This is a genomic window from Comamonas resistens (assembly GCF_030064165.1).
In the GTDB taxonomy this organism is placed as follows: Bacteria; Pseudomonadota; Gammaproteobacteria; order Burkholderiales; family Burkholderiaceae_C; genus Comamonas; species Comamonas resistens.
In genome coordinates, this window is the sequence record NZ_CP125947.1 from 339,250 (window position 1) to 396,563 (window position 57,314).

The 57,314-nt window shown below is 61.0% G+C and carries 47 protein-coding genes and 7 tRNA genes (1 of these 54 running past the window's edge); 42 read left to right on the plus strand and 12 right to left on the minus strand.

Annotation, left to right across the window (positions count from 1 at the left end; genetic code table 11):
- The first annotated feature begins 404 nt into the window (after positions 1–404).
- The 9 genes from QMY55_RS01535 (at position 405) to QMY55_RS01575 (ending at position 7,605) form a co-directional block, all read left to right on the plus strand.
- Entirely contained in the window at positions 405–872 is a 468-nt protein-coding gene (locus QMY55_RS01535) for an ATP synthase subunit I (RefSeq protein ID WP_283486968.1), read from the plus strand.
- A 13-nt stretch (positions 873–885) separates the two neighbouring features.
- Positions 886–1,749 carry a F0F1 ATP synthase subunit A gene (gene atpB, locus QMY55_RS01540; RefSeq protein ID WP_003059377.1) on the plus strand — a complete coding sequence of 288 codons (864 nt, stop codon included), beginning with the start codon at positions 886–888 and terminating at the stop codon, positions 1,747–1,749.
- A gap of 45 nt (positions 1,750–1,794) precedes the next feature.
- Positions 1,795–2,046 carry a F0F1 ATP synthase subunit C gene (gene atpE / locus QMY55_RS01545; RefSeq protein WP_003059376.1) on the plus strand — a complete coding sequence of 84 codons (252 nt, stop codon included), beginning with the start codon at positions 1,795–1,797 and terminating at the stop codon, positions 2,044–2,046.
- Between the two features lie 35 nt (positions 2,047–2,081).
- Entirely contained in the window at positions 2,082–2,552 is a 471-nt protein-coding gene (locus QMY55_RS01550; protein WP_283486970.1) for a F0F1 ATP synthase subunit B, read from the plus strand.
- A 12-nt stretch (positions 2,553–2,564) separates the two neighbouring features.
- Positions 2,565–3,104, plus strand: a complete 540-nt coding sequence (locus tag QMY55_RS01555) for a F0F1 ATP synthase subunit delta (RefSeq protein ID WP_283486972.1) — start codon at positions 2,565–2,567, stop codon at positions 3,102–3,104.
- 45 nt (positions 3,105–3,149) lie between these two features.
- The gene (atpA, locus tag QMY55_RS01560; protein ID WP_283486973.1) at positions 3,150–4,709 is read left to right on the plus strand and encodes a F0F1 ATP synthase subunit alpha; all 1,560 of its coding nucleotides are present in this window, start codon (positions 3,150–3,152) and stop codon (positions 4,707–4,709) included.
- 18 nt (positions 4,710–4,727) lie between these two features.
- On the plus strand, positions 4,728–5,594 hold the full coding sequence (atpG, locus tag QMY55_RS01565; RefSeq protein WP_283486974.1) for a F0F1 ATP synthase subunit gamma: 867 nt from the start codon (positions 4,728–4,730) through the stop codon (positions 5,592–5,594).
- Positions 5,595–5,628: 34 nt separating this feature from the next.
- On the plus strand, positions 5,629–7,038 hold the full coding sequence (atpD, locus tag QMY55_RS01570) for a F0F1 ATP synthase subunit beta (protein ID WP_003065399.1): 1,410 nt from the start codon (positions 5,629–5,631) through the stop codon (positions 7,036–7,038).
- A gap of 150 nt (positions 7,039–7,188) precedes the next feature.
- On the plus strand, positions 7,189–7,605 hold the full coding sequence (locus QMY55_RS01575; RefSeq protein ID WP_283486975.1) for a F0F1 ATP synthase subunit epsilon: 417 nt from the start codon (positions 7,189–7,191) through the stop codon (positions 7,603–7,605).
- A gap of 167 nt (positions 7,606–7,772) precedes the next feature.
- Here QMY55_RS01575 and QMY55_RS01580 read toward each other — a convergent pair whose 3' ends face one another.
- Complete coding sequence (locus tag QMY55_RS01580; RefSeq protein WP_283486976.1) at positions 7,773–8,042, minus strand: hypothetical protein; 270 nt, start codon at positions 8,040–8,042, stop codon at positions 7,773–7,775.
- A gap of 161 nt (positions 8,043–8,203) precedes the next feature.
- On the opposite strand from QMY55_RS01580, the gene QMY55_RS01585 reads away from it, so the two are divergent.
- Positions 8,204–8,872, plus strand: coding sequence for a cold shock and DUF1294 domain-containing protein (locus QMY55_RS01585; RefSeq protein ID WP_283486977.1), 669 nt, complete (start codon positions 8,204–8,206; stop codon positions 8,870–8,872).
- A 61-nt stretch (positions 8,873–8,933) separates the two neighbouring features.
- Here the strand turns inward: QMY55_RS01585 and QMY55_RS01590 are convergent, their stop codons facing one another.
- The 3 genes from QMY55_RS01590 to QMY55_RS01600 form a co-directional block, all read right to left on the minus strand.
- Entirely contained in the window at positions 8,934–9,476 is a 543-nt protein-coding gene (locus tag QMY55_RS01590; RefSeq protein WP_283486978.1) for a TPM domain-containing protein, read from the minus strand.
- A gap of 1 nt (position 9,477) precedes the next feature.
- Positions 9,478–10,350, minus strand: a complete 873-nt coding sequence (locus QMY55_RS01595; RefSeq protein ID WP_407650591.1) for a TPM domain-containing protein — start codon at positions 10,348–10,350, stop codon at positions 9,478–9,480.
- A 90-nt stretch (positions 10,351–10,440) separates the two neighbouring features.
- On the minus strand, positions 10,441–11,070 hold the full coding sequence (locus QMY55_RS01600) for a LemA family protein (RefSeq protein WP_283486980.1): 630 nt from the start codon (positions 11,068–11,070) through the stop codon (positions 10,441–10,443).
- A gap of 99 nt (positions 11,071–11,169) precedes the next feature.
- Between QMY55_RS01600 and QMY55_RS01605 the strand changes: the two genes are divergently transcribed.
- From QMY55_RS01605 to QMY55_RS01615, 3 genes are read left to right on the plus strand one after another with little or no spacing between them, the layout of a single operon-like run.
- A complete protein-coding gene (locus tag QMY55_RS01605) occupies positions 11,170–11,934 on the plus strand; it encodes a Rossmann-fold NAD(P)-binding domain-containing protein (protein WP_283486981.1) in 765 nt (254 codons plus the stop codon).
- Positions 11,924–12,946, plus strand: coding sequence for a YheT family hydrolase (locus QMY55_RS01610; RefSeq protein WP_283486982.1), 1,023 nt, complete (start codon positions 11,924–11,926; stop codon positions 12,944–12,946). The genes QMY55_RS01605 and QMY55_RS01610 overlap by 11 nt, the downstream gene beginning before the upstream one ends.
- Positions 12,939–13,499, plus strand: a complete 561-nt coding sequence (locus tag QMY55_RS01615; RefSeq protein ID WP_283486983.1) for a DUF2946 family protein — start codon at positions 12,939–12,941, stop codon at positions 13,497–13,499. Before QMY55_RS01610 ends, QMY55_RS01615 begins: the two co-directional genes overlap by 8 nt.
- Positions 13,500–13,583: 84 nt before the next feature.
- On the opposite strand, the gene QMY55_RS01620 is transcribed toward QMY55_RS01615, so the two are convergent.
- The 4 genes from QMY55_RS01620 to QMY55_RS01635 all read right to left on the minus strand — a co-directional run bounded on the left by QMY55_RS01620 (position 13,584) and on the right by QMY55_RS01635 (position 20,689).
- Complete coding sequence (locus QMY55_RS01620) at positions 13,584–14,441, minus strand: c-type cytochrome (protein ID WP_283486984.1); 858 nt, start codon at positions 14,439–14,441, stop codon at positions 13,584–13,586.
- A gap of 307 nt (positions 14,442–14,748) precedes the next feature.
- Positions 14,749–16,194, minus strand: a complete 1,446-nt coding sequence (locus QMY55_RS01625) for an efflux transporter outer membrane subunit (RefSeq protein ID WP_283486985.1) — start codon at positions 16,192–16,194, stop codon at positions 14,749–14,751.
- Complete coding sequence (locus QMY55_RS01630) at positions 16,187–19,366, minus strand: efflux RND transporter permease subunit (RefSeq protein WP_283486986.1); 3,180 nt, start codon at positions 19,364–19,366, stop codon at positions 16,187–16,189. The genes QMY55_RS01625 and QMY55_RS01630 overlap by 8 nt, the downstream gene beginning before the upstream one ends.
- A gap of 15 nt (positions 19,367–19,381) precedes the next feature.
- Positions 19,382–20,689, minus strand: coding sequence for an efflux RND transporter periplasmic adaptor subunit (locus tag QMY55_RS01635; protein WP_283486987.1), 1,308 nt, complete (start codon positions 20,687–20,689; stop codon positions 19,382–19,384).
- A 231-nt stretch (positions 20,690–20,920) separates the two neighbouring features.
- Between QMY55_RS01635 and QMY55_RS01640 the strand changes: the two genes are divergently transcribed.
- The 25 genes from QMY55_RS01640 to recD all read left to right on the plus strand — a co-directional run bounded on the left by QMY55_RS01640 (position 20,921) and on the right by recD (position 51,514).
- Positions 20,921–21,541, plus strand: a complete 621-nt coding sequence (locus QMY55_RS01640; RefSeq protein ID WP_283486988.1) for a TetR family transcriptional regulator — start codon at positions 20,921–20,923, stop codon at positions 21,539–21,541.
- A 74-nt stretch (positions 21,542–21,615) separates the two neighbouring features.
- Positions 21,616–21,691: transfer RNA gene (locus QMY55_RS01645), tRNA-Arg, on the plus strand.
- Positions 21,692–21,770: 79 nt separating this feature from the next.
- Positions 21,771–21,856 (plus strand) — tRNA-Tyr (locus tag QMY55_RS01650).
- Positions 21,857–21,910: 54 nt separating this feature from the next.
- A tRNA-Gly gene (locus QMY55_RS01655) sits at positions 21,911–21,984 on the plus strand.
- A 44-nt stretch (positions 21,985–22,028) separates the two neighbouring features.
- A tRNA-Thr gene (locus QMY55_RS01660) sits at positions 22,029–22,103 on the plus strand.
- Between the two features lie 76 nt (positions 22,104–22,179).
- Complete coding sequence (gene tuf, locus QMY55_RS01665; RefSeq protein ID WP_283486951.1) at positions 22,180–23,370, plus strand: elongation factor Tu; 1,191 nt, start codon at positions 22,180–22,182, stop codon at positions 23,368–23,370.
- Between the two features lie 12 nt (positions 23,371–23,382).
- Positions 23,383–23,458, plus strand: a tRNA-Trp gene (locus QMY55_RS01670).
- 89 nt (positions 23,459–23,547) lie between these two features.
- On the plus strand, positions 23,548–23,931 hold the full coding sequence (gene secE / locus QMY55_RS01675; protein ID WP_283486989.1) for a preprotein translocase subunit SecE: 384 nt from the start codon (positions 23,548–23,550) through the stop codon (positions 23,929–23,931).
- Positions 23,931–24,515, plus strand: a complete 585-nt coding sequence (gene nusG / locus QMY55_RS01680) for a transcription termination/antitermination protein NusG (RefSeq protein ID WP_283486990.1) — start codon at positions 23,931–23,933, stop codon at positions 24,513–24,515. Before secE ends, nusG begins: the two co-directional genes overlap by 1 nt.
- Positions 24,516–24,640: 125 nt before the next feature.
- Positions 24,641–25,072, plus strand: coding sequence for a 50S ribosomal protein L11 (gene rplK, locus QMY55_RS01685; RefSeq protein ID WP_283486991.1), 432 nt, complete (start codon positions 24,641–24,643; stop codon positions 25,070–25,072).
- Positions 25,073–25,768, plus strand: coding sequence for a 50S ribosomal protein L1 (rplA, locus tag QMY55_RS01690; protein ID WP_283486992.1), 696 nt, complete (start codon positions 25,073–25,075; stop codon positions 25,766–25,768).
- Between the two features lie 228 nt (positions 25,769–25,996).
- A complete protein-coding gene (rplJ, locus tag QMY55_RS01695; protein ID WP_218242066.1) occupies positions 25,997–26,509 on the plus strand; it encodes a 50S ribosomal protein L10 in 513 nt (170 codons plus the stop codon).
- Between the two features lie 39 nt (positions 26,510–26,548).
- Positions 26,549–26,926 carry a 50S ribosomal protein L7/L12 gene (rplL, locus tag QMY55_RS01700; RefSeq protein WP_043006658.1) on the plus strand — a complete coding sequence of 126 codons (378 nt, stop codon included), beginning with the start codon at positions 26,549–26,551 and terminating at the stop codon, positions 26,924–26,926.
- Between the two features lie 277 nt (positions 26,927–27,203).
- Complete coding sequence (rpoB, locus tag QMY55_RS01705; protein WP_283486993.1) at positions 27,204–31,316, plus strand: DNA-directed RNA polymerase subunit beta; 4,113 nt, start codon at positions 27,204–27,206, stop codon at positions 31,314–31,316.
- Positions 31,317–31,437: 121 nt separating this feature from the next.
- Positions 31,438–35,664 carry a DNA-directed RNA polymerase subunit beta' gene (gene rpoC / locus QMY55_RS01710; protein WP_283486994.1) on the plus strand — a complete coding sequence of 1,409 codons (4,227 nt, stop codon included), beginning with the start codon at positions 31,438–31,440 and terminating at the stop codon, positions 35,662–35,664.
- Positions 35,665–35,877: 213 nt separating this feature from the next.
- Entirely contained in the window at positions 35,878–37,263 is a 1,386-nt protein-coding gene (rsmB, locus tag QMY55_RS01715) for a 16S rRNA (cytosine(967)-C(5))-methyltransferase RsmB (RefSeq protein WP_283486995.1), read from the plus strand.
- Positions 37,264–37,306: 43 nt separating this feature from the next.
- The gene (locus QMY55_RS01720; RefSeq protein WP_283486996.1) at positions 37,307–37,873 is read left to right on the plus strand and encodes a DUF4390 domain-containing protein; all 567 of its coding nucleotides are present in this window, start codon (positions 37,307–37,309) and stop codon (positions 37,871–37,873) included.
- Positions 37,873–40,185, plus strand: coding sequence for a sensor histidine kinase (locus QMY55_RS01725; protein WP_283486997.1), 2,313 nt, complete (start codon positions 37,873–37,875; stop codon positions 40,183–40,185). The genes QMY55_RS01720 and QMY55_RS01725 overlap by 1 nt, the downstream gene beginning before the upstream one ends.
- A gap of 41 nt (positions 40,186–40,226) precedes the next feature.
- The gene (locus QMY55_RS01730; protein WP_283486998.1) at positions 40,227–40,892 is read left to right on the plus strand and encodes a response regulator; all 666 of its coding nucleotides are present in this window, start codon (positions 40,227–40,229) and stop codon (positions 40,890–40,892) included.
- Positions 40,893–40,976: 84 nt separating this feature from the next.
- Positions 40,977–41,052, plus strand: a tRNA-Phe gene (locus tag QMY55_RS01735).
- A gap of 156 nt (positions 41,053–41,208) precedes the next feature.
- Positions 41,209–41,284, plus strand: a tRNA-Phe gene (locus tag QMY55_RS01740).
- 201 nt (positions 41,285–41,485) lie between these two features.
- Positions 41,486–41,857, plus strand: coding sequence for a hypothetical protein (locus QMY55_RS01745; RefSeq protein WP_283486999.1), 372 nt, complete (start codon positions 41,486–41,488; stop codon positions 41,855–41,857).
- A 176-nt stretch (positions 41,858–42,033) separates the two neighbouring features.
- Complete coding sequence (recC, locus tag QMY55_RS01750) at positions 42,034–45,603, plus strand: exodeoxyribonuclease V subunit gamma (protein ID WP_283487000.1); 3,570 nt, start codon at positions 42,034–42,036, stop codon at positions 45,601–45,603.
- The gene (recB, locus tag QMY55_RS01755) at positions 45,600–49,400 is read left to right on the plus strand and encodes an exodeoxyribonuclease V subunit beta (protein WP_283487001.1); all 3,801 of its coding nucleotides are present in this window, start codon (positions 45,600–45,602) and stop codon (positions 49,398–49,400) included. Before recC ends, recB begins: the two co-directional genes overlap by 4 nt.
- Positions 49,397–51,514 (plus strand): exodeoxyribonuclease V subunit alpha, encoded by a 2,118-nt coding sequence (gene recD / locus QMY55_RS01760; protein WP_283487002.1) that lies wholly within the window; start codon positions 49,397–49,399, stop codon positions 51,512–51,514. Before recB ends, recD begins: the two co-directional genes overlap by 4 nt.
- A 37-nt stretch (positions 51,515–51,551) precedes the next feature.
- Here recD and QMY55_RS01765 read toward each other — a convergent pair whose 3' ends face one another.
- From QMY55_RS01765 to QMY55_RS01775, 3 genes are read right to left on the minus strand one after another with little or no spacing between them, the layout of a single operon-like run.
- Positions 51,552–51,785: an ATP-binding protein gene (locus QMY55_RS01765; protein WP_283487003.1), complete on the minus strand. Its 234-nt coding sequence runs from the start codon at positions 51,783–51,785 to the stop codon at positions 51,552–51,554.
- 5 nt (positions 51,786–51,790) lie between these two features.
- Positions 51,791–52,204, minus strand: coding sequence for a VOC family protein (locus QMY55_RS01770; protein WP_283487004.1), 414 nt, complete (start codon positions 52,202–52,204; stop codon positions 51,791–51,793).
- A 43-nt stretch (positions 52,205–52,247) separates the two neighbouring features.
- Positions 52,248–52,907: a glutathione S-transferase family protein gene (locus QMY55_RS01775; RefSeq protein ID WP_283487005.1), complete on the minus strand. Its 660-nt coding sequence runs from the start codon at positions 52,905–52,907 to the stop codon at positions 52,248–52,250.
- 110 nt (positions 52,908–53,017) lie between these two features.
- Here QMY55_RS01775 and QMY55_RS01780 point away from each other — a divergent pair, with 110 nt between their 5' ends.
- From QMY55_RS01780 to QMY55_RS01795, 4 genes are all read left to right on the plus strand, one after another.
- Entirely contained in the window at positions 53,018–53,383 is a 366-nt protein-coding gene (locus QMY55_RS01780) for a DUF2946 family protein (protein ID WP_283487006.1), read from the plus strand.
- Positions 53,384–53,486: 103 nt separating this feature from the next.
- The gene (locus QMY55_RS01785) at positions 53,487–53,993 is read left to right on the plus strand and encodes a copper chaperone PCu(A)C (RefSeq protein ID WP_283487007.1); all 507 of its coding nucleotides are present in this window, start codon (positions 53,487–53,489) and stop codon (positions 53,991–53,993) included.
- A 171-nt stretch (positions 53,994–54,164) separates the two neighbouring features.
- Entirely contained in the window at positions 54,165–55,061 is an 897-nt protein-coding gene (locus tag QMY55_RS01790) for a PhaM family polyhydroxyalkanoate granule multifunctional regulatory protein (protein ID WP_283487008.1), read from the plus strand.
- Positions 55,062–55,109: 48 nt separating this feature from the next.
- Positions 55,110–56,381, plus strand: coding sequence for an FIST signal transduction protein (locus QMY55_RS01795; protein ID WP_283487009.1), 1,272 nt, complete (start codon positions 55,110–55,112; stop codon positions 56,379–56,381).
- Positions 56,382–56,632: 251 nt separating this feature from the next.
- On the opposite strand, the gene QMY55_RS01800 is transcribed toward QMY55_RS01795, so the two are convergent.
- Positions 56,633–57,314: the 3' portion of a CMD domain-containing protein gene (locus QMY55_RS01800; RefSeq protein WP_283487010.1), read on the minus strand. It continues 470 nt past the right edge of the window; the window shows 682 of its 1,152 coding nt (coding positions 471–1,152); its start codon lies off the right edge, out of view — the gene reads right to left on this strand; the stop codon is at positions 56,633–56,635.

Here is a 57,314-nt window from a genome sequence, read left to right on the forward strand (position 1 = left end):
TTATTCCCGTTCTGGCTGAAGTTGGGCAGCGCCTGGGGCAGCGCTGCATTGGCAAAGATTGTGCGCTACGGCGGCACGGGGGGCTGGTGCGTAGGCTTAATTCACGGCTTCGCGTGGCTTGGCGGTCACTCAAAGCCCCCGGCGGCTGACGGGCAATTCCGGGTAATCAGGTCTTTCAACTGAGGCACACTTGCGCCGCGCCAGGGGAGCCCGCCATAAGTGTTGGCTCGCGGCGACAGGTAGCAGAAGACATCAAAGACCTTTTACACATAGCAGTATCAACCCCTATCGAACCTCGGGGGTTTTTACTTATAATCAGAGGCTTTGTAAAAAAGTCTTGTCCAGGTTACTAGATAAGTGCTGAGTCTGATTGGGTCAGTGGCGTGAAAGAAAACATGCAGAAAATGCCCGCTGATTTCCAGGATGAGGACGAAGTCGAAGACTTCAAGCCCCTCACGGCTCAGGAAGCCTCGGCATGGCGCTCGCGCTTCCCCCAGGTCTCGGTCTGGCGCATTGTTGCGGTACAGGCGGTGGTGGGAGTTGTGGTTGCGGCGCTGGCCTGGCTGGTGACAGGACGCATGGCGGCAGGTTGGTCGGCAGGCTATGGGGCCTTGTCGGTGGTATTGCCAGCAGCCCTGTTTGCAAGAGGTGTGGTCCGTCAGCGGCAGGGAGGTGCCGGGGCGGCCATGGCAGGAATTTTCGGTTGGGAACTTGTGAAGCTGGTGCTGTGCATCGCCATGTTGGCGGCTGCACCCAAACTGGTACCCGACCTGAGCTGGCTGGCGTTGCTGGTCGGCTTGATTGTTGTGATGAAAACGTATTGGGTGGCACTGCTGGTGCGATCCAATGTCCAAAAACCGATTGATATTTGAGAGAAGTTGACCGATGGCCGCAGAAGCGCACGCACCAACTGCAAGTGAATACATCGTCCACCACTTGCAACACCTCCAGAACATCAAGCAGAAGTCCATCATCGACTTCTCCGTGTTCAATCTGGATTCGATTGCCGTGAGTGTGACTCTGGGCGCTTTGTGCCTGTTCGTCCTCTGGCTGGCTGCCCGCAAGGCGACTTCCGGCGTTCCTGGCCGTTTCCAGGCTGCCGTGGAGATGCTGGTTGAGATGGTGGACAACCAAGCCAAGGCCAACATCCACAACGCCGAATCCCGCAAGTTCATCGCTCCTCTGGCTTTGACCGTGTTCGTCTGGATTTTCGCGATGAACGCCATGGACATGCTGCCTGTGGACCTGCTGCCCGTGCTGTGGCAGACCGCCCAGGGCGACTCTCATGCCTATCTGCGCGTCGTGCCTACTGCCGACCTGTCCACCACTCTGGGTCTGTCGACCGGCGTGCTGGTGCTGTGCCTGATCTACTCCGTGAAGATCAAGGGCATGGGCGGCTGGGCGCATGAGCTGGTGACCGCTCCGTTCGGTACCTCTAAGAATCCCGTGTTTGCTGTGATCCTGGGTGTTGTGAACCTGGCCATGCAAATCATTGAATACATTGCCAAGACGGTTTCGCACGGTATGCGACTGTTCGGCAATATGTACGCTGGTGAGTTGGTGTTCTGTCTGATCGCCTTGATGGGCGGTGCGGCTGCCATGTCGCTTTCCGGTGTGTTGCTCCCTGTGGGGCACATCATTGCAGGTTCGATCTGGGCGATCTTCCACATCCTGATCATTACCCTGCAAGCCTTCATTTTCATGATGCTGACGCTGATTTACCTCGGCCAGGCACATGAAGCTCACTGAAATCCTTTATTTCACTCAACCTTCCTTTAATCCCTAGGAGTCATCATGGAAAACGTTCTCGGTCTCGTCGCTCTGGCTTGTGGTCTGATTGTTGGTCTGGGCGCTATCGGCGCTTCGATCGGTATCGCTCTGATGGGTGGCAAGTTCCTGGAATCCTCGGCACGTCAGCCTGAGCTGATCAACGAACTGCAAACCAAGATGTTCATCTTGGCTGGTCTGATCGACGCCGCCTTCCTGATCGGTGTGGCTATCGCTCTGCTGTTCGCCTTCGCCAACCCCTTCCAACTGGTTGCCTAAGCTCCGTTCAACGCCCTAAATAGAAAGGTGTTGCCGTGAGTATTAACGCGACCCTGTTCGTTCAGCTTGGTGTTTTCCTGGTTCTGGCGCTGTTCACGATGAAGTTCGTGTGGCCCCCGATCGCGAAGGCACTGGATGAGCGAGCCCAGAAAATCGCCGATGGCCTCGCTGCTGCCGACAAGGCCAAGTCTGAGTTGACCGCTGTGAACAAGCGCGTTGAAGCAGAACTGTCCCAGACGCGCAACGAAACAGCTTCGCGGCTTGCGGACGCCGAACGTCGTGCACAGGCCATCATTGAAGAGGCCAAAGCCCGCGCGACAGAAGAAGGCAACAAGATTGTTGCTGCTGCCCGCGCTGAAGCTGAACAGCAAGCCATTGCTGCCCGTGAAGCCCTGCGCGAGCAAGTGGCAACGTTGGCTGTCAAGGGTGCCGAGCAGATCCTGAAGAAGGAAGTCAATGCCGGCGTCCACGCTGATCTGCTGAACCGCCTGAAGACAGAGCTGTAAGGAGCGCAAAAAATGGCAGAACTCGCCACCATTGCCCGCCCTTACGCCGAAGCATTGTTCAAGACCTGCGCCGATCAAGGCGCAGATTTGAACAACAGTGTCGCTTGGGTGGAGGAATTGGCGGCGATTGCCGCCAATCCGCAATTGCGCCAACTGGCCGGCAATCCGAATGTGAGCGGCACGCAGGTGTTCGATCTCATCACGGGTGTGGCCAAGTCGGCATTGCCCGAGTCTGCACGCAATTTTCTGCGTGTGGTCCTCGAAAACGGCCGTCTGGACGCGCTGCCTGAAGTGGCAGCCCAGTTCCGCAGCCTCGTGAACAGCAAGAGCGGCTCTTCGGATGCCGTGGTGTACAGCGCTTTCCCCATTGAGGATGCAGCGCTGGCCGAGCTTGGCGCCACGCTGGAAAAGCGCTTTGGCCGCAAGCTGAATCTCGCCGTGAAGCAGGATGAATCGCTGATCGGTGGCGTTCGCGTCGTGGTGGGCGACGAGGTGCTGGACACCTCCGTCAAGGCCCGTCTGGAACAAATGAAAGCGGCCCTCACCGCGTAATGCGCTTGAGGTCTCGGCTAACACACAAGAAAGAAGGAAAGAGTCATGCAACTCAATCCCGCAGAAATTTCTGAACTGATCAAGAGCCGCATTGAAGGGCTGGCTGCTAGCACTGACGTCCGTAACCAAGGCACCGTGGTGTCGGTGACCGACGGTATCGTGCGCGTGCACGGCCTGTCGGATGTGATGGCTGGCGAAATGCTGGAATTCCCCGCAGGCGCCGACGGTCAACCCACTTACGGTCTGGCCCTGAACCTGGAGCGCGACTCCGTGGGTGCCGTGATTCTGGGTGCTTACGAGCACATCGCAGAAGGCAACACCGTCAAGTGCACTGGCCGTATTCTGGAAGTGCCCGTGGGCCCCGAACTGGTCGGCCGCGTGGTGAACGCCCTGGGTCAGCCTATCGACGGCAAGGGCCCCATCAATGCCAAGATGACGGACGTGATCGAAAAGGTTGCTCCTGGTGTGATCGCACGTCAATCCGTGGATCAGCCTCTGCAGACCGGTATCAAGTCCATCGACTCCATGGTTCCCGTGGGCCGTGGTCAGCGTGAACTGATTATTGGTGACCGTCAGACCGGCAAGACTGCCGTGGCCATCGACGCCATCATCAACCAAAAGGGCCAAGGCGTTACCTGCGTGTACGTGGCGATTGGTCAGAAGGCTTCTTCGATCAAGAACGTGGTGCGCGCTCTGGAACAAGCCGGCGCGATGGAATACACCATCGTCGTGGCGGCTACCGCCTCCGAATCCGCTGCCATGCAGTACGTGTCGGCCTACTCCGGCTGCACGATGGGCGAATACTTCCGCGACCGCGGCGAAGACGCTCTGATCGTTTATGACGATCTGTCCAAGCAAGCTGTGGCCTACCGTCAAGTTTCGCTGCTGCTGCGTCGTCCTCCCGGACGTGAAGCCTTCCCCGGCGACGTGTTCTATCTCCACAGCCGTCTGCTGGAGCGTGCCGCTCGCGTGAACGCCGACTACGTCGAAGCTTTCACCAAGGGTGAAGTCAAGGGCAAGACCGGTTCTCTGACCGCTCTGCCTATCATCGAAACACAGGCTGGCGACGTGTCCGCTTTCGTTCCCACGAACGTGATTTCGATTACCGACGGCCAGATCTTCCTGGAAACCAGCCTGTTCAACGCTGGCGTGCGTCCCGCTATCAACGCCGGTATCTCGGTGTCCCGCGTGGGTGGTGCTGCTCAGACCAAGGTTGTCAAGGGCCTGTCCGGCGGTATCCGTACCGACCTGGCTCAGTATCGTGAACTGGCTGCCTTCGCGCAGTTCGCTTCCGACCTGGACGATGCCACCCGTAAGCAGCTGGACCGCGGTGCCCGCGTGACCGAACTGCTCAAGCAAGCTCAGTACTCTCCTCTGTCGACCGCTCTGATGGCTTCTTCGCTGTTCGCAGTGAACAAGGGCTTCATGGACGACATCGAAGTCAAGCAAGTGCTGCCCTTCGAATCTGGTCTGCACCAGTTCCTGAAGACCAGCCACGCTGCTTTGCTGGACCGTCTGAACGAAAAGCGTGCTTTCGACAAGGAAGGCAAGGACGAAGCTGAACTGACTGCAGCCATTACTGCATTCAAGAAGTCCTTCGCTTAATACAGGCGAGGAGTCATCATGGCAGCAGGTAAGGAAATACGCGGCAAGATCAAATCGGTGGAAAACACCAAGAAGATCACCAAAGCCATGGAAATGGTGGCTGCATCCAAAATGCGCAAGGCGCAGGAACGGATGCTGGCTGCCCGTCCATACAGCGAAAAAATCCGCAACATTGCAGCCCATCTTGGCGAAGCCAACCCTGAATACGTGCATCCGTTCATGCAAGTGAACGATGCCAAGAAGGTTGGCGTCATCGTGGTGACAACCGACAAGGGTTTGTGCGGCGGCATGAATACCAACGTGTTGCGTGTCGTCACCAACAAGTTGCGCGAACTGCAAGATGCGGGTGTTGCGGCAGATGCAGTGGCTATTGGCGGCAAGGGACTGGGTTTCCTGAACCGTGTCGGTGCCAAGGTGGTCTCCCACGCTACAGGCCTGGGCGACACGCCTCATCTCGACAAGCTCATCGGGCCTGTCAAGGTGTTGCTGGACCAATATGCTGAAGGCAAGCTGAGCGCGGTGTACCTCTCGTACACCAAGTTCATCAACACCATGAAGCAGGAGTCGGTGGTGGAGCAGCTGCTCCCCCTGTCGTCCGAAAAAATGCAAGCCGAGAAGACGGGTGCATCCTGGGAATACATCTACGAACCTGATGCCCAGAGCGTCATCGACGAACTGCTGGTTCGTTACGTGGAATCCCTTGTGTACCAGGCTGTGGCGGAAAACATGGCGTCCGAGCAATCGGCGCGCATGGTGGCCATGAAGGCCGCTACCGACAACGCAGGCAACGTCATCAGCGAGTTGAAGCTGGTCTACAACAAGACGCGTCAGGCAGCGATCACGACCGAGTTGTCGGAAATCGTGGCAGGCGCAGCCGCTGTGTAAACGGCTTTAACGAACAAAGAGATTGGAGCAAAAAATGGCTCAAGTACAAGGCAAGATTGTTCAATGTATCGGCGCCGTGGTGGACGTGGAATTTGCCCACGGCCAGGTGCCCAAGGTGTATGACGCCTTGAAGCTGGAAGGCTCGGCCCTGACCCTGGAAGTTCAGCAGCAGCTGGGCGACGGCGTGGTGCGTACCATTGCCCTGGGTTCTTCGGACGGTCTGAAGCGTGGCCTGATGGTCACCAACACCGGCAACCCCATCACCGTTCCCGTGGGTAAGGCTACCCTGGGTCGTATCATGGACGTGCTGGGCAACCCCATCGACGAGCGCGGCCCCGTGGACCAGACTCTGACGGCTGCCATCCACCGCAAGGCTCCTGCGTACGACGAACTGTCGCCTTCGCAGGAACTGCTGGAAACCGGCATCAAGGTGATCGACTTGGTCTGCCCCTTCGCCAAGGGCGGTAAGGTGGGCCTGTTCGGTGGTGCCGGTGTGGGCAAGACCGTGAACATGATGGAACTCATCAACAACATCGCCAAGGCCCACAGCGGTCTGTCGGTGTTCGCTGGTGTGGGTGAGCGTACCCGTGAAGGTAACGACTTCTATCACGAAATGTCCGACGCTGGCGTGGTGAACCAAGAGAATCTGGGCGAGTCCAAGGTTGCCATGGTTTACGGTCAGATGAACGAGCCCCCAGGAAACCGTCTGCGCGTGGCGCTGACCGGCCTGACCATGGCTGAGTCGTTCCGTGACGAAGGCAAGGACGTGCTGTTCTTCGTGGACAACATCTACCGTTACACACTGGCCGGTACCGAAGTGTCCGCTCTGCTGGGTCGTATGCCTTCCGCCGTGGGTTATCAGCCTACTCTGGCTGAAGAAATGGGTAAGCTGCAAGAGCGTATTACCTCCACCAAGGTGGGCTCGATCACCTCCATCCAGGCCGTTTACGTGCCTGCGGATGACTTGACCGACCCCTCGCCCGCCACCACTTTTGCTCACTTGGACTCCACCGTGGTGCTGTCCCGTGACATCGCTTCGCTGGGTATCTACCCCGCTGTGGATCCTCTGGACTCCACCAGCCGTCAGCTGGACCCCCAAGTGGTTGGCGAAGAGCACTACAAGGTGGCTCGCCAGGTGCAGGGTACGCTGCAGCGCTACAAGGAACTGCGCGACATCATCGCGATTCTGGGTATGGACGAACTGGCTCCCGAAGACAAGCTGACCGTGGCTCGTGCTCGTAAGATCCAGCGTTTCCTGTCTCAGCCTTTCCACGTGGCTGAAGTGTTTACCGGCGCTCCTGGCAAGTACGTTCCCCTGTCTGAAACCATCCGTGGCTTCAAGATGATCGTGAACGGCGAAGCCGACCACCTGCCCGAACAGGCTTTCTACATGGTTGGTACCATCGACGAAGCCTTCGAGAAGGCCAAGAAGCTGGCAGCCTAACTGGCTTGCACCCCCTGAGCGGCTTGCGCCGCTTCCCCCTCTCTTTCGGGAGGGGGACGACGCCCTCGCTGCGGGGCGGCCCTTGCTCGGCGTCTCTGGCTTGGGGTGTGCTTGTTTTAGGACCAGTTTTTACCTTTTCTAGGAGCAAAGATGAACACCATCCACGTTGATGTGGTCAGTGCCGAAGAGTCCATCTTCTCCGGTGAAGCGCGCTTTGTCGCCTTGCCCGGTGAAGCCGGCGAGCTGGGCATTTATCCCCGCCACACACCGCTGATCACCCGCATCAAGCCGGGTTCGGTGCGCATCGAAATGCCTGATGGCAGCGAAGAGTTCGTCTTCGTGGCCGGTGGCATTTTGGAAGTGCAACCCAACTGCGTGACCGTGCTGTCCGACACCGCCATCCGCGGCAAGGATCTGGACGAGCAAAAGGCCAACGAGGCCAAGGCTGCTGCCGAGGAAGCGCTGAAAAACGCCAAGGGCGAGCTGGACATCGCTCGTGCACAGTCCGAGCTGGCAGTCATGGCAGCTCAGATCGCTGCTCTGCGCAAGTTCCGCCAGAAGCGCTAATTGTTTCTGCCGCTCCAAGGAGTGGTCTGAAATACCAAAAAGCCACCCGGGCAACCGGGTGGCTTTTTGTTTGATTGCTATCTAAATCGAAGCTGCTTGCACGGATGTACAAAGGGTTTGAGTGCCAAAGCACTCAAACCCTGGTCATTGCGCGCTCGGTTTGGCGATCAGCTGTTGCAGGCGGCCTGATAGGCGTAGATGACCGAGTCGTCCTTGGGGTCCACATGGCGAGACTTGCGGATCACGGCCTTGCTGGGGTCATCGCACATGGCGCGAATCTGGGCCTCGCACTTCTTGGGATCATCGACCTTGAGCTTGCAGCTCAGAGCGTAGTCATACTCTTGAGGGACTTCCGCCCCCTTGGGGCTGATGGAGGAGCAGGCGCTCAGAGCCAGGGCAGAGCCGAGGATGGCAAGAGAGAGCAGGGATTTCTTCATGCGATAGTGCTTTCTTAGGAAAATACGGCTGCCCTGACGCTAACACAGTCATGTGCCAGGCACGCAGATTTTCTGTGCAGGACAGACCTGCATTGTGCCGCTCACGACAGCGTTCATCCCTAATTTCAGTGACCTAACGCCAAAGAAAGAAGCCAACAGACATGCGATATCAGGGAAGTCTGATCCAGTGGAATGATGAGCGTGGCTTTGGCTGGATTGCTGCCGATGAAGGCGGCGAGAAGATCTTTGTGCACATCAGCGCTTTTGTGCCACGTCCGCATGCAGATCAGCGTCCCAGGAACGGGCAGCGCCTGGAATTTGCCGTGGGCATGGACAAGGGCAAAAAATGCGCGCAGCAGGTTGCCTGGCGCAGCTCCAATATGTGGCTGGAGCAGACTCAGCCAGCACGGCGATCCGCTCCGGCCGCGCGCCCGCCACAGAGTTCGCGCTCTGCCACGGGCTGGCATGCATCGAGCCGCTTCAGCTATGGTGCATTGATAGTCTGGGGAGTGTTGATGCAAGCCTGTGCCGTGCTTTGGTCGGTACCGGCCTGGATATGGCTGGCCTATATGGGCCTGAGTGTGCTGACCTTCATGATGTACTGGCAGGACAAATGGGCGGCGCAAAAAGGCCAATGGCGCACGCCCGAGAAAACCTTGCAGATGCTTGCGCTTGCTGGTGGCTGGCCGGGTGCGGTGCTGGCCCAGCAGTGGCTGCGCCACAAATCGAGCAAGACCCGCTTTCAGCTGCAGTTCTGGTGCATGGCACTACTCAATGCCGTGCTCATATTCTGGCTGCTGTCGCCTTATGGGCGGCATTTGCTGGTTTGAGGCTCTTCTGCCTCAAACCATTGAATGACAGGCGCTTGCAGCTATCAATAAAAGAGTGGTTTCAACGGCCTCGGCCCGGTAGGTGTTGCTGAACCACGGGGGCATCGGGCAGATTGACCTCATCCGGGGCCGCCTCTTTTTTGCGGGGGAAGTGGTGTTGCAGCTGCTGGCTGACGCGCTCGAGCGCTGCCACCAGTCCCACGCTGAAATGCCCGCTCTGAAAGGCCGATTGCATATCGCTGATCAGGGTTTGCCACTGCTCGGTGCTCATGGTGCGATCCAGAGCGCGGTCGGCCACGATCTCTATCGCATGGTCGGCCAGCAGCAGATAGATGAGGGCACCGTTGTTGTGCTCGGTATCCCAGACACGCAGCTTGCCGAACAGGGAGATCGCGCGCTGGCGTGCCGTCGCGTCGCGCCAGATATAGCTGAAGGGCAGGCCTGCCTCCACGCAAATGCGTACCTGGCCGGTGTGGCCCAGCTCGCTTTTGGCGATCAGCTGCTCAAGCTCCTGAAGGGTGGCAGGGGGCAGAGCCTTGCGCAGATGCAGCTCGGCCCAGCGGTGGCGCACCAGGCGTGCAAAGCGATGAAAAACGTTGCTCATTTCACCAGTCTCCCGAGGCGCCGCCGCCACCAAAGCTGCCGCCGCCACCGGAGCTGAAACCACCTCCGCCACCAAAGCCTCCTCCGCCACCGCTCCAGCCGCCTCCGCCAGTGCTGATGTAGGGGCCGCCGCCGCCACCTCCTCCTCTCCCGCCGCCGGACAGATTGGACAGCAAGGTAAAGAGCAGGCCCAGAACGGCAGCAATGCCGGCAATGATGAGGCTGGTCGTGACCACATAGACAGCGAAGCCTGCAACACCGGCGACGACCAGGGAGCCGAGAAAGCGCCCGAAGATGGCGCGTGCGATGGCGATGCCAATGGGAAAGCCGAAGAAGAGCAGGGGCAGCAGAAAGTCCGTGTACTGCGTCCAGGACTTGCTGGCCCGCTTGGGTTCGGGAGCTGGCAGCTTTTCGCCATGGATCAGCAAGCTCATCTGGTCGATGGCTGCAGACAGACCGCCCGCGTAATCATCGTTGCGAAAGCGTGGCTTCATGGCTCCATCGATGATGCGGGCGGCCATGATGTCGGGAATCGCACCTTCGAGCTTGCGAGCCACTTCGATGCGCATGCGCCGGTCATTCTTGGCCACCACGATCAGCGAGCCGTCGCCAATCTCCTGGCGTCCCAGTTTCCAGCTGCTGGCAACGCGCCAAGCATAGGCCGCGATGTCCTCGGGCGCAGTGCTGGGCACCATCAGCACGACGAGCTGCGCACCGGTCTCGTCTTCCAGTTTTTTGAGCTGAGCGCTGAGCGACTGCACATCGGTGCTGCTGAGCGTGCCGCTTTGGTCAATGACCCGACCCGTGAGCTGGGGCACGGGCTGCAGCTGCGTGCCGGCGCTGTTCTGGGCGACGGCAGGCAGGCTGCACAGCAAGCATAAGCATGCAAAAACCATTGCTGCCAGCGCTTGATGAAAAAGCGCTGGCAGTTGTTTTTGCGGATGCAGGCTCACGCGCACCATCAATTATTTGCTGCCTGCGGGCGAGGCTGGAGCCGCCGGTGTCGCGGAGAAGTCCACCTGCGGGGGCTGGGAGATCTGGGCTTCGTTTTGCACCGTGAAGTTGGGCTTGAGAGGGTAGCCGAAGATCTTGGCCGTGATATTGGTCGGGAAGCTGCGAGCCAGCACGTTGTAGGCCTGCACGGTGCCTATGTACTCGTTGCGCGCCACGGCAATGCGGTTTTCCGTGCCATCCAGCGTCACGCGCAGATCGCGGAAGGCCTGGTTGGCCTTGAGGTCCGGGTATTTCTCCGCCACGACCATCAGGCGTGACAGCGCGCTGGACAGCTCGCCTTGGGCTTGCTGAAACTTGTTGAAGGCTTCGGGGTTGTTGATCAGCTCGGGAGTGGCCTGAATGGAGGTGGCCTTGGAGCGCGCTTCAATGACCTTGGTCAGCGTGTCCTGCTCGAAGCTGGCTTCGCCCTTGACGGTGGCCACGATATTGGGGACGAGGTCGGCACGGCGCTGGTACTGGTTCAGCACCTCGCTCCAGGCGGCCTTGGACTTTTCGTCCAGCCGTTGAAAGTCGTTGTAGCCACAACCTGTCAGAGAGAACATCGACGCAGCGGTCGCAAGCACGAGGAGCCAACGTTTCATGGGGGTCTTCCATTCGCGAGAATAAGGCTGAAACGATAGCATAAGGTCTCGCCTGCACCTGTGCGTCCTTGGCTGCTCGCCGTGTACTCTGAGCCATCCATGTCCTCTTTTCCTCCTCTAGATGTTTTGCGGGGCGCGCAGCGCCCGGGGCCTGCTGCCGTGGCCAGGCCGCGCATGCTGCTGGCAGGAGCCACCGGCCCGCTGGGTAACGAGGTGCTCAATCGTGTAGTGGGCGGGCAGCGATATGCATTGGTACAGGTGCTGGCGCGTGAACGCTATACCGAGGGCCTGCGCGACATGCAGTTGCTGCCGCAGACCGGCGATGACGCGTTGCAGTGGCCGCTGCAGGCGGCGGAGGTGGGGCTCATCATGTTCGAGCCTCCACGGCCCTTTTACCAACGAGAGCGGGCTTTATGGACACCGCAACCAGCGCAGCTGCAGGCAGTTGCACAGTGGATGCGTGCCTGCGGGGTGCAGACTCTGGCGGTGGTGCTGCCGCACGATATGGGCAGTTTGCCGCAGTCCATACGCCAGGGGCTGGCCAATGTGGATGAACAGCAAGTGGCGGCCCTGGGCTTTGAGCGATTGATTCTGGTGCGATCGGCCCGCGAGCCCGCCAGGCTTGGCGCTGGCAATGTGCTGCACCGCGTGGCAAGAGCCATGCTGTCGGCGCTCAGCTATATGGTGCCGCAAGGCGACAGGCCGGTGCGTGCCATGCATGTGGCCAGACTGGTGGAGGCGGCTTTGCTGCAAGCGCCTCCCGGCATTCATGTGGCTGCGCCCGAGCGTGTGTGGCGCGCCGCACAAAAAGATGGCCTGCAGACCGAGCTGCAAGACTGGCTGAGAGTTCATCATGAGCCTTGAGCGTTTTCGTTCTCCCTGGTGGCAACCCGGCGGTCATGTGCAGACCATCTGGTCGGCGCTTTGTGCACGCAGCCATTTGCGAGGGCAGCAGGCCCGGCCCTGGCGGCGCGAGCGTTGGGAAACCGGGGATGCAGATTTCATCGATGTGGATTTTTCCAGCCATGCTGTTGCGGCCGATGCGCCGACCTTGGCCCTGTTTCACGGGCTGGAAGGGTCATCGGCCAGCCATTACGCGCGGGCCATGGCCGAGGTGTGCGCCCAGCGAGGCTGGCAATTGGCCGTGCCGCATTTCAGGGGTTGCAGCGGTGAGCCCAATCGCTTGCTGCGCGCCTATCATTCAGGCGATGCGGCCGAGGTGGACTGGATACTGCGCAGGCTGCAGTCACAAGCAGGTGGTGAATTGCTGGCCATGGGTGTTTCACTGGGGGGGAATGCGCTGGCGCGTTGGGCGGGGCTGCAGCAGCAGGCTGCACAGCAGGTGGTAAGGGCGGTGGCTGTCGTTTGTGCACCGCTGGATCTGGTGGCGGGCGGAGCCCAGTTGGGGCGAGGGGTGAGCCGTTGGCTCTACACACCCATGTTCATGCGGACCCTGGTGCCCAAGGCCTTGGGTAAATGGCAGCAATCCCCGGGGCTGTTTGACAGGGCCAGATTGCAACGTGCCCGCACGCTGCGCGAGTTTGACGATGTGTTCACCGCCCCTGTGCACGGCTTTGTGGATGCCGATGACTATTGGCGCAAGGCATCTGCCAAACCCTTGTTGCGGCAGGTCACGGTGCCGCTGCTGTTGCTCAATGCCCGCAACGATCCTTTTGTTCCCGCCGGCAGTCTGCCCACAAAGGCGGAGGTCAGCGCATCGGTGCAGCTATGGCAGCCCGAACATGGGGGGCATGTCGGTTTTTCCAGCGGCAGCTGGCCTGGCCATGTGCAAGCCATGCCGCAGGCGGTGGCGGCGTGGCTGGGCCAATGGCTGCCAGCGCAGAATTGGCAGAATCAGGAGACGAAAAATGGATGACATCGTGAAGCAGGCCATGGCCAAGTGGCCCAATGTGCCCGCCTGCTATGGCTGGCTGGCTCTGGATGCACGCGGCCAGTGGTGGCTGCGTGATGCCGAGGCGCAAGCCTGCGGCGCGTTTGGCAGCGGGGCAAAAGGGAGCAAAGGTCATGTGCTGCGCCATGAAAAATTGCTGGAATTCATAGCGCGCAATTACCTGGCCGGGCAGGATGGCCGCTGGTTTTTTCAGAATGGCCCGCAGCGTGTCTATGTGGAGCTGGAAGTTGCTCCGTGGATATGGCGCCTGCATCGTGCTGACCAGGGCCTGATATTGCGCAGCCATACCGGCATGCAGCATCCATTGGCCGAGGTGCAGCAAGCCGTAATGGACGAGCAAGGGCGGCTGTATTTGTTGCTGCCGCAAGGTCTGGGCATGGTGCACAGCCTGGATATGCTGGATGCGGCCGAGGCGCTGGAAAGGGCTGAGCTGCCAGAGGTGCAGGAGCTGGCTTTTGCACAGCTGCCCGCACAGTTTGGCTATGTGCTCAACCCCGAGGGGGAGCAAAAAACATAGCTGCTTGCGCTTTATGTATAAGCGCTGGAGGCCAAAAACACAAAAACCGGCGTGAAGCCGGTTTTTTCATGGGCGGGATGGCTCTTACTTGGCCGCATCCACCATGTACTGAATGGCTGCCTTGAAGTCTGCATCCGAAGCGGTAGAGCCCCCCTTGGGAGGCATGGCACCCACGCCTTGCGTGGCTTTTTGCACCATGTCGTCGATGCCCTTGGCAATGAAGGGGGCCCAGGCTGCCTTGTCGCCAAACTTGGGGGCTCCTGCCACACCGCTGCCGTGGCAAGCCACGCAGGTGGTGCTGTAGATATTCTTGCCCACATCGGCGGCCGCGGAAGCTGCGGGTGCGGCGGCTGCTGGTGCAGCTACAGGTGCCGGAGCCGGCTCTGCAGCAGGGGCGGGCGCTGCTGCCGGTTCGGCGGCAGGAGCTGCGTCACCAGCCGCGCCGGCCGGAGCCTTGGGCTCGGGGAAGTTGCCGCCTGCGGCATTGGCCATGAAGACCACGCCGCGTGCAATTTCGGTGTCATTGAACTCGCCGCCGCCCTGGGCCGCCATGGCGCCCTTGCCGGCAAGGGCCGAGTGGATCAGGGTTTCCAGGCCTTGCTTGATGCGAGGGCCCCAGGCGGCAGCGTCCTGGAACTTGGGTGCACCGGCGGCACCGGTGGCGTGGCAGGCCGAGCACTGGGACTTGTAAACCTCTTCACCGCCGCGCAGAGGGCGATTGGCATCGCGGATTTCCACGGAACCCACTTTCTGAAGGCGCATGGCCTTGGCCATTTCGGCGTTGGCTGTGCCGGCACCACTGGTGTCGGAAGCGGTCACAAACTTCACCAGACCGATGATGACGAAGACAGGAACGACAAACGAGAAGAAGACGGCAAGCAGCAGATGCTTGGGATTTTTGATGGGGCCGGTATGGGCTTCTTCGTGGTGTTGCTCGCTCATGAAGTCCTCTGAGGTCGTGGGAAGGGAATTAACAATCCATTATAGAAGTGGGGGTAAAGAACGCCAGTGCACGACGATACGGGTTGACGGCCGTGGCATAAAGGAGTTGAGTTGGATCAACCTCTGCTTGGCTTTTACGCCACAGCCTGCTGCGCCCATGAAAAATGGCACCCCACGCTTGCCACACTTCGTGTGGCCGTTGCCCCTCCAAGAGGGGCGTTTTTCATCTTGGGACGGCCCGGCGATGAAAAAAGGCGTCCGAAGACGCCTTTGGAGTACCAGCTTGTGAAGCTGTAGTGTTCAGTGTTTATTGAACGGTGGTCGCGGAGTTGGCTGCCGCCGCATTGCTGCCGGCTGCCGGCTCGGTCCAGCCACCGCCCAGCACCTTGTACAGATTGACCTGGTTTTGTAGCTGCTGCAGGCGAACCTGCACCACCGATTGCTCCAGGGCAAACAGCGAGCGCTGCGCATCCAGCAGGTCCAGATAGCTGGCCACGCCGTTGGTGTAGCGCAGGTCCGACAGCTTGTAGCGCACCTGTTCTGCTTCCAGCTGGCGGGCCTGGGCCTGCAACTGTTCCTGCAGTGTCTGGCGGCTGACCAGTGCGTCCGAGGTTTCGCGGAACGCGGCCTGAATGGCCTGCTCGTACTGCGCCACGGCAATCTTCTGGTTGGCCTCAGCTACCTGCAGATTGGCCCGGTTGCGGCCAGCGTTGAAGATGGGCAGATACAGCGACGGTGCGACGCTGAAGTACTTGGAGCCCGAACTGAACAGGTCCGAGATTTCAGGATTGGCAAAGCCTGCAGAAGCCGTCAGCGAGATATTCGGGAAGAAGGCCGCGCGTGCCGCACCAATGCTGGCATTGGCGGCAATCATGCTTTGCTCGGCCTGACGCACATCGGGACGACGCAGCAGCAGGTCGGAGGGCAGGCCTGCCGGGACATCGGCCAGCGGAGGCAAGTCGGCCAGCTTCTTGCCCTGCATGCCTGACAGCAGCTCGGCTGGCAAGGTCTGCCCCACCAATTGGGTCAGCGCGTTGGCATCGAGTTCGCGTTGACGCGTTTGCTGGGCCAGCGTGGCGCGGGCGCTTTCGGTCAGCGACTGGGCCTGGCGGAAGTCCAGCTCGGAGGTCACACCCGCATCCAGGCGCAGCTTGGTCAGCTTGATGGACTGCTCCCGTGTGCCCAGGGTGCGGCGCGAGATGCTCATCAGCTCTTCATCGGCCTGCAGGTTCAGCCAGGTATTGGCGACGTTGGAGATCAGGCTGATTTGCGCAGCCTTGCGACCTTCCTCGGTGGCCAGATACTGGGCCAGAGCCTGCTCCTTGAGACTGCTGATGCGTCCCCAGAAGTCAATTTCCCAGCTGGGCATGGTCAACCCGGCCGTGAAGCTGTTGCCGTACTGGCCTGTCAGCTGGCTGCGTGCCCGCTGGCCGCCTGCGGCTGCAGCCAATTCAGGGAACTGGCTGGCGCGCTGGATCTGGTATTGAGCCTGGGCCTTCTCGATATTGAGCATGGCCACGCGCAAGTCGCGGTTGTTATCCAGGGCCAGCTGAATGACCTGCTGCAGGCGCGGATCGGTGAAGAACTGCTGCCAGGGAATGTCAGCAGCCGCGACCTGGCCTGCGGTCTGTGATGCAGCCGCAGGGAACTGGTCGGCCACCGGCAGGGCCGGGCGATCCAGCTGAGGAATGAAAGAGCAGCCGCCGGCCAGCAGCGCGCTGGCCAAGGCGATAGGAAGCAGAGTCTTATTCATGTTGCGAGCCTCCCTGCGCTGCAGAGATGGCTGCAGGGGAAGTGGCGTTGTTGTCTTGCCCAGGCTTTTTGCCGAAGAACTTGAATACGGCGACAAAGAACACAGGCACCAGGAACACGGACAGAGGCGTGCCGATCACCATGCCCCAGAACACGCCGGTGCCGATGGCCTTTTGACTGGCCGCGCTGGCGCCGGAGGCGATATACAGCGGCACCACACCCAGAATGAAGGCCAGCGAGGTCATCAGAATGGGGCGAAAGCGCAGATGGCCGGCCTCCAGGGCGGCTTCCAGTGCACTCTTGCCCTGGGCATGCAGATCCTTGGCGAACTCCACGATCAGAATGGCGTTCTTGGCCGAGAGACCAATCACCGTGATCAGCGCCACCTGGAAGTAGATGTCGTTAGGCATGCTGCGCATCATCACACCAGCCACGGCACCGAACACGCCCAGAGGCACGACCAGCAGCACGGACAGCGGGATGCTCCAGCTTTCATACAGAGCAGCCAGGCAGAGGAACACGGCCAGCAAAGAGAAGGCATAGAGCAGCATGGCGGAGGAGCCTGCTTTCATTTCGTCCAGCGACTGGCCTGTCCACTCATAGCCGAAGCCTTCGGGCAGGTCCTTGGCCAGCTTTTCCATTTCCTTCATCGCGTCACCGCTGGTGTAGCCGGGCTTGGCCTGGCCGGTGATGCTCATGGAGGCGTAGCCGTTGTAACGGGACATCTGCATGGGACCGTTGACCCACTTGGTCGTGGCCAGGGAAGACAGTTCCACCAACTGGCCGTCGGAGTTGGGCACAGTCAGTTTCAGCACATCTTCGGGCTGCATGCGGCGAGCCGCGTCGGCCTGAATCGTCACGCGCTGCATATAGCCCTTGTTGGGGAAGTCCGTGGAGTTGGTCGAACCCAGGGCTGCCGACAGCGTGGTGGCGATGTCGGCGATGCTGACCTTCTGTGCATAGACCGCATCACGGTTGATGTCGATCTGCCATTGGGGCGCATCGTCCACACCGTCAAAGCGCACTCCGGTGAGAACGGGGCTGGCATTGGCCTTCTGAATCAGGTCGTTGCGGGCCGCGAGCAAAGCAGCATGACCCTTGGCGGAGCGGTCCTGCAGGCGGAAGGTAAAGCCGTCGCTATTGCCCAGTTCAGGAATCGAGGGTGGCACCAGCGTGTAGATGAAACCATCACGCAGAGCCATCATGGCGCCCATGGCCCGTCCTGCAAACGACTTGGCGTCCGAGCCCTGGGCCTTGCGCTCCGACCAGTCCTTCAGCGTAGTGAAGGAAAGGCCCACGTTCTGGCCTTGGCCGGCAAAGCTAAAACCGATGATGCTCACGATGTCGGCTGTTTCAGGCTGGCTCAGTGCAAACTTTTCGAGTTCGCCCATGGTGTTGCTGGTGCGTTCCAGTGTTGCACCAGGAGGCAGCTGGGTCAGCGAAATCACATAACCCTGGTCTTCCACAGGCAGGAAGGAGGTTGGCAGTTTTAGGAAGATGAAGGCTGCACCTGCGATCACCAGCGCGTAGACGATGATGGCCTGCACGGAGCGCTTGACCACGCCCGTCAGAGCGCCGGAGTAGCGGTTGGTGCCAGCTTCGAACTTGCGGTTGAACCAGTTGTAGAAGGGGCCGAGCAGGCCGGTCTTCTTGTCATGCGCATGACCCTTGGGAATGGGCTTGAGCATGGTTGCGCACAAGGCCGGCGTCAGAGTTAGGGCAAAGAAGCCCGAGAAGAAGATGGAGATGGCCATCACCAGCGAGAACTGGCGATAGATCGCGCCGGTGGCGCCACCGAACAGGGCCAGCGGAAGGAACACGGTCACCAGAATCACGGTAATGCCCACCACGGCGCCCTGGATCTGGCCCATGGCCTTGATCGTGGCTTCCTTGGGCGCAAGACCTTCTTCCGCCATGATACGTTCGACGTTTTCCACCACCACGATGGCATCGTCCACCACGATACCGATCACCAGCACCATGGCGAACATGGCCAGAATGTTGATGCTCAGGCCCGAAACCAGCATCACGGCAAACGTGCCAAGCAGCGCGATAGGCACGACGATGGTGGGAATCAGGGTGTAGCGGATGTTCTGCAGGAAGATCAGCATCACGATGAACACGAGCACGATGGCTTCGAGCAGCGTGTGCACCACCTTCTCGATGGAGATCTTCACGAACTTGGAGGTGTCATAGGGCGAGGACCATTCCACGCCGGCGGGCAGGAAGGGTGCCAGATCTGCCATCTTGGCGTAAACCAGCTTGGCTGTTGCCATGGCGTTTGCGGTAGCGGTCAGCTGCACGGCCATGGCCACGGCGGGCTTGCCATTCAGGCGAGACTCGAAACCATAGCTTTCCGTGCCCAGTTCCACGCGGCCGATGTCCTTGATGCGAACGGTCGAGCCATCCGAATTGGAGCGCAGCACAACCTCGGCGAATTCTTCAGGTGTGGAGAGCTGGCCAGGAACCACAATCGTGGCGTTCATGTTGGTGCCGGGAAGGCTGGGTGTGTTGCCCAGGGAGCCGCCCGAGATCTGCAGGTTCTGCGACGCGATGGCCGAGTTGACCTGTGCGATCGACATGTTGTAGCCCTGTAATTTGGCAGGGTCCACCCAGATGCGCATGGCGCGGCCGGATGCAAAAAGCTGTGCCTTGCCCACGCCATCCAGACGCTGGATCTCTGGCAGCACGTTGCGGTTGACGTAGTCGGCGATGTCGTCGCGTGAGGTCTCTCCTGTCTCTGACTTGAAAGCCAGAATCATCAGGAAGTTGCTCATGGACTTCTCAACGCGCACGCCCAGCGACTGCACAATTTGCGGCAGCCGGGATTGCACACGGGCCAGGCGGTTTTGCACGTCCACCTGAGCCAGATCCTGGTTGGTTCCGGGCTCGAAAGTCACGGTCAATGTGCCTTGGCCGGTGGCCGAGGCACTGGTATCCATGTACATCATGCCGGTGGCGCCGTTCATTTCACGCTCAATGAGCTGCAGAACGGAGTCCGTCATGGTCTGGGCCGTGGCGCCAGGATAGGTCGCTGTCACCGTGATGGTAGGGGGTGCAACGGTCGGGAACTGCGACACGGGTAGCCGTGTGATGGATATGACGCCTGCGAGGATCACGAAAATCGCAATCACCCAGGCAAAAATCGGTCGGTGAATAAAAAATTTGGACATACAGTGCTGCCTGATTTACTTGCCGGTCTGGGCGCTGTCTGCTTTTTCGGCTTGGGCCGCAGCTGGCTTGCCCTGTGCTTGATCTGCAGCGGCTGGAGCAGCAGCCGGCGCTGCGGCAGGGGCGTCACCCTTCCATGGCACGGGGGTCACTTTCTTGGCTCCCATGCCAACCTTGATCAGACCGTCGACCATGACCTTCTCGCCAGCCTTGAGGCCGGAAGTGACGATCCAGTTCGTGCCCTGAGACTGGCTGATCTGCACGGGGCGGGGAGCGACGGTGCCATCCTCTGCCACAACCATGACAAAGTTGCCCTTTTCATTGCGCGTCACGGCCTGTTGTGGAATCAAGGCTGCGCTATCAATCTGGGCTTGCTCCAGGCTCACGCGCACATAGGTGCCGGGCAACAGCATGCCTTCGGGGTTGGGTAGCTCTGCGCGCACGCTGACCTGACCCGTGGAGGGATCTACGCTCAGATCAGTGAACAGCAGCTTGCCGGGGAGCGGGTATTCCTTGCCATCGTCCAAACGGACGTGGACCTTGATACCGTTATTGCCTACCTTTGCTAACTTGCCGGAATTGATTGCCTCGCGCATGCGCATGATGTCGGAAGCCGACTGAGTCACGTTCACATACAGGGGGTTGATCTGCTGGATGGTAGCCAGCTGGGTGGCGTCACCTTGGCCTACGAGAGCACCTTCAGTAACCAGTGCACGCCCAATACGGCCAGAAATGGGCGCGGTGACGCTGGCGTAACCAAGGTTGACGTTGGCATTGGTCACGGCTGCCTTGCCTGCAGCGACCTGTGCCTGGGCCGCTTTTTCATTGGCGATCGCCGTGTCGTATTCCTGCTTGCTGATGGCATTGGCCTCTACCAGAGGCTTGTAGCGGCGGGCAGTGGCGGCGGCTTGCGCCAGATTGGCTTCGGCCTGTGCCAGCGTCGCTTGCGCACTTTGCAGATTGGCTCGGTAAGGCGTGTTGTCGATCTGGAACAGCGTCTGCCCGGCCTTGACGTCCGAACCCTCCTGGAAGAGTCGCTTTTGCACAATGCCTGCAGCGCGAGCGCGCACCTGAGCGATGCGCGAAGCCTCAAGGCGGCCAGGAAGGTCGGCAACCAGTGGCACGTTCTGTAGCTCGACCGTCACCACCCCCACTTCAGGAGGCTTGCCTTGGGCTGCTGCCTGTGCTTTTTGTGGATCGTCTCTTTTGTCATTGCAGGCAGCAAGACCCAGAGCCGCAATCAAGGACAGGCCGATGACCGCTGCACGAGTGTGGCTGGGGGTAAACAGGAGCTTGTGTTGCTGAGCCTGGTTTTTTTCATACATGTGATGCATGAAAGTCCTTCCGGTAGACATTTGAAAAACAACAGAAGAGCGCAGCCCTCCAGGGCTGCGCTCGAAACTTGGGGAGATGTTGACTGAAAGCTCTCCCTTTCACAATGCGTCGAATTATACATACATGCATAAATGTATAATTAGAAAAATTCACACCGGAAGCTTGTAAAGGTGGGTTTTTTTGTGGTTGTGCAGGTGCTCAAGCGGTGAAAAGGAAAAGTGATGGCGCGTAGAACCAAGGCGGAGGCCGATGAAACCCGGACCAAGCTGTTGGATGCGGCGGAAGAGGTGTTCTTCGAAAAGGGCGTTTCTCGCACCTCTCTGGGGGATATCGCTTTGCGTGCGGGGGCGACGCGTGGTGCTGTGTATTGGCACTTCAAGGACAAGGTCGACGTTTTTTCGTCCATGCTGGCGCGCATCTGCATGCCTTTTGATGAAATCTGCGACGACAAGTATGGTGAGTTGCCGCCGCTGCAGCGCATTCGGCGATCCATGCTTGCAGTTTTCGAGAGTCTGGATGGGGATGAGCGACGTCGGAAGGTCTTTGAAACGGCCTTGTTCAAGATGGAATATGTCGGCGAGCTGGAGGCGGTGCGGGAGCGCCATGTGGAAAGCGCCAGGCTGTCCCAGGAAAAATTCACCCGTGACCTGATCCTGGCAGCGCGGGAGCAGTCCTTGCAGCTGGCCATTTCGCCGCAGGAGGCTGCGCTGGGCTTGCACTCTCTGTTTGTGGGACTCATACATGGCTGGGTTTTGAATAAGGGTAGTTTCCCGTTGGTTGATGTTGGGATGATGTCGGTCGAGGTCTATTTGTCCGGTTTGGGATTTCGCTTGAGTTCGTAATTCGAGGTCGAAAGCTGTGCAATAATTGCGAGGTTGAATTGTTGTTGGCCATGCATGGTGTGACTAACGGATTCGCGGCTGTAGCTCAGTGGATAGAGTATTGGCCTCCGAAGCCAAGGGTCGTGGGTTCGATCCCCGCCAGCCGCGCCAGTAAACGTCGATCGGCAAAACAAAAAAATCCCTGATTTCTTTTGAGCTGAAAAAACGGTGCTACAATTCGAGTCTCTTCGGAGGGGTGGCCGAGTGGTTAAAGGCAGCAGACTGTAAATCTGCCCGCTAACGCGTACACAGGTTCGAATCCTGTCCCCTCCACCAATTTGGTGAAGAAGAGAGGTTGCTAGAAATAGTGACTGCGTGCAGTAAATCTGTGCGGGAGTAGTTCAATGGTAGAACCCTAGCCTTCCAAGCTAATGACGCGGGTTCGATTCCCGTCTCCCGCTCCAGTTTGCGAGCAAAGATTTTTGAGGTTGCATTTTGCAATTTCGATGCCCATGTGGCTCAGTGGTAGAGCACTCCCTTGGTAAGGGAGAGGTCGCGGGTCCGATTCCCGCCATGGGCACCATTTTCTGGTGCGCTCGCTTTGATAGGGTTGCGCCGATATCCTCTTGCAGTAATTTAGTTTTTTCGGAGTCGGAAAAATGGCAAAAGAAAAATTCGAGCGCACCAAGCCCCACGTGAACGTGGGCACCATCGGTCACGTTGACCACGGCAAGACCACCCTGACTGCTGCTATCGCCACCGTACTGTCCAAGCACTTCGGCGGTGAAGCCAAGGACTACTCGCAGATCGACAACGCGCCTGAAGAAAAGGCCCGTGGTATCACCATCAACACTTCGCACGTCGAGTACGAAACCGCTGCTCGTCACTACGCTCACGTGGACTGCCCCGGTCACGCTGACTATGTGAAGAACATGATTACCGGTGCTGCCCAGATGGACGGCGCTATCCTGGTTTGCTCCGCTGCTGACGGCCCCATGCCCCAGACTCGCGAGCACATCCTGCTGTCGCGTCAGGTGGGCGTGCCCTACATCATCGTGTTCCTGAACAAGGCCGACATGGTGGACGACGAAGAACTGCTGGAACTGGTCGAAATGGAAGTGCGCGAGCTGCTGTCCAAGTACGACTTCCCCGGTGATGACACCCCCATCATCCGCGGTTCCGCCAAGCTGGCTCTGGAAGGCGACCAATCCGACAAGGGTGAACCCGCTATCCTGCGCCTGGCCGAAGCTCTGGACACCTACATCCCCACTCCCGAGCGTGCTGTTGACGGCGCCTTCGTGATGCCTGTGGAAGACGTGTTCTCCATCTCCGGTCGTGGTACCGTGGTGACCGGCCGTATCGAGCGCGGCATCATCAAGGTCGGCGAAGAAATCGAAATCGTCGGTATCAAGGACACCGTCAAGACCACCGTGACCGGCGTGGAAATGTTCCGCAAGCTGCTGGACCAAGGTCAGGCTGGTGACAACGTGGGTCTGCTGCTGCGCGGAACCAAGCGTGAAGACGTGGAACGCGGCCAAGTGCTGTGCAAGCCCGGCTCCATCAAGCCCCACACCCACTTCACCGCTGAGGTGTATGTGCTGTCGAAGGACGAAGGCGGTCGTCACACTCCTTTCTTCAACAACTACCGTCCTCAGTTCTACTTCCGTACCACCGACGTGACCGGCTCCATCGAGCTGCCCGAAGGCAAGGAAATGGTGATGCCTGGCGATAACGTGTCGATCACCGTGAAGCTGATCGCTCCTATCGCTATGGAAGAAGGTCTGCGTTTCGCTATCCGCGAAGGTGGTCGTACTGTTGGTGCCGGTGTGGTTGCCAAGATCATTGCTTAATTATTGGTTTGTAGGGGTATAGCTCAATTGGCAGAGCGTCGGTCTCCAAAACCGAAGGTTGTAGGTTCGATTCCTACTGCCCCTGCCACCTCTTAATGGTGGAATCAACAAGAGCCCGCCTTTGGCGGGCTTTAGTGTCTTGAAATTGTGCAAAATTTTGCACATTTGAAATGAAATATGGCCACTACTCAGGTTGAAACAGTCAGCTCTGGCGCTGACAAAGCAAAGCTTGCCGCAGTCGCGGCTTTAGTCGTTGCTTCTATTGCTGGCTTTTATCTGCTGAGCAAGCAAGGATCCGTTGCCCAGTGGGCTGCTCTGATCGTGGGGCTGCTCGCTGCTGCTGGAGTATTCCTGATCTCTGAGCCAGGCAAGCGTTTTACTGGCTTTGCGCGAGATGCTTGGCGTGAAGTGAAGAAGGTCGTTTGGCCTACCCGCAAGGAAACACTGCAAATGACTTTGTACGTGTTCGCTTTTGTGGTGGTGATGGCCTTGTTCTTGTGGTTCACCGATAAAACTCTGGAATGGGTTTTGTACGACCTGATTTTGGGCTGGAGGAAGTAATGGCTGATGCTGTCGATACAGATGTGAACGATGGAGCAGCATCTGCTAATCCAGATCTGCGTTGGTATATCGTTCACGCCTACTCGGGTATGGAGAAGGCGGTCGAGCGCAATATTACCGAGCGTATTGCCCGCTCCGGTATGCAATCCAAGTTTGGACGTATCCTGGTACCTTCTGAAGAAGTGGTCGAGATGCGCAATGGTGCACGCCGTACGACCGAGCGTCGCTTGTTCCCCGGCTATGTGTTTGTCGAGATGGTCATGGAAGATGACACTTGGCACCTGGTCAAGCACACCAGCAAGGTGACGGGCTTTGTGGGTGGCGCCAAGAATCGCCCAGCGCCGATCTCTGAAGAGGAAATCCGCAAGATCGTCGATCAGATGCAGGAAGGCACCGAGAAGCCGCGTCACAAAGTCGAGTTCATGGTCGGCGAGATGGTGCGAGTCAAGGAAGGTCCTTTCGCAGATTTCAACGGCTCCGTCGAAGAAGTCAACTACGAAAAGAACCGTCTGCGTGTCTCGGTCACCATCTTTGGCCGTGCGACTCCTGTGGAATTGGAATTCTCTCAAGTTGAGAAAACTTGAGATTCGCAATAGAATCTAGGGCTTCGCATTTTTTGACTCGATGCGAAGCTTTTTTATAGAGTCAGCAACCTCGGGGAGCTGCCGGCAAAGATTGCAGGTGGCGCTATACCCGTAAGGAGCTCAACATGGCGAAAAAAATCGTCGGCTTCATCAAGCTGCAAGTGCCAGCTGGTAAGGCCAATCCTTCCCCTCCCATTGGTCCTGCGCTGGGTCAGCGTGGCCTCAACATCATGGAATTCTGCAAGGCGTTCAACGCCCAGACCCAAGGTGTCGAGCCCGGTCTGCCTCTGCCTGTGGTGATCACGGCTTTTGCTGACAAGAGCTTCACGTTCATCATCAAGACTCCTCCCGCAACCGTTCTGATCAAGAAGGCTGTGAAGTTGGACAAGGGCTCTTCCAATCCTCTGAAGAACAAGGTTGGCAAGATCACTCGCGCTCAGCTGGAAGAGATCGCCAACACCAAGCTGAAGGACATGAATGCCGCTGACGTCGACGCCGCCGTGCGTACGCTGGCTGGTTCTGCCCGTTCGATGGGCGTGATCGTGGAGGGTGTGTAAATGGCCAAGCTGACCAAGAAGCAAAAAGCTCTCCAGGGCAAGGTTGATTCCAACAAGCTGTACGCTTTCACCGACGCTGTGGCTCTGGTGAAGGAAGCTGCAACTGCCAAGTTTGATGAGTCCATCGACGTGGCTGTGCAACTGGGCGTGGATGCCAAGAAGTCGGACCAAGTGGTGCGTGGCGCCGTGGTTCTGCCTCACGGTACCGGCAAGACTGCTCGCGTGGCCGTGTTCGCACAAGGTGCCAAGGCTGAAGAAGCCAAGGCTGCCGGTGCAGACGTGGTGGGTATGGACGACTTGGCTGCTCAAGTCAAGGCTGGTGACATGCCTTTCGACGTGGTGATCGCTGCTCCCGACGCTATGCGTGTGGTGGGTCAGCTGGGCCAGATCCTGGGCCCACGTGGTCTGATGCCTAACCCCAAGGTTGGCACCGTGACTCCTGACGTGGCTACGGCTGTGAAGAACGCCAAGGCTGGTCAAGTGCAGTTCCGCGTGGACAAGGCCGGTATCATCCACGGCACCATCGGCCGTCGCTCGTTCGACACCGAGAAGCTGCAAGGCAACCTGGCTGCTCTGATCGATGCCCTGAACAAGGCCAAGCCTGCTACCAGCAAGGGTCTGTACCTGCGCAAGGTTGCGGTTTCGTCGACCATGGGTGTGGGCGTTCGCGTCGACACGCAAACCATCTCGGCGTAATTGCTAGAAATCGTCAGGTGAGCCCAGGCTCATCTGGTGTGGTGGGTCACTCGGATGTCAATCCGGGTGGGTCATCCAAGACCGTTGGTGTGATTCGATCACTTAATCATGATGACCAACGCAGATGGCGATCCCGCTGCAGATGGAAGAATTTCCAAAACAGTTGGTCGCTGCAACAAGAGCGCGCATGCGGAGTTCGCTCCAAGTGCGCATTTGAAGGAGTAGACCTTGAGTCTGAATCGCAGTGAGAAAGAAGCGGTCATCAATGAAGTGACCAGCCTCGCCGCTAAAGCTCAAACGCTTGTGATCGCGGAATACCGTGGCATCACGGTCGCCGACATGACCAAACTGCGCGCTGATGCACGCAGCAAGGGCGTGAGCCTCAGCGTGTTGAAGAACACCCTGGCCCGCCGTGCTGTGGCTGGCAGCCAGTTTGACGTGGTGGCTGACCAGATGACTGGCCCGCTGGTCTATGGCTTCTCTGAAGACGCAGTGGCTGCCGCCAAGGTGGTGGCCGACTTCGCGAAGACCAACGACAAGTTGGTGATTCGCGGTGGCGCGTTTGCAGGCAAGGCCCTGGACGTCAACGGCGTTAAGCAACTGGCAAACATCCCCTCCAAGGAAGTCCTGCTCGCACAACTGTGCGGCTTGCTCATGTCGCCTATGTCGCGTACAGCCGTTGTGCTGGGCGCCCTGGCAGCAAAGAAGAGCGAAGGTTCCGCCGAGGCAGCTGCAGCTTAATTGCGGCAAAACAAACCAACATAGATTTAGGAAATCAAAATGGCATTCGATAAAGACGCATTCCTGACCGCCCTGGACAGCATGACTGTTCTGGAACTGAACGACCTGGTCAAGGCTATTGAAGAGAAGTTTGGCGTGTCCGCCGCTGCTATGGCTGCTCCCGCTGCTGGCGGCGCTGCTGGTGGTGCTGCTGCTGCTGAAGAAAAGACCGACTTCGACGTCGTTCTGACTGAAGCTGGCGCCAACAAGGTGTCCGTGATTAAGGCTGTGCGTGAAATCACCGGCCTGGGTCTGAAGGAAGCCAAGGATCTGGTCGACGGCGCTCCCAAGACCGTGAAGGAAGCCGCTCCCAAGGCTGACGCTGAAGCCGCTGTGAAGAAGCTGGTGGAAGCCGGTGCTAAGGCTGAACTGAAGTAATTCAGTGAAATCAAGGGCTGGAGACTCGTAAAAGGGTCTCCAGCCTTTGGCGCTTGTGGAACGCGCTGAAAGAACACACCAGAAAGCAGGTTTCCTAGGGAGTCTGCTTTTTAGTGTCTTCTGACAATCCGACAGCAGAAGATGCCTTGGTTCGGGCGATGTGCAACGCATCGTCGTCAGCCATGGTTGGTAGTGGCCAACCGCCAAGCCCGCAGGAAGAACCTCCTGTGGGGCAGTCGTCGCAGACCCAGGACTCATGTCTTTGCCCGGAGATCTCATGGCCTATTCTTATACCGAACGCAAGCGAATCCGCAAAAGCTTCGGGAGCCGCGATAGCGTGCTCGAAGTGCCTTATCTGCTGCAGATGCAAAAAGATGCCTATACAGCATTCCTGCAGGCAGATGTAGCCCCCAAAAAACGTACCATTGATGGCCTGCAAGCGGCCTTCGATTCTGCTTTCCCCATCGTCTCTCACAACGGTTTTGTGGAGATGAAGTTTGTCGAGTACAACCTCGCCAAGCCTGCTTTCGACGTGCGTGAGTGCCAGACCCGTGGTCTGACCTTTGCTTCCGCTGTGCGCGCCAAAGTGCAGCTGATCATCTATGACCGCGAGTCTTCCACGGCTCAGTCCAAGGTGGTCAAGGAAGTCAAGGAGCAAGAGGTCTACATGGGCGAAGTGCCCCTGATGACCGACAAGGGCTCGTTCATCATCAACGGTACCGAGCGCGTGATCGTGTCTCAGCTGCACCGTTCGCCTGGCGTGTTCTTCGAGCACGACAAGGGCAAGACCCATAGCTCGGGCAAGCTGCTGTTCTCGGCTCGTATCATTCCCTACCGCGGCTCCTGGCTGGACTTCGAGTTCGACCCCAAGGACCTGCTGTACTTCCGCGTGGACCGTCGCCGCAAGATGCCGGTGTCGATCCTGCTGAAGGCCATCGGCATGACGCCCGAAACCATCCTGGCAACGTTCTTCGTGAACGACAACTTCCGCCTGATGGACAGCGGTGCCCAGATGGAATTCGTGGCCGAGCGCCTGAAGGGCGAAGTCGCACGTTTCGACATCACCGACAAGGCCGGCAAGGTCGTGGTCGCCAAGGACAAGCGCATCACCGCTCGCCACACCCGCGAGCTGGAGCAGTCCGGCACCAAGTTCGTCAGCGTGCCTGAAGACTTCCTGCTGGGCCGTGTGCTGGCCAAGAACATCGTTGATCCCGACACCGGCGAAATCATCGCCAAGGCCAACGAAGAACTGACCGAAGCCCTGCTCAAGAAGCTGCGCAGCGCCGGTGTGCAGGATGTCCAGTGCATCTACACCAACGAACTGGACCAAGGCGCCTACATCTCGCAGACCCTGCGTACCGATGAAACCGTGGACGAGTTCGCTGCGCGCGTGGCCATCTACCGCATGATGCGTCCCGGCGAGCCTCCTACCGAGGACGCCGTGCAGGCCCTGTTCCAGCGCCTGTTCTACAACGCCGACACCTATGACCTGTCGCGCGTGGGCCGCATGAAGTTCAACGCCAAGATCGGTCGCGAAGGCGCAACCGGTCCCATGGTGCTGTCCAACGAAGACATCCTGGCCGTGGTCAAGATCCTGGTGGACCTGCGCAATGGCCGTGGTGAAGTCGACGATATCGACCACCTGGGCAACCGCCGCGTGCGTTGCGTGGGCGAACTGGCCGAGAACCAGTACCGCACCGGCTTGGCACGTATCGAAAAGGCGGTGAAGGAACGTCTGGGTCAGGCCGAGCAAGAGCCTCTGATGCCTCACGACCTGATCAACTCCAAGCCCATCTCTGCGGCTCTGAAGGAGTTCTTCGGCGCCTCGCAGCTGTCGCAGTTCATGGACCAGACCAACCCTCTGGCAGAAATCACGCACAAGCGTCGTGTTTCCGCCCTGGGCCCAGGCGGTCTGACCCGCGAACGTGCCGGCTTTGAAGTGCGTGACGTGCACGTGACCCACTACGGTCGCGTCTGCCCTATCGAAACGCCTGAAGGTCCTAACATCGGTCTGATCAACTCGCTGGCTCTGTACGCCCGCCTGAACGAGTACGGTTTCATCGAAACCCCGTATCGTCGCGTGGTGGACGGCAAGGTCACGATGGACATCGACTACCTGTCGGCCATCGAAGAAGGCAAGTACGTGATCGCCCAGGCCAACGCCGATCTGGATGCCGAAGGCAATCTGGTGGGCGATCTGGTGTCGGCCCGTGAAAAGGGTGAATCCACCCTGGTGCTGGCCGAGCGCGTGCAATACATGGACGTGTCGCCTGCGCAGATCGTGTCCGTGGCCGCTTCGCTGATTCCGTTCTTGGAGCATGACGACGCGAACCGTGCCTTGATGGGTGCCAACATGTCGCGCCAGGCCGTGCCTGTGCTGCGTCCTGAAAAGCCCATGGTCGGTACCGGTATCGAGCGCGTGGCTGCGGTTGACTCCGGCACTGTCGTGACGGCCAAGCGTGGCGGTATCGTGGACTATGTCGACGCCACCCGTATCGTGATCCGTGTGAACGACGACGAAGCCGTTGCCGGCGAAGTCGGCGTGGACATCTACAACCTGATCAAGTACCAGCGTTCCAACCAGAACACCAACATCCACCAGCGCCCCATCGTCAGCCGTGGCGACAAGCTGGCCAAGGGTGATGTGCTGGCGGACGGTGCGTCGACCGACCTCGGCGAAATCGCCATCGGCCAGAACATGCTGATCGCGTTCATGCCCTGGAACGGCTACAACTACGAAGACTCGGTGATGATCAACGAGCGCATCGTGGCTGACGATCGCTACACCTCGATCCACATCGAGGAACTCGTGGTCATGGCTCGCGACACCAAGCTGGGCGCCGAAGAAATCACACGCGACATTCCCAACCTGTCCGAGCAGCAACTGAACCGCCTGGACGAATCCGGCATCATCTACGTGGGCGCCGAAGTGCAACCCGGCGACGTGCTGGTGGGCAAGGTCACTCCCAAGGGCGAGACCACGCTGACGCCTGAAGAGAAGCTGCTGCGCGCCATCTTCGGCGAGAAGGCTTCCGACGTGAAGGACACTTCGCTGCGTGTGGATCAGGGCTCGCAAGGCACCGTGATCGACGTGCAGGTGTTCACGCGTGAAGGCATCCAGCGCGACAAGCGTGCTCAGCAGATCATCGACGATGAACTCAAGCGCTTCCGCCTGGACCTGAACGACCAGCTGCGTATCGTCGAAGCCGACTCCTTTGACCGTATCGAGAAGCTGCTGACTGGCCGCGTGGCCAACGGTGGCCCTCAGAAACTGTCCAAGGGCGCCAAGATCGACAAGGCCTATCTGGACGGCGTGGAGAAGTTCCACTGGTTCGACATTCGCCCTGCCGAAGACGAAGTGGCCGCTCAGCTGGAGTCCATCAAGAACTCCATCGAGCAGCAGCGTCACACCTTCGACCTGGCGTTCGAAGAAAAGCGCAAGAAGCTCACTCAGGGCGACGAGCTGCCTGCCGGCGTGCTGAAGATGGTCAAGGTCTACCTGGCCGTCAAGCGTCGCCTGCAGCCTGGCGACAAGATGGCCGGTCGTCACGGTAACAAGGGTGTGGTCTCCAAGATCACTCCCGTGGAAGACATGCCTTTCCTGGCCGACGGCACCACTGCCGACATCGTGCTGAACCCGCTGGGCGTGCCTTCGCGTATGAACATCGGTCAGGTGCTGGAAGTGCACCTGGGCTGGGCCGGCAAGGGCCTGGGCCAGCGTATCGGTGACATGCTGCAAAAGGAAGCCCGTGCTGCCGAAGTGCGTGCCTTCCTGGAAGAGATCTACAACCGCAGCGGTCGCAAGGAAGAGCTGTCTCAGCTGGACGACGGCGAAGTCATGTCCATGGCCAAGGAGCTGACCACGGGCGTGCCTTTCGCAACCCCTGTGTTCGACGGCGCCTCCGAAGCCGAGATCAAGGACATGCTGAAGCTGGCCTACCCTGACGACATCGCTGCCGCCAAGGGTCTGACCGAAGCACGTACTCAGGCTTATCTGTATGACGGCCGTACCGGCGAGCGCTTCGAGCGTCCGACCACCATCGGCTACATGCACTACCTGAAGCTGCATCACCTGGTCGACGACAAGATGCATGCCCGCTCCACCGGTCCTTACTCGCTGGTGACGCAACAGCCTCTGGGCGGTAAGGCCCAGTTCGGTGGTCAGCGTTTCGGTGAAATGGAAGTGTGGGCGCTGGAAGCTTACGGCGCCGCTTATGTGCTGCAGGAAATGCTGACTGTGAAGTCCGACGACGTGGTCGGTCGTACCAAGGTGTACGAATCGATCGTCAAGGGCGAGCATTCGATCGAAGCGGGCATGCCCGAATCGTTCAACGTGCTGGTCAAGGAAATCCGCTCTCTGGGCTTGGACATCGAGCTCGAACGTTCTTAAGCCCTATTAAACAGAGAGCTGCAACCGCTTTAAAACAAAGGATTTGCGCTTGGTTCGTTGCTGAAACCAAGGCAAATCCAGCGGTGGCTGCAATGATTTTTGACGAAAAGGAAAGAGTTACATGAAATCGCTACTCGACCTGTTCAAGCAATTTACGCCTGATGAGCATTTCGATGCCATCAAGATCGGCCTGGCTTCGCCCGAAAAGATCCGCTCCTGGTCTTTCGGTGAAGTGAAGAAGCCTGAAACGATCAACTACCGTACTTTCAAGCCCGAGCGTGATGGTCTGTTCTGCGCCAAGATCTTTGGCCCGATCAAGGACTACGAATGCCTGTGCGGCAAGTACAAGCGCCTCAAGCACCGCGGTGTGATCTGCGAGAAGTGCGGCGTTGAAGTCACACAGACCAAGGTGCGTCGCGAACGCATGGGTCACATCGACCTGGCCGCGCCCTGCGCTCACATCTGGTTCCTGAAGTCCCTGCCTTCGCGCCTGGGCCTGGTGCTGGACATGACGCTGCGTGACATCGAACGCGTGCTGTACTTCGAAGCCTATGTGGTGACCGACCCCGGCATGACTCCGCTGAAGAAGTTCAGCATCATGACCGAGGACGACTACGACGCAAAGCAACTCGAGTACGGTTACGACGAATTCACCGCCAAGATGGGCGCTGAAGGTATCAAGGACCTGCTCGAAGGCATTGATATCGACGTCGAGATCGAACGCCTGCGCGGCGATTTGACCGGCTCTGAAGTCAAGGTCAAGAAGAACGCCAAGCGCCTGAAGCTGCTCGAAGCGTTCAAGAAGTCCGGCATCAAGCCCGGCTGGATGGTCATGGAAGTGCTGCCCGTGCTGCCTCCCGATCTGCGTCCTCTGGTGCCTCTGGACGGTGGCCGTTTCGCCACTTCCGACCTGAACGACCTGTATCGCCGCGTCATCAACCGTAACTCGCGTCTGCGCCGCCTGCTGGAGCTCAAGGCTCCCGAAATCATTGCTCGCAATGAAAAGCGCATGCTGCAAGAAGCGGTGGATTCGCTGCTGGACAACGGCCGTCGCGGCAAGGCCATGACGGGCGCCAACAAGCGTGCCCTGAAGTCTCTGGCCGACATGATCAAGGGCAAGAGCGGTCGTTTCCGTCAGAACTTGCTGGGCAAGCGCGTGGACTACTCCGGTCGTTCCGTGATCACCGTGGGTCCTTACCTCAAGCTGCACCAGTGCGGTCTGCCCAAGCTGATGGCTCTGGAGCTGTTCAAGCCCTTCATCTTCGCGCAGCTCGAGCAGCGCGGCATCGCCACGACCATCAAGGCGGCCAAGAAAGAAGTGGAAGCCGGTACGCCCGTGGTGTGGGACATCCTTGAAGAAGTCATCAAGGAACACCCCATCATGCTCAACCGTGCGCCTACGCTGCACCGTTTGGGTATCCAGGCGTTTGAGCCTATCCTGATCGAAGGCAAGGCCCTGCAACTGCACCCGCTGGTCTGCGCGGCCTTCAACGCCGACTTTGACGGTGACCAGATGGCTGTTCACGTGCCCCTGTCTGTGGAAGCACAGATGGAAGCCCGCGTGCTGATGCTGGCCTCGAACAACGTGCTGTTCCCCGCCTCGGGCGAGCCCTCCATCGTTCCTTCTCAGGACGTGGTGCTGGGTCTGTATCACGCCACGCGTGAAAAGATCAACGGCAAGGGCGAAGGCATGGTGTTTGCCGACCTGATGGAGCTGCAACGTGCTCTGGATGCCGACGAGACCGAGCTGCATGCCAAGGTGAGCGTGCGCCTGACCGAGTGGAACAAGAACAAGGAAACCGGCGAATTCGAGCCCGTGACCTCGCTCGTGGAAACCACCGTGGGTCGTGCTCTGCTGTCTGAAATCCTGCCCAAGGGCCTGGCTTTCAGCAACATGAACAAGGCGCTGAAGAAGAAGGAAATCTCGAAGCTGATCAATGCTTCGTTCCGCAAGTGCGGTCTGAAGGCCACCGTGGTGTTCGCTGACAAGCTGCTGCAAAACGGTTTCCGCCTGTCCACGCACGCCGGTATCTCGATCTCCATCGACGACATGCTGGTGCCTCCGCAAAAGGCCGACATCCTGGCCCGCGCAGAGTCCGAAGTGAAGGAAATCGAGCAGCAGTACGTCTCCGGTCTGGTGACCGCTGGCGAGCGCTACAACAAGGTGGTGGACATCTGGGGCAAGGCCGGTGACGACGTGTCCAAGGTGATGATGGACCAGCTCAAGGTCCAGAAGACCACCGACCGTCACGGCAACGAAGTCGATCAGGAATCGTTCAACGCGATTTACATGATGGCCGACTCCGGCGCCCGCGGCTCCGCAGCTCAGATTCGTCAGCTGGCCGGTATGCGTGGTCTGATGGCCAAGCCTGACGGCTCGATTATCGAGACGCCTATTACCGCGAACTTCCGCGAAGGCCTGAACGTTCTGCAGTACTTCATCTCCACCCACGGTGCTCGTAAGGGTCTGGCGGATACGGCGCTGAAGACGGCTAACTCCGGTTACCTGACTCGTCGTCTGGTGGACGTGACCCAGGATCTGGTCGTGAACGAACAGGATTGCGGCACTTCCAACGGTTACCTGATGCGCGCCATCGTCGAAGGCGGTGAAGTGATCGAATCCCTGCGCGACCGCGTGCTGGGCCGCTCGACCGCCGAAGATGTGCTGCATCCGGAAAACCGCTCCGTGCTGCTGGCCGCAGGTACTCTGCTGGACGAAGACACCATCGAAGAGCTGGAAAACCAGGGCGTGGACGAAATCAAGGTGCGTACGGCTCTGACCTGCGAGACCCGTTTCGGTCTGTGCGCAACCTGCTACGGCCGTGACCTGGGTCGCGGCGGCCTGATCAACCTCGGCGAAGCCGTGGGTGTGATCGCTGCCCAGTCCATCGGTGAACCCGGCACGCAGCTGACCATGCGTACCTTCCACATCGGTGGTGCCGCTTCGCGTGCCGCCATCGCTTCGAGCGTGGAAGCCAAGTCCAACGGTACGATCGGCTTCAACAGCACGATGCGCTACGTGTCCAACACCAAGGGTGAGCTGGTGGTGATTTCCCGTTCCGGCGAAATCGTGATCAGCGAAAACGGCCGCGAGCGTGAGCGTCACAAGGTGCCTTACGGCGCCGTACTGACCATCAAGCCCGACGAAACCATCAAGGCTGGCAAGATCCTGGCGAACTGGGATCCGCTGACCCGACCCATCATTACCGAATACGCCGGTCAAGTGCGTTTCGAGAATGTGGAAGAAGGTCTGACGGTGGCCAAGCAGGTCGACGAAGTGACCGGTCTGTCCACTCTGGTGGTGATCGACCCCAAGCGTCGCGGCTCTGCCAAGGTGGTGCGTCCTCAGGTCAAGCTGATCGACGCCAACAACCAGGAAGTCAAGATCCCCGGTACCGACCATGCCGTGACGATCGGCTTCCAGGTTGGCGCTCTGATCCAGGTGCGCGACGGCCAGGACGTGGGCCCCGGCGAAGTGCTGGCCCGTATCCCCGTGGAAGGTCAGAAGACCCGAGACATTACCGGTGGTCTGCCTCGCGTGGCCGAGCTGTTCGAAGCCCGTACGCCCAAGGACAAGGGCACTCTGGCCGAGATGACCGGTACCGTGTCCTTCGGTAAGGAAACCAAGGGCAAGATCCGCCTGCAGATCACCGATCTGGAAGGCAAGGTCTGGGAAGAACTGGTGCCCAAGGAGCGCAACATTCTGGTCCACGAAGGCCAGGTGGTGAACAAGGGCGAATCCATCGTCGACGGTCCCGCCGATCCTCAAGACATCCTGCGCCTGCTGGGTATCGAAGAGCTGTCGCGCTACATCGTGGACGAGGTGCAGGATGTGTATCGCTTGCAGGGCGTGAAGATCAACGACAAGCACATCGAGGTGATCGTTCGCCAGATGCTGCGTCGCGTGATCATCGAGAACTCCGGCGATACCACCTACATCCAGGGTGAACAGGTCGAGCGTTCCGAGGTGCTCAACACCAACGAAGAGATGCAAAAGGAAGGCAAGCTGCCTGCCACATACTCCAACGTGCTGCTGGGTATCACCAAGGCTTCGCTGTCCACCGACTCGTTCATCTCCGCGGCTTCCTTCCAGGAAACCACGCGTGTTCTGACCGAAGCTGCCATCATGGGCAAGCGCGACGAACTGCGTGGCCTGAAGGAAAACGTGATCGTGGGTCGTCTGATCCCTGCCGGTACCGGTCTGGCCTATCACCAGGCTCGCAAGGCCAAGGACGAAATGGACGACGCCGAGCGCCGTGCCATTGCCGAGGCTGAAGAAGCGGAACTGGCCGGTGTCGTGGCTGATGACGCCGAAGCCGCGCCAGCTGGCGAAGCATCGGCTGAATAAGCCAGGCCCTGATCCGGTGCTGCCTGCAGCTCCGGATCAGCGCTGATGCACCGCGCTCCCGCTCTGCCTTGTGCAGACGGGAGCGTTTTTCTTTTCAAGACAAGCATGACTTGCGCCAATCAGGTTCGAGCAAGAGCTTCGCGTCAGGGCTGCAGTTCTTGGTGCACCCTTGTTGGCGTAGGTTTTAACAAGATTCATTCGGTTCAGAGCTTCATGACTTCCACACCCCCTAGACACAAGAACGCCGATTCAGCTCAGGCTGCGCCCTCTGCTCCAGCACTGTGGCAGCAGCTGGAAGCAGTGGCACAGGCCTTGCACGGCATTCTGGGTGGGCAGTCCAGCAAGTCTGTGCTGGCACAGGTGCCGCAGCGGCTGCGCCCCGGCGTACAGGCCTTGCTGTTCCAGGTTTTGCGCAATCTCGGGCGGGCTCAGGCGCTGCAAAAGCAACTGGTATCGCGCGCGCCAGCGCCCAAGGTCAGTGCCTTGCTGAGCACGGCGCTGGCTCTGGCCTGGGATGAGACTCATGCTCCCTATCCGCCGTTCACCCTGGTCAATCAGGCCGTGGAGGCTGCCAAGCATGGTGCGGCGCGCGCCCAGTCCGGCTTCATCAATGCCTGCCTGCGCCGTTTCCTGCGCGAGCGTGATGCCTTGGTGGTAGCCACGGATTCGGATCCGGTGGCTGTATGGAACCACCCGGCCTGGTGGATTGCCAGACTGAAAAAAGACCATCCGGGCGACTGGCAAACCATTCTGGCGGCCAACAATGCGCAGCCGCCGATGACCTTGCGTGTCAATGCAAAAAAATGCACTCCCACCCAGTACCAGTCAGCGCTGGAAGCTATGAATTTGAAAGCATTGCCGGTGGCGGAATGCGGGCTGCAGCTGGAGCAGGCCGCACCGGTGCAGGAGTTGCCGCATTTCGAGCAAGGCTGGGCCTCGGTGCAGGACGCAGCAGCCCAGGTCGCAGCGCCCTTGCTGCTGCAGGGGCTGGAGCCGCTGCAGGGGGGGGCGCTGAGAGTGCTGGATGCCTGCGCTGCTCCAGGCGGCAAAACCGCGCATCTGCTTGAGCATGCGACGGCTGCTGGCTTGCAGGTCACGGCGCTGGAGATCGACCCCGAGCGCGCTCGCCGTATCGGCGAAACGCTGTCGCGTCTGGATCTGCAAGCGCAGGTGTTGGTGGCGGACGCGGGCCAGCCCGAAGCCTGGTTTGAATCGCAGTGCGGCGGCCAGCAGTTCGATGCAATTTTGCTGGATGCACCATGCACGGCCTCGGGCATTGTGCGCCGCCAGCCTGATGTGCGTTGGCTGCGCCGTGAAAGCGATGTGGCGCAGCTGGCCCGGATTCAATCTCAGCTGCTCGACAAGCTGTGGCCTTTGCTCAAACCCGGCGGACGCATGGTTTACTGCACCTGCTCCGTCTTCAAGGCCGAGGGCGATACGCAGGTCAAAGCGTTTCTTGCGCGCAACAAAACGGCCATCAGCTTGCCCGCTCCCTGGCATTTAATTCCCGGCAAGTCCGCCAAAGGCGATTCCGTGGCCGACAATGGTTTGGGTGACCACGACGGCTTTTTTTACGCACTGCTGGAAAAATCGCGCTAACGCCAAGGCGGGAGCCTCATGGCGCGTGGTCTGGGCATGCGTCATGGCGGCGATGCTCTGGCTGGGCACAGCAGTCGCGCGGGCAGACTCCATCGCGCCCGACATCAGCTCCATGGACTTGAGCCGCACCGATGAAGGCCTGTTTCTGTCGGCCAATATGCAGTTCGAGCTGCCCGGCCAGGTCGAAGATGCTCTGCGCCAGGGCATTCCCATGTATTTCACGGCCGAGGCCCAGGTTCAGCGCGAACGCTGGTACTGGTCCGATCAGCATCTGGGCACGGCCACGCGCTACTACCGGCTCACGCATCAGCCGCTCACACGCCGCTGGCGTCTGCATATCTCCAACACCGCGTTTGCGGGCTCGGGCACAGGGTTGGCCCTGGGCCAGACTTATGAGCAACTGGAGGACGCGATGGGCGCCATCCAGCGTATCTCGCGCTGGAAGATTCTGGATCCGGCTCAACTGGGGTCGTCTTCGGGGGTCTCCGTTCAGTTGCGCTTTCGGGTAGATCTGTCGGCCCTGCCGCGTCCGCTGCAAATCAGTGCGCTGGGCCGAGCCGGTTGGAATTTGCAGCTGACGCGCACCATGGCGCTGGAGGCCACGCCCTGATGCCGGACTTTTCCGCTCTGGACGGCCAAGGAGGGCAGTTGCCCCCGCGCTGGTCTCGCGCTACCCGCTGGGCCGTGGGTGTGGGTGTGGTGTTGATGGTCGTGGTCGGGATCATGCTGCTGTTCCTGCTGACCATGGCGACGAACAACCGGCTTTCGTACGAGCGCAATTACAACTGGTTGTTTGCGGCCAATGTGCTGGTCGCCGGCCTGCTGCTGCTGGTGCTGCTGTGGGGCGGGCTGCGGCTGGCGTTGCGGCTCAAGCGTGGCCGCTTCGGCAGCAAGCTCCTGCTCAAGCTGGCAGGCATCTTCACCCTGGTGGGGCTGCTGCCGGGATTATTGATCTATGTGGTGTCCTACCAGTTCGTTTCCCGCTCGATCGAGAGCTGGTTCGATGTCAAGGTCGAGGGGGCGCTGACCGCTGGCGTCAGTCTGGCCAGTGCCACACTGGATACGGTGGCCAACGATATGGCCAACAACACTCGCACGGCAGGATTGCAGCTGAGCCAGGTCTCCGATGCCGGGGCGGCGCTGATGCTGGAGCGCATTCGCGATCAGATCGGTGCCTCCGATGTGGTGCTTTGGAATGCCTCTGGCAAGGCCATTGCCAGTGCGGGCAAATCGCAGTTCAGCCTGGCACCCGAGCGCCCGAGCGCGCAGATGATGCGCAGCCTGCGCGAGCAGGGCGGCCAGCGTGCCGTCTCCAGTATCGAGGGCCTGGATGATGCCGATGATCTGCCGGCGGGCAATGCTGCCATCAATGCCAAGGTGCGCACGCTGGCGCTGGTGCCCAGCTCGGCCGTGAACCTGCTCGAGGAGTCGCGCTATCTGCAGGCCACCATTGCCTTGCCGGAAACCTTGGTGCGCAACGCGCTGGCCGTGCAGGAGGCCAATCGTGAATACCAGGAGCGGGCTCTGGCGCGCGCCGGACTGCAGCGCATGTATATCGGTACGCTGACGCTGGCTCTGTTCCTGGCCGTGTTTGGTGCCGTGGTGCTGGCCATTGTGCTGGGCAATCAGCTGGCCAAGCCCTTGCTGCTGCTGGCCCAGGGCATGCGTGATGTGGCGCGCGGAGATCTGCGGCCCAAACCTGCGCTGTCGAGCAAGGATGAAATTGGCGGCCTGACGCGCTCTTTTGCCGTCATGACCCAGCAACTGGCCGACGCCCGCTCGGATGCCAATCGCAATCTGCTGCAGCTTGATGCAGCACGCAGCAATCTGCAAACCATTCTGGACAACCTGACATCGGGTGTCATCGTGCTCGACAGCGATGGCCGCATCGTGCTCAGCAACCCTGGCGCGACCCGCATTCTGCGTGAGCCCATGGCGGTGTTCCAGGGCAAGCATTTGCGCGAAATTTCTGGCCTGCAGGACTTGGCGCGCGTGGTGCAGGAGCAGTTCGAGCTGTTCTTCGGTGATCCTGCGTCGCAGCAGGGTCGCGAGCGCTGGCAGCAGGTGTACGAGCTCGATGCCGGTGACGGCGACGTGGTGCACAACACCACCAGTCTCGTCATGCGTGGCGCGGAGCTGCCCGATGCCCAGCGGCTGCTGGTGTTTGACGATATTTCGGAGATCGTTTCCGCCCAGCGCGCGCAGGCCTGGGGCGAGGTCGCGCGTCGTGTGGCCCATGAAATCAAGAACCCGCTCACGCCCATTCAGCTCTCTGCGGAGCGCATGGCCATGAAGCTGACGGACAAGCTGGAGCCTGCCGAGCAGGCATTGCTGACCAAGTCCGTCAAGACCATCGTCGATCAGGTTGCGGCCATGAAGCGTCTGGTCGACGAGTTCCGCGAATATGCGCGTCTGCCAGCCGCCAAGCTGCAGCCCATGGATATCAACGCCCTGGTCACCGAAGTGCTGCAGCTCTATGGCGAGGAAAATGCGACCGTGCGTGTGGAAGCTTCTCTGGACGAGAACTGCCCCATGATTCGCGGCGACAGCCAGCAGTTGCGACAGGTCATCCACAATCTTTTGCAAAATGCGCAAGATTCAACGGCTCAGAGAGCCCAGGAAACAGGGCAGACTCCGGGCGTCGTCACTATCGAGACCCGCTGGGTCGATGCAGCGCAGCGCGTGCGCCTGAGCATCAGTGACAGTGGTACGGGTTTTGCACCCAATATTCTGCAAAGAGCTTTCGAGCCCTATGTGACCACCAAGACGCGAGGCACAGGCTTGGGTCTGGCCGTCGTCAAGAAAATCGCCGATGAACATGGCGCCAGAGTGGACCTGGGTAATCGAGAGGAAGACGGGATAGTTCAAGGCGCGCGAGTGTCGCTATCATTCCAACCTAATGAAGGTGATCAGGCGGGTTGATCTCCGACTGATGCACAGGACAGCAATAGGCTTAAGACAACATGGCAAACATACTGGTGGTCGACGACGAACTGGGGATCCGGGATTTGTTGTCGGAAATCCTCAACGACGAAGGTCATAGTGTGGATCTGGCGGAAAACGCCACGCAGGCCCGAGTCGCACGTGCAAGCAATAACTACGATCTGGTTCTGCTCGATATCTGGATGCCCGATACCGACGGCGTGACCTTGCTCAAGGAGTGGGCCACAGCCGGTCAGTTGAGCATGCCCGTCATCATGATGAGCGGCCATGCCACCATCGAGACAGCGGTTGAAGCAACCCGTATCGGTGCACTGTCCTTTCTCGAAAAGCCCATCACCATGCAGAAGCTGCTCAAGGCGGTGGAGCAGGGCTTGGCACGCAGTACCGACAGCCAGGCGGCGGAATCCTCTTCCGCTCCCAGTCCTGGTGCTGCGCCATCGGCCAGTGCTAGCGTGACTGCACAGGCCGCCGAGGACAATATGCCCAGCTCGCACCAGGGCTTTGACCTCGATCGTCCGCTGCGTGAGGCGCGCGACGGTTTTGAAAAAGCCTATTTCGAATTTCATTTGGCGCGTGAAGGCGGCTCCATGACCCGTGTGGCCGAGAAGACGGGCCTGGAGCGCACCCACCTGTACCGCAAGCTGCGTCAGCTGGGCGTGGACCTCGGACGCAATCGCCGCGGGTAATTCTCAAAAAATTCGCAGTTTTCGATTTGGGATCGAAAAGTATGCCTATAATCGTGGCTTCGGTGCTCAAGGGTGCTGGAGAAAGGCCCGGTAGCTCAGTCGGTAGAGCAGAGGATTGAAAATCCTTGTGTCGGCGGTTCGATTCCGTCCCAGGCCACCAAACATAAAACCCCAGATCAGAAATGGTCTGGGGTTTTTCTGTTGAGAACCTGCTTTCCTGACTGCCCGCTTCGCCGGATACGATGCCTGGGCAGAATTCAAGGTCGAAAAATAGGCCTATAATCAGGGGTTCAGCAAACATGTGCTGAATAGCAAAGGCCCGGTAGCTCAGTCGGTAGAGCAGAGGATTGAAAATCCTTGTGTCGGCGGTTCGATTCCGTCCCAGGCCACCAGATTCAAAACCCCAGTACCGCAAGGTGCTGGGGTTTTTTGTTGGCCTGTGCCGCGGATGCAATCATCTGCGGGACTTGCGCAAACAAGGGTGAGTCAAGACGGCTTCCTTGTGGAAAAGCGCTTACCTGAATCCGATTTGCGTAGGCCGTGATCTGGAATGGCGCTGCATTTGCGTTGCATCAGGCTTTGGGTTGCTGTGCATGGCCGTGATCGCGCCGCTGATGGCGTGGCGCGTGATTCCGTTCTTTGTCATGCGGGGCCGTGACGGGTCTGCAGATTCCCATGCATACGGTCGCGGTCAGTGGCAACTAGGCGCCGGTGTGCTGGCTGTTGCCCGCCTGCTGCTGGGTTGGAAGCCGGGCATGGCAGTCGCTTTGGCTGTAGCGGGGCTGCTGCTGACGATCAAGATCGTGCCGGCGCTCAGCGTGCTGCTGCATTTCTTCACGGCCATGTGGTGGCGCCGCAAAGGGCCGCTCAACGGGCGGCGCTCGCACCGGCTGCACCTGAGCGTATTCAGCCATATGCTGCTCATCGTGCTGCTGGCCAAGGCCATGTTCTATCTGCACTGGTAAATAGTTGATAGCTGCTAGCGCCAGATAGGACTGAATTTCAATGTGTTTTTTATATGAATTCATTGAATGACGAGCGATAACAGCTCTTGATATCAGAGCGGCAGGATTTGCGCGGCTATCTCTTCAAGTCGCGTTAAGCTCGCCGCTGGCGTGGCAGGCAAGACAGGAGGGCGTGAGTGGCAGCGCATTGGCAACCGGGGTTGATCGCCCTGCATGGAAACCGTACCGAAGCGCTGGCCGATACGGTGCTGGCCTGGCTGGCCGCGCATCCCCTGGCCGCACTGGAGCCCGAGATCGTGCTGGTGCAAAGCAATGGCATGGCCGAGTGGTTCAAGATGCGCATGGCCGAGCAGCAGGGCGTGTGCGCGGCGGCTCAGGTCGAGCTGCCGGCGCGCTTTGTCTGGCGCAGCTATAGACAGATTTTGGGCAAGCAGGAAGTTCCGCGCGAATCGCCGCTGGACAAGACGCCCATGACCTGGCGCCTGATGCGGCTGCTGCCGCAGTGCCTGCATGAGCCTGCGTTCGCACCCATAGCCAATTTTCTGCGTCCCGGCGAGCCACAGCGCCTGCTGCAACTGGCCGGGCGCCTCGCTGACCTGTTCGACCAGTACCAGATCTACCGCGCCGACTGGCTGGCGGCCTGGGAGCAGGGCGAGGATGTTCTGCGCACGCCCGGCAAGCCCGATGCGCCCGTGCCCGAAGGCCAGCTATGGCAGCCCATGCTGTGGCGCAAGGTGCTGGCCGAGCTCGATGAAACCGAGCGCTCCGCCACGCGCCCGGCGCTGCTGGCACGGATTCTGGAGGCGCTGGAGTCGGGCCGGCAGCCTGTGACGCCGCTGGCGCGCCGTGTGGTGGTGTTCGGCATGAGTCAAATGCCGCTGGCGCTGATGCAGTTCTTGAGCGGCATTGCTCGCCACAGTCAGGTGCTGATTGCCGTGCCCAACCCCTGCCGCTTTCACTGGGCCGATGCCATAGACGGGCGCGAGCTGCTGCGCCAGCAGCGCCGCCGCCATGCCGACAAGGGCGGCAAGGACCTGGCACAGATTCCTCTGGAGGCCATGCACGCCCATGCTCATCCGCTGCTGGCCGCCTGGGGGCGGCAAAGCCGCGACTATGTGCGCCAGCTGGACGCCTTCGATACGTCGACGGATACCGCCGTCCAATGGAACTGGCCGCGCGTCGATGTGTTCGAGGAGACCGATGCCGACGATCTGGCGCAGGCGCCGCTGCTGCAACAGGTGCAGCAACGCATACGCGACCTCGTGCCCTTGTCCGAACATCCGGCGCTGGAAATTCCCGCTGCCGATGATTCCATCGTCTTTCACAGGGCCCATGGCCTGGTGCGCGAGCTGGAGGTGTTGCATGACCAACTGCTGCAATGGCTGGCACAGCCTGCCGCTGGGGAGAAGGCCGGCTTGACGCCGCGCGATGTGGTGGTCATGCTGCCGGCGATCGAGGAGGCTGCCCCCGCCATTCGCGCCGTGTTCGGCCAGTACGGCCGCCATGATGCGCGCCATATTCCCTTTGACATTGCCGATGTGGGCGCGCGGACCAGCAGCCCGCTGGTCACGGCGCTGCAATGGCTGCTCAAGCTGCCGCAGCAGCGCTGCCGTCTGAGCGAGATCTGCGATCTGCTTGACGTGCCCGCCGTCGCCGCGCGCGTGGGGCTGGCGGCCGACGATCTGCCACAGCTCACGCACTGGATGGCCGGGGCCGGCATACGCTGGGGCTTGAACCACGCGCAGCGCGCCCAGCTGGGGCTGGAGGCCTGCGGCGACCCCAACAGCGCCTGGTTTGGCCTGCGCCGCATGCTGCTGGGCTATGCCAGCGGCGCGGCCATCGAGCTGCAGGGCGCTGGCGATGCACAGGCCGCGCAGTCGCAAGCACGGTCGCAAGCACCATCACAAGCTTTTGCGGGCATAGAACCTTATGACGAGGTCGGTGGCCTCACGGCAGAGCTGGCGGGCAGTCTGGCCAGCCTGCTGGCGCGCATGCTGCAGTGGTGGCAACAGGCAGGCGATACCGCCACGCCTTTTGTCTGGGCGCAGCGCTTCAGGGCGCTGCTCGATGGTTTCTTTGTCGCGCAGACCGATGAGGATCAGGCTCTGGTCTCGGCACTCGATACGGCGCTGGTCCGCTGGCAAAGTGCCTGTGAACAGGCGGGTTTTGAGGCCGAAATTCCGTTGGAAGTGGCGCAGGAGGCCTGGCTACAGGCCTTGTCCGAGCCGGCACTCAACCAACGCTTTCGCGCGGGCGGTGTGACTTTTTGCACGCTGATGCCCATGCGCGCCATTCCGTTTGAGGTGGTCTGCCTGCTGGGCATGAATGACGGCGACTATCCGCGCCGCGCCACGCGCGTGGACTTCGACCTGATGGCCCAGCCGGGCCAGCAGCGCCCTGGTGACCGTGCACGGCGCGACGATGATCGCCAGCTCATGCTCGATGCTCTGTTGTCGGCCCGGCGCAGGCTCTACATCAGCTGGGCGGGCCGTCATGTACGCGACAACAGCGAGCAGCCGCCTTCGGTACTGGTTTCGCAGCTGCGCGACTATCTGGCCCAGGGCTGGCAGGGCGATGAGGGGGATCTGCTGGCGCAGCGCACCTGGCAGCACCCGCTGCAGCCTTTCAGTCGCCGCTATTTCGAGCAGGCTTCGGGCTTGTCCACCTTTGCCCGCGAATGGCATGCGGCCCACCAGCAGGCCCAGGCGCAGGTGCTGCCGCAGATGGCAGCGTATGAACCGGACCCCGAGGTACCGCTGACGCTGGCACGGCTGACGGACTTTTTGCGCAACCCCGCCCGCAGCTTTTTGCGCCATCGTCTGCTGGTGCGTTTTGAGCAGGAAGACGAGGTGGTCGAAGACGATGAGCTGTTCACCGTCGACGGCCTGACAGCCTATGGCCTGGTGCAGCAGCTGCAGCAAGGCGTGCGCACGCAGCTGGCGCAGGCAGATGGGGCCGTCGATGTGCCTGGCCAGGTGCGGCGCAATGTGCAGCGGCTGGCGCGTGCGGGTGTGTTGCCGCTGGCAGGACTGGGTGAGCGTGAGGCGCAAGTGCTGCAGGCGCAGACCACGCCGTCCCTGCAGGCCTGGCAGCAGCAGATGCAGCAGTGGCCTTTTGCTGCATCACGCCAGCGCTTGCTGCTGCAGCAAGGCGATCTGGTGCTGGACGACTGGATCGACGGTTTGCGCGAGCGCGATGACGAGATCACCGCGGGCGACGGCGCCCTGGCCGAGGGCTTTGCACGTTGCTGGTTCTCGCTGGAGCCGCGCGGTCTGCTGAGCAAGGAGCGCGAGCTGCAGGCCAGCAAGCTGCTGCCGCTGTATGTGCGCAGCCTGGCACTGTCGGCGGCCGGCGGCAAAACGCTGATGGGGGTGATTGCGCGCGACGTCATTGTCTGGGTTGTGCCGCTGGAGGTGGAGGACGCCCGCCAGCAGTTGCTGGCCTTGATGCAGCTGTGGCTGCAAGGCCAGAACGAGCCGCTGCCCCTGCCTTTGCGCAGCGCTGTAGCGGCTGCCAATGATGATTTGCGGGCGGCCGCTCAGGCCTACGAAGGCGGATTTATGAGTCCGGGTGAATGCGAAGACCCAAGCTGGGCGCGCTGCTTTCCGGGCTGGGAAGATTTGATCGCCGATCTGCGCTTTGAGTCCTTGGCCAAGCAGGTCTATGGCCCGCTGCATGACTGGCTGGACGCCCATGTCACCACCGACGCGTTGCCGGAAATGCAAACCCAAGGAGAGCAGGCATGAGCGCGCCGGCCCAACAAGTTAGCAGCCATGTGCTGCAGCCCCTGCAGTTTCCGCTCTGGGGATCGCGCCTGATTGAAGCCAGTGCCGGCACGGGCAAGACCTGGACGATTGCTGCGCTATACCTGCGGCTGGTGCTGGGCCATGGCGCCGAGAACGGTTTTGCCAGGCCGCTGACGCCGCCCGAGATTCTGGTCATGACCTTTACCCGTGCGGCCACGCGCGAATTGTCCGACCGGGTGCGGGCGCGTCTGATCGAAGCGGTGCAATGCTTTCGAGGCGAAGCCGAACCCGAGGCACACGACCAGTTTCTACGCGATTTGCGCGACGCCTATGCGCCGGGCGCAGAGCGCGATAAGGCGGCCTGGCGGCTCGATATGGCGGCACAGTGCATGGACGATGCCGCCATTCACACCATTGACGCCTGGTGCCAGCGCATGCTGCGCGAGCACGCGTTTGACAGCGGCAATCTGTTCGACGAGACGCTGGAAGCCGATGAAAGCCAGCGTCAGCTGGAGGCTGCTCAGGACTACTGGCGCCAGCAGTGCTACCCGCTGTCGGGCGAGGTGCTGGAAGAGGTACTCAAGGTCTGGCCCAGCGTGAATGCGCTGGTGAAAGATATGCAATCGCTGCTGCGTGAAAACGTGCCGCACACCCATGCCGATTTACAGCTGGGTTCCTTGGTCGATACCGCGCTGCAGCAGCAAAAAGCGCAGTTGCAGGCTCTGAGCGAAGGCTGGGCCGACAAAGCCCTGCGCCTGGAGGACTGGCTGGACGGCCAGCTGGCCAACAACAAGAGCGCCTGGAACGGGCTCAAGCTGCGCCAGGCCAATTACAAGGGCTGGCTCAAGACGCTGCGCGACTGGGCCGCGGCGCCGAATCTGGCGCTGGAACAAGCGCTGAAAACCGGGGCCAAGCGCCTGATTCCGGCGGGGCTGGACGAAGCCCGCAAGGGCGATGCCCCGGTGGACTTGCCGCCCGAGTCGCAGGCACTGGAGCAACTGCTGCTGCAACTGGCAGCCATTCCAAGCTTTGCCAGCCAGCTGCGCCTGCATGCGGCGCAGCATGTGCAGCAGCGCCTGCTGTGGATCAAGCGCCAGGCCGGCACCTTTGGCTTTGCCGATATGCTGCAGCGCCTGGATACAGCGCTGGCGGGCGATAACGGCGCCGCGCTGAGGGACAGCATTCTGGCCCAGTACCCGGCGGCCTTGATTGACGAGTTTCAGGACACATCGCCGCTGCAATACCGCTTGTTCGACCAGGTCTACCGCACGGCCCATAACGCAGAAGACCGCGCCCGGGACAGCGCGCTGCTGCTGATTGGCGACCCCAAGCAGTCCATCTATGGCTTTCGCGGTGCCGACATTTACAGCTATCTGCAGGCCCGCCAGTCCACCGAGGGGCGGCACTATGTGCTGGACACCAATTACCGCTCGACCGAAGCGCTGGTCGATGCCGTCAACCAGTGGTTTGCGCAGGCGGAGCAGCGCCCCGGAGAGGGGGCGTTCATGTTCCGCGCGGGGCACAGCAATCCGCTGCCCTTTGAGCCCGTGAAGGCCCAGGGCCGCGGCGAGATGCTGGTGCAAGCCAGCCAGCCCGTACCGGCGCTGACGATTGCCTGGGACGGCAGCGGTGGCGAGCCGTTGAGCAATGACGAGATACGCCGCCGGGGCGCAGAATTCTGCGCCAGCCAGATCGTGCACTGGCTGATGGATGAGACGGCGGGCTTTGCCAGAAAAGGGCAAGAGCTGCAGCGCATTCGCCCCGCCGATATTGCCGTGCTGGTGCGCACCGGCAAGGAGGCTGCTGCCGTGCGGCGGGCGCTGGCCAAGCGGTCGGTGGCATCGGTTTATCTATCGGACCAGGACTCGGTGTTTGCCAGCGGCGAAGCGCAGGACCTGCTGCTGTGGCTGCGTGCCGTGGCAGCGCCGCTCGATGGGCTGGCCGTGCGGGCAGGTCTGGCGACGCCGATGATGGACCTGTCTTTTGACGAACTGGCCTGGCTGGCCAGCGATGACGAGGCTTTCGATGCGCGCAGCGAGCAGATGAAGGAGTTGCACAGCGTCTGGCTGCGCCTGGGCGTGCTGGCCATGCTGCGCCAGACCTTGTATCGCTTCAACCTGCCTGCGCGCTGGCTGCTGAAAACCGGTGGTGAGAGGCGTTTGACCAACTATCTGCACCTGGCCGAGTTGCTGCAAAGTGCTGGCGCCCAGCTGGAGGGTGAGCAGGCGCTGATCCGCTGGCTGGCCACGCAGATCGAGTCCCCGGGCGCGACGGGGGACGCCCAGATCGTGCGGCTGGAGTCGGATGCAGATCTGGTCAAGGTCGTCACCATCCACAAGAGCAAGGGCCTTGAATATCCGGTGGTCTGCCTGCCGTTTGGCGGCAGCTTCAGGTCATTGGACAACAAGGCCGCTTATCTGTCGCTGCCGGTGCAAGGCGAATATGGCCCGGCGCGCGAGCTGGTGCTGGACTATGACGGCGCGCAACTGGCCCGGGCCGACAAGGAGCGTCTGCGCGAAGACCTGCGCCTGCTCTATGTGGCGCTGACCCGGCCGCGCCATGCGCTGTGGATGGGCCTGGCCCCCATGAAACGGGGGCACAGCAAAAGCTGCGCCAACGAACAGGGTGCAGCGGGCTATCTGCTTGCCGGAGATGCTTCGCAATCTGTAGCGGGCTGGCGTGCCAGCATTGAGATCCTGAGCCAGCAATGCGCGCATATCAGCGTGCTGGACTTGCCGCCGGAGCTGCCGCTGCTGCAGCGCTATGTGCCCGCGCAGGAGCTGCCTGCGCTGCAGGGCGCGCCGGTGTACACGGCGGAGTTCGACCGCCGCTGGGGCATTGGCAGCTTCTCGTCGCTGACCCGTGCCATGGCGGCCCCCAGCCTGCCCGTGCTGGCCGTGGCGGCCATCAGCCCTGCCGAGGACGAGCGGCAGATGCAGCGCGAAGAAGACTCTTTGCTGGATCTGAGCGCCTTGCCCATGACCGCAGGGGCGCGCAGCAGCGCCGCCGTGTGGCATAGATTCATGCGCGGCCCGGTGGTGGGCAACTTCCTGCACGACCAGATGGAGTGGCTGGCCGGTGAAGGCTTTGCGCTGTCCGAGCAGGATGATGCCGAAGTCTCCGACCCTGTGAACGCCTCTTTGAGTACCCGTTTGAGCACTCGTTTGCTGCGCCGCTGCGAGCGCGCAGGCCGCAAGGATCAGGCCGCCGATGTGTTGCAGTGGCTGCGCGCCGTGGTGCACCAGCCGCTGCGGCCGCTGGGCGTGACGCTGGCTGATCTGGGCGCGCAGGATGCCCTGCTGGCCGAGATGGAGTTCTGGCTGCCCGCGCAGCGCCTGTCGGCCCAGCGCATCGACGTCCTGTGCCGCGAACATATATTGCCCGGCCAGCCGCGCCCGGTGCTGCCCGAGCGCGAGCTGCACGGCATGCTCATGGGCTTTGCCGACCTGGTGTTCTGTCATGCGGGCCGTTACTGGGTGCTTGATTACAAGACCAACCATCTGGGGAGCGAGGCTGCGGCCTATACGCCCGATGCGCTGGCCGGCGCCATGCTGGAGCACCGCTACGACGTGCAGGCCGCGCTCTACCTGCTGGCACTGCATCGCTTGCTGCAAAGCCGGCTTGGCGATGCCTATGAGCCTGCGCAGCACCTGGGCGGTGCGCTCTACTTTTTCATGCGCGGCATCGATGGCGAGGCCCAAGGCATGCATGTGCTGCCAGCGCCGCTGGCATTGCTGCAAGCGCTGGATGCGCTGCTCGGAGGCAGTGCCGAACCCGTACAGGAGATGCTGCCATGAGGGGGCGCCGCAGAACCGATCTGCAGACACTGGATCTGTTTGCAGACCATGAATCCAGCGCTACATCTGGCGATGAAGCTGTCACGGTATTGAGCCGCGCCGATCTGCTGACCGCGCTGGAGCGCCTGGCTGATGCCGGCCTGCTGCGCCGCCTGGACAGCGCACTGGCCGCCTTCGTCGCTGCCCAGGATGCGGAGGCCGAACCCGCCTTGCTGGTAGCAACGGTCGTGCTGGCGCAGATGGAAGGCCGCGGCCACAGCTGTCTGCCGCTGGCCGCGTTACCTGCCAATCCCAATGAAATCCTGGGTTGGCCCAAAGAAGCTATGCCTGTACAGCTATCACTGTGGGAGCAACTGCCAGCCACACTGGACGGCTGGCTGCAGGCTTTGCGCCGCAGCCCTGTGGTGCGCGTCATGCGTGGGGTCAATGGCGACGCGTCGGCGCCCGATCTGGGCCAGCCGCTGGTGCTGCTCGATGACCCCGCGCCGCTGCTCTATCTGCGTCGCTATTGGGACTATGAGCGCAGCGTGGCCGCGCAGATTGCGCAGCGCACGGCCGCAGACGGTGCAGCTCTGGATGAGGCTCTGGTCAGGCGCTGGCTGGACAGCTTGTTCAGTGCATCCACCAGCCAGCCGGACTGGCAAAAACTGGCTTGCGCGCTAGCCTTGCGCGGGCGGATGTCCGTCATCACCGGCGGCCCCGGCACGGGCAAGACCTATACGGCGGCCCGTCTGCTGGCTCTGCTGTTTGCCACGGCTCCCGATGCCGCCCAGTTGCGTGTGGCGCTGGCAGCGCCCACGGGCAAGGCGGCAGCAAGGCTCAAGCAGTCCATTGACACCTCTTTGCTGGAGCTGAAAACCGCTGTCGGCGATGCTCTCGACCTTGAGGCCCTGGTGCAGCGCATGGGGGCGGCACGCACCTTGCACTCGCTGCTGGGCGCCAGGCCCGATACGCGGCGCTTTGCCCACCATGCGGGCAATCCGCTCGATGTGGATGTGCTCATCGTCGATGAGGCCTCCATGATCCATCTGGAAATGATGGCCGCGCTGCTGCAGGCCCTGCCGCCTACGGCGCGTTTGATCCTGCTGGGCGACAAGGACCAGCTGGCCTCGGTGGAGGCGGGAGCCGTGCTTGGCGACCTCTGCCGCGATGCCCAGCAGGGCCATTACTCGGACGACACCCTGGCCTATGCGCAGCGCGTGGCGGGTCTGCTGTTGCCTGCGCAGTTCATGGCCGTCAGTCCGGCGCTGCAGCTTCCTCAACCTCTTGCCCAGCACACCGTCATGCTGCGCGAAAGCCGCCGCTTTGGCGGCCCCATAGGCCAGCTGGCGCTGGCCGTCAATGCCGGTGATGCGCCGGGCGCCATGGGCCTGCTGCGCGCCCAGACCCAGTCCGGCCTGAATGCCGAGCTCTGGGCCCGTGAAGGCGGCGAGGTGGAGGCCGTGGTGCGCAGCGCCGTGCAGGGGCGCGGCACGGCGGCCAGTTATGCAGCCTATGCCAAGGTGCTGGCGCAAGGCATGAAGACCGGCTTTGACAGCGACGCGGCTCACCAGCAGTGGGTGGCCCAGGTGCTTCAGGCCTTTGACCGCTACCGGCTGCTGTGCGCCGTGCGCGAAGGCCCCTGGGGCGTGACCGGTCTGAATCGCGCGGTGGAGGCGGCGCTGCACGCAAGCGGCGCCATCCGCAAGGACGGCGAATGGTATGCGGGTCGCCCCGTCATGGTCACACGCAATGATGGGCAGCTGGGCGTGTTCAACGGCGATATCGGCATGGCCCTGCCCAGTTTTGCCGACCCCAGGCGTCTGCGTGCGTATTTCATGCAGGGCGAGAAGCTGCACGCAGTCAGCACCGCACGGCTGGCCCATGTGGAAACGGCGTTTGCGATGACGGTGCACAAAAGCCAGGGTTCGGAGTTCGAGCACACGGCCCTGGTGCTGGCCGCCCAGGGCGGCAACATGCTCAGCCGGGAGCTGGTCTACACCGGCATCACGCGGGCGCGGCAGGCGTTTTCGCTATGGTCGGAGCTGCCGGGTCTGCTGGTGTCGGCCATGGGCAGTCCTACGCAGCGCAGCAGTGGGTTGTTGCGGTTTCTGGAGGGGGTGGTGCCTGGTTAAGGGCTTGTCCTCAAGCCGTTGCATGGGCCTGGCAAGATCAGTGCTTGCCAATCTTCACCATCTGAATCGCGTCAAACGGGCAGCGCACGGCACACAGGGCACAGCCCGTGCAGCCTGGCGCGTCATGCAAGGTGGAACGCTTGGGGCCGAACCCTGTAGGACTTTGAACCTGCAGCGACAGCACATGGGGCGGGCACACCCCTATGCACCAGCCGCAGCCCGTGCAGCGCTGGGGATCGATTTCGGGTAGTGCCTTGCGCGGGGCTGGCATGGGTTTCAGTGCTCGTAGACCGCTTCCCAGCTGGCAAAACCCTTGACCTCGATAGGATTGCCGCTGGGGTCATGGAAGAACATGGTCCACTGCTCGCCAGGCTCGCCCTCGAAGCGTACCTGCGGCTCCAGTACAAACCGGGTGTTGGCGGCTTTCAGGCGCTCGGCCAGGGCCATCCAGTCGGGTTTGAGCAGGATCACGCCCAGGTGGGGCATGGGCACCATGTGGTTGCCGACCTTGCCGGTATTGGCCACGGCAAAGGGCTGGCCCAGGTGCAGGGAAATCTGGTGGCCGAAGAAGTCGAAGTCGACCCAGGTATCGGTGCTGCGGCCTTCGCGGCAGCCGAGGACGCCGCCGTAGAAGCGGCGTGCCTCGTCAAGATCGGTCACGTGGTAGGCAAGATGAAACAGGCTTTGCATAGTGATGCAGAAGATAGCACTGCCTGCCTCCTGCCGGGCCGTATCAGCGCGCGGCCTTGGCCTTCATGTGTTCCATCAGCTCGATGGTGTTGGTCTTGCGGTCGGCGTTGACTTTTTGCACCGTGGGGCGCTCGCCCATGCGGGTCAGATAGTCGCGCACGGGCAGCTCGGCCAGCAGGTCGGTGCCGCCCATGATCTTGGTGGCACTGCTGATCAGCGGCAGATGCACGATGGCGCTGCAGTCGGCCAGGCTGAACTGCTCGCCAGCGATGAACGGCATGTCGAAGCGGGCGATCCTGGCGAAGGCGGCAATATTCTTTTTCAGCTGCTCCAGCGTCTTGTCGCGCGCGGCGTCGCTGACCTTGCCGCCGAAAAAGGCCTGGGGATAGAGGTTGCGCGCCACCAGTTCCAGGTGCAGATTCAGATAGACGCACAGCTCGCGCACCTTGGCTGCGGCGAACGGGTCGCTGGGCAGCAGAGGTGTGGTGGGCGACAGGGTGTCCACATATTCGATGATGGCGTCGGATTCGCTGATGGCTCCATGCTTGGTGAGCAAGTAAGGCACTTTGCCCAGGGGGGACTGGTCGGGGTTGGTATCGCCCAGCCAGACCAGTTTTTCCTCGAATGGAATTTGCTTTTCCATCAGGGCCAGCTTGACCTTGTTGTAGTAATTGCTGGCCGAGAATCCGCACAGAGTCAGCATGCATGTCTCCTTGGTGGTTGGTCGCCTTATTGGCGCTGACATCTTAGAACGCGGCGGCGACCTCCTCGCGTCGCCAACCGGATAGCGAAAGCTGCTTCTACAATCCGCCCATGCTCTGGCGCGCCCTACAACATCGCACCCTCTCGGCACGTTGCTTGCTGGCGGCTTGGCTGTGCGTGCTGTTGACCACGGTGGCGGCGCCATTTGCCCAGGCCCAGCTTCCTGCCGGCTGGGAGCCGGTCTGCAGCGCCACGGGGTCTGCCTTCCGGGTGCCCGGCCCTGTTGCCGCTGATGAGGCTGTGCCACAGGCCCATGGGCTGGACTGCGCGCTATGCCTGCCCATGCTGGCTCCGCCACCGGCGCGGCAGATTGACGCGGGCTTGCGTCCCCAAACTGCAGTCCTGCCCGAACGAGGGCAGGGCCTGCTGCAGGCTTTTATCTCCACCTTGCCGCCGGTACGCGCGCCACCGCTTTAAAAGCTTTCAAAACCATAGCTGCAAGCGCTTTTCTATAAAGGGTTTGCAATCAATCTGGCTGTGAAAAGCAGCCTGAATAGTTGTTGAGAATGGAGAAAGTTTCATGAATATGCGTCGTACTGCCGTGATGGCTCTGGGTTCCTTGCTGATTTCCGGGATGGCCTGGGCCCATCCCGATGCCGCCCATGTCAAGGTCGAGAATGCCTGGGCGCGTGCCAGCGTACCGGGCCAGCAGGCCTCGGGTGCCTTCATGCGTCTGACCGCCGAAGAGCCTCTGAAGCTGGTGGGTGTGGAAACCTCTGCGGCCGGAGTGGCCGAGGTGCATGAGATGAAGATGGAGGGCGATGTCATGCGCATGCGTGCCATCGACTCGCTGGACCTGCCCAAGGGCGTGGCCGTGGACCTCAAGCCCGGCGGCTACCACCTGATGCTGCAGCAGCTCAAGGCCCCGCTGGTCAAGGACAGCCAGGTGTCCGTGACGCTGATCTTCAAGGATGCCAAGGGCGAGCAGTCCCGTCTGAACCTGCAATTGCCGGTGCGCATGGCGGCTCCAGGGGCCGCTGCGGCCAAGGGGCACGAGGCCATGGGCCATGGCGCGCATATGCACTGATATATGCACTGATGCCCGACCATGCAGAGCTGGATGTGTAGCCAGCGCACACCTGCAATGCGCTAGCTGCTCCTTTGTTTGCAGCAGATGCTGCAAGTGAAGTAAGCTCGGCTCCGTACCCGTTTACCAACGGGGCGGAGTCTGGTTCACATCCCTGCAGCGGAGAGCACTATGAGCGGCGACACATCGGCATTCGGTTTCGGCAAGTTCATTCCGGGTTTTGAATTTCTGCAGGGGCTGGCGCAAGGCGCTGGCGCTGCGGCCTCGCCCCTGGGCCGTGTGCCGCAATGGGTGGCTCCCACGGTCAGTGTGGAAGAGGTGGACAAGCGCATTGCCGAGCTCAAGGCCGTGCAGTTCTGGCTGGAGCAAAACGGCCGGGCTCTGGCCGCCACCATCCAGGCTCTGGAGGTGCAGCGCATGACGCTGTCCACTCTGCAGGGCATGAATGTCAGCATGAGCGATCTGGCCAAGAACTTCCCCTTCCCTGGCGGACAGGCGGCGGCCTCGGCCTATACGGGCTGGCCCATGGGCGCAGGCAGCTCCAGGCATGAGGAGCCGGCATCCGTGCCAGCCGCTGGGCCAGTGCCTCAGCCAGAGCCACAGGCCGAAGCGGCAAGGCCCGAGGCCGATGCCTCCGAAGCCGCCGCCAGCGCCCAGCAGCAGACCCAGGCCGCGTTGGGCCAGGCCATGCAATGGTGGGGCGCGCTGACCCAGCAATTCCAGCAGATCGCCGCCAAGGCCATGGCCGAGCCGGTTCCGGCCGAGACCATGGCTGCGGCCCAGCGCGCGACAGAAGCAGCCAGCAGCTTTGCCAAATCCGCCATGGACAAGGTCATGGAGCAGGCCGGCACCTTTACCCCAGGTGCTGATGCCAAGACTGCAGGCAAGCCAAAGCCAGCCGCAGAGGCTTCTGCTGCAACCGCCAAAGCGGCGGCCACTCGCAAATCTGCGGCGCAGAAGACAGCTGCCCAAAAGCCGGCCACCAAGGCCGCAGCAGCACCTGCTGCCCGCAAGCGCGCTGCCGCACCGCGCAAGAGTTGGGGGCAGGGCGGGCAAAGATCTGAATGAGATTGCGGGGCGCAGGGCGTGCCCGCGTCTATCAGGGCAGGAGAGCTTATGTCGTTGTTTCCCGTCGGTCATGCCAGTCACGACGACTGGCGCCATGCGGTTGAGCAGGTCGTGCTTCAGCTGCGTGGCCAGATGCTGCGCCAGCCGCAGGCGCAGTACAGGCTGGGTCTGATCTATCTTTCCCAGAGCCTGGCGCCGCATGCGCAGGAACTGCTGGCGCTGCTGGCCCGCTCCTTGCCCCAGGTCACGGACTGGGTGGGCAGCTCGGGCCACACGGTGCTGGCCATGGAGCATGAGTACTCGGCCTCCTATTCGCTGGCCGTGATGCTGCTCGATATTTCCGCGGCAGACTACCGCGTCTATTCGGGCGTGGCGCCGCTGGCGCTGGGCGGCGCGGAGGCGGGCTTTGAAGCCCATTCGGCCCTGGTTCACTCCAGTATTGACCAGCCCGACCTGGGCGAGCTGCTGCTGGAACTGTCCGAGCGCACCAGCTCGGGCAATCTGTTTGGCGCGCTCAGCGACGAGCGGGGTGCACAGATCGCCTGCCGCGCCGAGGATCTTGCGCAACTGCGCACGGGCGCTGTCGTGGGTGTGTTTCACGCGGGCTTTTCCGGCGTGGCGTTCGACAGCGATGTGGCCTGCATGTCCAGGCTGGCGCAGGGCTGCTCGCCGCTGGGTGTGGGCATGGAGATCACCCAGGCCACGGGGCCTGTGCTGCTGGAGCTGGAAGGCGAGCCTGCCTTGCCCCGTTTGCTGCAGCTGCTGGATGTGCAGGCCAGCTCCGGCTCAAGTCCCGGCGAGGGCGGCTGGCAGGCTGCCCTGTCGCAACTGCGCAAGACCCAGGCCGCCATTGCGCCGCTGGGCCGGGGGCTGGAGCGCGGTGCGCTGACCGATGAGGCCCAGGTACTGCATATCGTGGGGCTGGACCCGGTGCGCCAGGGCGTGGCGTTGTCGTCGCCGGTGGAGCCCGAGCACACCGTCATCTTCTGCCAGCGCGACACCAGCGAGGCGCGCCATGAACTCATGCAGATGGGCGCTGCGCTCAAGGACGCGCTGCAACCCGACTTTGCCGATGCGGGGGGCGATGAGGGCGGCAATGAAGCGGCGCATGCCGAGGCGGTTCAGCATATTCGCGGCGCCATTTACGTCAGCAGCAAGGGGCGAGGCAGCGAGATGTTTGGTGGCGCAGACGCAGAGCTGAAGCTGCTGCGCCATGCCCTGGGCCCCGTGCCATTGATAGGCGTGGTTGCCGACGCGCAACTGATGGATGCCCGAGTCCACCAACTGGCTGGCGTGCTGACGGTGTTTACGGGGAAATAGTTCTGATTTGATAGCTTTCTGCGCTTGATATAAAAAGATTTCAGGAAGTTTTCTATCTAAAACTATTGAACGAAAAGCGCTATCTGCTATCAAAAAGAGATCAATGCCAGAAACTGGCACGGCCTAACAACGTGACAGCGAGCAAGCGCCGCCGCGCAGCGAGGCTGTCGTCCCCCTCCCATAGCGTGAAGCGCGTAGAGAGAGGGGGCGCCCGGCTAGGGGAAGGCGCGGGGCCGCCTGGGCAAAGCGCCTCAGGGGGTGTAAATCTCCACCCCCAGATTCAGCATCAAGCGATTGGCCCAGCCAAACAGGGCGGCCGAGTGCAGCATGTCCAGAATCTCCAGATCGGACAGGCCGGCATCGCGCAGCGGCTGCACGTTCTGCACGCCAAAGCTGCCCGGTGCGCGGGTCAGGGCCAGCGAAGACTGGATGATGGCGCGCTCGCGGGCATTAGTGCCGGCGGTATCGGGGTCGTCGAACATCTGGGCCATCACATCGTTGCGCTTGGCCAGTTGCTCGAAGCGCTGGGCGTGCACCGAGGCGCAGTACACGCAGCCATTGGAGCGCGAGACGGCGGTGGCCGCCACTTCACGCTCGGCGCGGGACAGGCCGCCGGGCGCGTACATGATGGCATTGAAGGCCTGGGACCGCTCCAGCAGCACCTGGGGCTGGCGGGCCAGCAGCAGGTAGAAGTCCATGGTCTTGGCCTTGGGGTGGCTGACTTCCAGCACATGCTGTTGCTCGGGCGTGGCGGTTTCGGGGTTCAGCACTTCCAGCCAGGCCTTCCAGCCCAGGGTTTCGCTGGTAAAGCCGTTGCGGCGCAGCGGCTCGCCGGGCGGCGGCAGATTGGCGGGGTGGACAAAGGGTACGGCATCGGCGGGCTGGGCGGCAGGCGCTTCGGTCACGCCGCCCAGATCGCTCATGGCCTTGACG

Coding starts and splice junctions, on each gene's coding strand:
- QMY55_RS01535 (WP_283486968.1), top strand. CDS start 405: ATGCCCGCTGATTTCCAGGATGAGGACGAAGTCGAAGACTTCAAGCCC.
- atpB (WP_003059377.1), top strand. CDS start 886: ATGGCCGCAGAAGCGCACGCACCAACTGCAAGTGAATACATCGTCCAC.
- atpE (WP_003059376.1), top strand. CDS start 1,795: ATGGAAAACGTTCTCGGTCTCGTCGCTCTGGCTTGTGGTCTGATTGTT.
- QMY55_RS01555 (WP_283486972.1), top strand. CDS start 2,565: ATGGCAGAACTCGCCACCATTGCCCGCCCTTACGCCGAAGCATTGTTC.
- atpA (WP_283486973.1), top strand. CDS start 3,150: ATGCAACTCAATCCCGCAGAAATTTCTGAACTGATCAAGAGCCGCATT.
- atpG (WP_283486974.1), top strand. CDS start 4,728: ATGGCAGCAGGTAAGGAAATACGCGGCAAGATCAAATCGGTGGAAAAC.
- atpD (WP_003065399.1), top strand. CDS start 5,629: ATGGCTCAAGTACAAGGCAAGATTGTTCAATGTATCGGCGCCGTGGTG.
- QMY55_RS01575 (WP_283486975.1), top strand. CDS start 7,189: ATGAACACCATCCACGTTGATGTGGTCAGTGCCGAAGAGTCCATCTTC.
- QMY55_RS01580 (WP_283486976.1), bottom strand. CDS start 8,042: ATGAAGAAATCCCTGCTCTCTCTTGCCATCCTCGGCTCTGCCCTGGCT.
- QMY55_RS01585 (WP_283486977.1), top strand. CDS start 8,204: ATGCGATATCAGGGAAGTCTGATCCAGTGGAATGATGAGCGTGGCTTT.
- QMY55_RS01590 (WP_283486978.1), bottom strand. CDS start 9,476: ATGAGCAACGTTTTTCATCGCTTTGCACGCCTGGTGCGCCACCGCTGG.
- QMY55_RS01600 (WP_283486980.1), bottom strand. CDS start 11,070: ATGAAACGTTGGCTCCTCGTGCTTGCGACCGCTGCGTCGATGTTCTCT.
- QMY55_RS01605 (WP_283486981.1), top strand. CDS start 11,170: ATGTCCTCTTTTCCTCCTCTAGATGTTTTGCGGGGCGCGCAGCGCCCG.
- QMY55_RS01610 (WP_283486982.1), top strand. CDS start 11,924: ATGAGCCTTGAGCGTTTTCGTTCTCCCTGGTGGCAACCCGGCGGTCAT.
- QMY55_RS01615 (WP_283486983.1), top strand. CDS start 12,939: ATGGATGACATCGTGAAGCAGGCCATGGCCAAGTGGCCCAATGTGCCC.
- QMY55_RS01620 (WP_283486984.1), bottom strand. CDS start 14,441: ATGAGCGAGCAACACCACGAAGAAGCCCATACCGGCCCCATCAAAAAT.
- QMY55_RS01625 (WP_283486985.1), bottom strand. CDS start 16,194: ATGAATAAGACTCTGCTTCCTATCGCCTTGGCCAGCGCGCTGCTGGCC.
- QMY55_RS01630 (WP_283486986.1), bottom strand. CDS start 19,366: ATGTCCAAATTTTTTATTCACCGACCGATTTTTGCCTGGGTGATTGCG.
- QMY55_RS01635 (WP_283486987.1), bottom strand. CDS start 20,689: ATGTATGAAAAAAACCAGGCTCAGCAACACAAGCTCCTGTTTACCCCC.
- QMY55_RS01640 (WP_283486988.1), top strand. CDS start 20,921: ATGGCGCGTAGAACCAAGGCGGAGGCCGATGAAACCCGGACCAAGCTG.
- tuf (WP_283486951.1), top strand. CDS start 22,180: ATGGCAAAAGAAAAATTCGAGCGCACCAAGCCCCACGTGAACGTGGGC.
- secE (WP_283486989.1), top strand. CDS start 23,548: ATGGCCACTACTCAGGTTGAAACAGTCAGCTCTGGCGCTGACAAAGCA.
- nusG (WP_283486990.1), top strand. CDS start 23,931: ATGGCTGATGCTGTCGATACAGATGTGAACGATGGAGCAGCATCTGCT.
- rplK (WP_283486991.1), top strand. CDS start 24,641: ATGGCGAAAAAAATCGTCGGCTTCATCAAGCTGCAAGTGCCAGCTGGT.
- rplA (WP_283486992.1), top strand. CDS start 25,073: ATGGCCAAGCTGACCAAGAAGCAAAAAGCTCTCCAGGGCAAGGTTGAT.
- rplL (WP_043006658.1), top strand. CDS start 26,549: ATGGCATTCGATAAAGACGCATTCCTGACCGCCCTGGACAGCATGACT.
- rpoB (WP_283486993.1), top strand. CDS start 27,204: ATGGCCTATTCTTATACCGAACGCAAGCGAATCCGCAAAAGCTTCGGG.
- rpoC (WP_283486994.1), top strand. CDS start 31,438: ATGAAATCGCTACTCGACCTGTTCAAGCAATTTACGCCTGATGAGCAT.
- rsmB (WP_283486995.1), top strand. CDS start 35,878: ATGACTTCCACACCCCCTAGACACAAGAACGCCGATTCAGCTCAGGCT.
- QMY55_RS01720 (WP_283486996.1), top strand. CDS start 37,307: ATGGCGGCGATGCTCTGGCTGGGCACAGCAGTCGCGCGGGCAGACTCC.
- QMY55_RS01725 (WP_283486997.1), top strand. CDS start 37,873: ATGCCGGACTTTTCCGCTCTGGACGGCCAAGGAGGGCAGTTGCCCCCG.
- QMY55_RS01730 (WP_283486998.1), top strand. CDS start 40,227: ATGGCAAACATACTGGTGGTCGACGACGAACTGGGGATCCGGGATTTG.
- QMY55_RS01745 (WP_283486999.1), top strand. CDS start 41,486: ATGGCCGTGATCGCGCCGCTGATGGCGTGGCGCGTGATTCCGTTCTTT.
- recB (WP_283487001.1), top strand. CDS start 45,600: ATGAGCGCGCCGGCCCAACAAGTTAGCAGCCATGTGCTGCAGCCCCTG.
- recD (WP_283487002.1), top strand. CDS start 49,397: ATGAGGGGGCGCCGCAGAACCGATCTGCAGACACTGGATCTGTTTGCA.
- QMY55_RS01765 (WP_283487003.1), bottom strand. CDS start 51,785: ATGCCAGCCCCGCGCAAGGCACTACCCGAAATCGATCCCCAGCGCTGC.
- QMY55_RS01770 (WP_283487004.1), bottom strand. CDS start 52,204: ATGCAAAGCCTGTTTCATCTTGCCTACCACGTGACCGATCTTGACGAG.
- QMY55_RS01775 (WP_283487005.1), bottom strand. CDS start 52,907: ATGCTGACTCTGTGCGGATTCTCGGCCAGCAATTACTACAACAAGGTC.
- QMY55_RS01780 (WP_283487006.1), top strand. CDS start 53,018: ATGCTCTGGCGCGCCCTACAACATCGCACCCTCTCGGCACGTTGCTTG.
- QMY55_RS01785 (WP_283487007.1), top strand. CDS start 53,487: ATGAATATGCGTCGTACTGCCGTGATGGCTCTGGGTTCCTTGCTGATT.
- QMY55_RS01790 (WP_283487008.1), top strand. CDS start 54,165: ATGAGCGGCGACACATCGGCATTCGGTTTCGGCAAGTTCATTCCGGGT.
- QMY55_RS01795 (WP_283487009.1), top strand. CDS start 55,110: ATGTCGTTGTTTCCCGTCGGTCATGCCAGTCACGACGACTGGCGCCAT.